The following is a 57,671-nucleotide window of genomic DNA, read 5'->3' as shown; positions in this document are numbered from 1 at the left end:
GATCTCTTCGTGCCGCCGCAGTTCACCAGGGGCGCGCTCGACGGGGACGTGGTGCGGGCGCGCGCCATCCGCGGCCGCGACGGCCGGCTCGCGGGCGAGGTGCTCGAGGTCGTCGAGCGGCGGCGCCAGCTCGCGCTCGGGATCTACCAGGCGAAGGGAAAGGCGCAGTGGGTGATCCCCCACGATCGCAACCTGACAGGCAACATCGCCGTTCCGCGTCATCCCCGCGCGCGCGACGGCGACATGGTCAAGGTCAGGCTCCACCGGGAGATCCAGGGGGCGCTGCAGGGCGAGATCATCTCCGTCCTGGGCGACCGCGGCGATCCCCGCTTCGAGATCCTCGCCGCCGCGTACGCGGAAGGATTCTCGGACGAGTTCGACCCGGCGACGCTGATCGCCGCGCAGAGCGTCCCGGACCATGTCCACCCCGACGAGATCTCCGGCCGGCGCGACCTGCGCCACCTGCCGCTCGTGACCATCGACGGCGAGGACGCGCGCGATTTCGACGACGCCGTCCACGTCTCGCGGACGCCCGGCGGGTACCGCCTGGTGGTCGCCATCGCGGACGTCGCGCACTACGTACGGCCGGGCGGGCCGCTCGATCGCGAGGCGCTGCGGCGCGCCACCAGCGTCTATTTCCCGGGGACCGTGCTGCCGATGCTTCCGGAGCGGCTCTCGAACGGGATCTGCTCCCTGAATCCCGACGTGGACCGGCTCTGCACCGTCTGCGATCTGGCCCTCGACAAGTCCGGCACACCGCTGCAGGCAGACATCTACGAAGCCGTGATGCGAAGCCACGCGCGGCTCACGTACACGCGGGTCGCCGAAGCGCTGGCGGGCGACGCCGATCCCCAGTTGCGGCCGCTGCTGGACGACCTGAAGGCCGCGCACGAGCTGTCGAAGAAGCTCACGCGGCGGCGGCAGCTGCGAGGGAGCATCGACTTCGATCTGCCGGAGGCGAAGATCGTCCTCGACGAGCAGGGAAGGGTGGCGGAGATCGCGCGACGGCCGCGCAACGACGCGCACCGGCTGGTCGAGGAGTTCATGCTCGCCGCCAACGAGGCAGTGGCGCGCTTCTTCCAGGTGCGCGGCCTTCCCACCGTCTACCGGATCCACGACCAGCCGGACCGCGAGAAGCTCGACGCCTTCGCCGCGCTGGCCCGCTCGCACGGGTTCGATCTGCCGGCGGGCGAGGAGTTGACGCCCAGGGTGCTCAACGATTTCCTCAAGGCAGTCGAGGGAAAGCCGGCCCAGAAGGCGCTCAACTCACTCCTCTTGCGCGCGATGATGCAGGCGCAATACAGCCCCGACAACATCGGCCACTATGGCCTTGCCGCGCCGACGTACCTGCATTTCACCTCGCCGATCCGGCGCTATCCGGACCTGATGGTCCACCGCCTGCTCAAGGAGCACTGGGTGCGCGGCGGCCGGCCATTGCGCGATCCGGAACGCGAGGAACAGGAGGCGTACCTCGCCGGAGTTTCCGCCCAGTGCTCCGATCGGGAGCGCGCGGCAATGAAGGCGGAGCGCGACGTCGACAACTTCTACTCGGCGCTCTACATGCAGGACAAGGTCGGCGAGAAGTTCAAGGCGGTGGTTTCAGGTGTCGCCGACTTCGGGCTCTTCTGCGAGCTGGAAGAGGTGTTCGTCGAGGGGCTGGTCCCCGCCGAGTCGCTGGGCGCGGGTGTCGAGCTGGACAAGGAAATGCAGCGACTGATCGTCGGCAGTTCAGGCCGGAGCTACTCCATCGGCGACGAGATCGTGGTGGAAGTGATCGCGGTCGATCCCGCACGCCGCCGCATCACCCTGGGGCTGGCGGAGAAGGGCGTCGCGCCTGCCGGGCAGTGGCTGACTCCCGAAGACATCGTTCCATCGTCTACGTCGCGGTCGAAGCCGCGCCGGCAGGCCCCGCGGGCTGTTGCGCCATCGCCTCGTCGGCCTCCGCGTGGGTCACCGCCTGGCCGCCCGCCTCGTCGTAAAGGAACACGAGACGGCGGTCGATGAACGGGCGGAAGTAGGCCGGCCAACCCACCCGGACTTCGCTCTCCTTGACGTCGTCGCGGGACGCGAGGCGGACCTGCGTCGCGTCGGTACGGGATGCTACGGGAAAGAGCCGGAGCCGGCCGGCGAAGTGGATGATCTCGCCGTGGTCAGTGGTGGCCTTCTTCGGCATGCGCCCGCTGTATCGCAGCGGCAACTTGCGCGCAATCGCCGCTTGCCATCGAATTCACGACGGGTAAAAGGGCTCCGTGGCTCACACCTTCCATCTCGGTCGGCGGGCCGGACTCCTCCTGCCTCTCTCCTCGGTGCGGGGTGGCGCCGGCGATCTCGGGAGCTACGCGGACGCCGGACGCGTCTCGGACTGGCTGCTCACCGCCGCCTGCACGCTCTGGCAGCTCTTGCCGTTCAACGAAGTGTCGCCAGGGCAGGACAGTCCGTATGCCGCTTGCAGCTCGTTCGCGCTCGAGCCCGTCTACATCGACCTGAACGGCGTCCCTGACCTGGATGCGCTCGCGCCCGACGAGGAAGCGGAGCTCTCGCGGCTGCGGCGTGAGCCGCGCGTCGATTTCGCGCACTACCGGCGCGTCAAGCGGGATGCCTTGGGCCGCGCCTTCCGCCGGTTCTTCCACCGCGAGCGCGGCACCGACCGCGATCGGGCTTTTCGCGAATTCCGTCAGGAGCACGCGGCGTGGATCGAGGATTGGGCTCTCTACCGCGCGCTGCACGAAGAGCGGCAGAAGAGCTGGCGCGACTGGGAGCCGCCCCTGCGCGATCGCGACCCGGCGGCGCTGGACCAGGCGCGCGGTCGGTTGCGCGAGCAGATCGACGAGCTCTGCTACGTGCAGTGGATCGCGGATTCGCAATGGCGGGCCGGACGCGCCGAAGCGAACGCCAAGGGCGTCAAGGTGCTCGGCGATCTGCCCTTCATGGTCGCGGAGGATTCCGCGGACGTGTGGAGCTTCCAGCGGTTCTTCCGCTTCGACGCCACCGTCGGTGTGCCGCCGGACGCCTATAGCGCGGAGGGCCAGGACTGGGGTCTTCCGGTGCCGCGGTGGGAAGAGATGCGGGAGGCGGGCGATCCATGGTTGCACCAGCGCGCCGAGCGCGCGGCCGAGCTGTACGACGCATTCCGCGTCGACCACGTCGTCGGCCTCTACCGGACGTATGCGCGTCCCATCGACAAGCGGACGCCCTTTTTCATCCCCGCCGACGAGTCCCGGCAGCGCGAACAGGGCGAGCGGGTGCTGGCGCTCCTCGGCGAGAAAGCGGAAGTGCTGGCGGAGGATCTCGGGACGGTGCCGAACTTCGTGCGCGCGTCGTTGGCGGAGCAGGAGATTCCCGGAACGAAGGTGCTTCGCTGGGAAAACGACCGGGGCGTGCCGCGCGACGTGACGCGCTTCCCGCACGTATCGGTGGCGGTGACGGGCACGCACGACACCGAATCGTTGCGGAGCTGGTGGGAAGGCCTGGAAGACCGGGAGCGCGAGTATCAGCTCCGCCAGCCGCAGCTCGCGCGTCTCCACGGACCCGACGAGAAGCAATTCACGGGCGAGACCCGGAAGGCGCTGCTGGAGCTGGCGTATTCCGCCTCCAGCGATGCGCTCCTGACGCCGATCACCGATGCGCTCGGCTGGCAGGACCGGATGAACACGCCGGGCACCGTGGGCACACACAACTGGACGTTTCGCCTGCCCTGGTCGATTTCCGAGCTGTTTTCCGCGCCCGGGCCCGTGGCGCTGGCGCGGGAGCTTGCACATCTTGCGGAGAGGTACGGCCGCAAGCGGTGACGGGAACCTGATGCCCCGCCGCCCGCACACAGGGAGGCGGCGGAATGAGGGTGCAGCGCGAAATCGTGCGGGAACAAGCCCGCCGTCTGCTCGATGAGGTAGCGGCCGAGCTGGCGGCTGCCCGCCAGCCTGTCACCACGTACCGGATTCAGCTCCACAAGGATTTTACCTTCGACGCGGCGGCCTCGATCGTTCGCTATCTCGCAGACCTCGGGATCACCGACCTGTACACGAGCCCGATCCTGCAGGCGGCTCCCGGTTCGGTCCACGGCTACGACGTGATCGACCACGGGTCGATCAATGTCGAGCTGGGCGGCGCGGAAGGATACGACAGGCTCTCGGCCGCGCTCCACGAGGCGGGGCTCGGGCACGTGCTCGACATCGTGCCGAACCACATGGGGCTCGGGTCCGGCAACGCGCTCTGGCTCGACTTGCTGGAGAACGGCCCCTCCGCGCAGGCGGCGAAGTTCTTCGACGTCGAATGGCACCCGGTCAAGGAGGAGCTCGCCGACAAGGTGCTGGTGCCGGTCCTCGGCGATCGATACGGCGCCGTGCTCGAGCGCGGCGAGATCCAGCTCGAGCTGCACGAGGGCGCGTTCCGCGTCCGCTACTACGACCATCTCTTCCCGGTGAATCCCCGCTCGTACGGGCAGATCCTCGGGTACCGGATCGAGGACCTGGAGAAGAAGCTCGGGAGGAGCGAGGCCCTGGACGAGCTGAAGAGCATCCTCTTCGTGCTCGAGCACATGCCGTCCCGCCACGAGAAGGATCCCGCGCGGCTGGAGGAGCGCCGGCGGGAGAAGGAAGTGGTCAAGCGGCGCGTGGCGACTCTCTGCGCGGCGAGCGCCGCGGTGCGCAGGCATCTGGAAGAGAACGTGCGGATCTTCAACGGTACGGCGGGGAAGCCGCGCAGCTTCGATCTGCTCGACAAGCTGCTCGACGCGCAGGCGTACCGGCTCGCCCACTGGCGGGTGTCGTCGGAGGAGATCAACTACCGCCGCTTCTTCGACATCAATTCGCTCGCCGCCGTGAAGATGGAGGACGCCGAGGTCTTCGAGCACGCCCACCGGCTGCCGCTGCGTCTGTTGGCGGAGGGCAGGGTGAACGGCCTGCGGATCGATCATCCGGACGGGCTCGCGTATCCGCGGCGCTATTTCCGGCTGCTGCAGGAGGCGCACATCCTGCAGCGCGCGCGGGCGCGGGCGCAGCAGCGGGGCATCCGCTGGGAGGAGTTGGAGCCCGAGGTTCGCGAGGAGCTGCAGCAGACGCGCGATCCGCGGCTCGAGCGGCCGCTCTACGTGGTCGCCGAGAAAATCCTCGGGCGGACGGAAACGCTGCCCACGAGTTGGGCGGTGGCGGGCACCACCGGCTACGACTTCCTCAACTCGCTGAACGGGATCTTCGTCGCCCGGGAGAACGCGGAGAAGCTGCAGAAGATCTACGCCCGGTTCATCCATGGCGAGATCGATTTCGGCGAGCTCGTCTACCAGAAGAAGAAGCTCGTCCTCTACACGGCGATGGCGTCGGAGATGAACCTGCTCGCCCGGCAGCTCAACCGCATCTCGGAAGGCAACCGGTGGACGCGCGACTTCACGCTCTACGCGCTGCGCTCGGCCCTGATCGAGGTGATCGCCTGCTTCCCGGTGTACCGCCCCTACATCGAGGAGCCCGGCCACGTCGACGATCGGGACCGAAACTACATCCTCGACGCGGTGGCCTGCGCCAAGCGGCGCAATCCGACCGAGAACGCGAGCATCTACGATTTCATCGCCAGCATCCTCCTGCAGAAGTTCGCGGCCTACGTGGAGGAGGGCGAGCGCCCCGCCCAGCACGCCTTCGCGCTCAAGCTGCAGCAGGCGCTCGGGCCGGTGATGGCGAAGGGGCTCGAGGACACTGCTTTCTACGTCTACAACCGGCTGGTCTCGCTCAACGAGGTGGGAGGGGAGCCGGAGCACTTCGGCAGCACCGTGGAGGCTTTCCACGAGCAGAACAGGCTGCGGGCGCAGCGGTGGCCGCGCTCGCTCCTCGCCACCGCGACGCACGACACCAAGCGGGGCGAGGACATCCGCGTCCGCATCGACGCGCTCTCCGAGGTGCCGGAAGACTGGCGCAAGACGGCGATCGCGTTCGCCCGCAGGACCGAGGGCCTGCGGCGCGAGGTGGATGGCCGCTTCGCGCCCGATCGCAACGAGCAGATGCTCCTGTTGCAGACGCTGCTCGGGGCATGGCCGATGCGGAACGAAGAGCTGCCCGCGCTGCGCGATCGGCTCGTCCAGTACATGATCAAGGCGGCGAAGGAAGCGAAGACCAATACGAGCTGGATCCAGGAGGACCAGCGGTGGGAGGACGCTCTTCGCGCCTACGTCGAGGGCCTTTTCACTCTGCCGCTCCGCCATCCCATCTGGAAAGGACTGCAGCCGTTCGCGCAGCGGCTCTCCGAGATCGGCATGCACAACTCGCTCTCGCAGGTGGTGCTCAAGATCGCCTCGCCGGGGGTCCCCGACTTCTACCAGGGCACCGAGATGTGGGACCTCTCGCTCGTGGATCCGGACAACCGCCGTCCGGTCGATTTCGGGCTGCGCAGCCGCGTGCTCGAGGAGGTTCGCGCCTCGTCCTTGTCGCGCGCCGAGCTCGCCCGCGAGCTCTACGCGAGCTGGGAGGATGGCCGGATCAAGCTCTTTCTCACGCACCAGGCGCTCGAGGCGCGCAAGGCGCACCCCGACGTGTTCGCTGGCGGCGGATACGAGCCGCTCGCGCCCGAAGGTTCCCGCGCGGCGAACCTCTGCGCGTTTGCCCGAACGGGCCGGCATGGACAAGTCGCCATCGTCGTCGCGCCGCGGATGGTCGCGTCGCTGTTGAACGGCGCGCGCCTTCCACCCGAACGGTACGCCGGCACGTTCGTGCCGGTGCCCGGCTTGCAACCAGGGACCGCGCTGCGAGATACGTTCACCGGCGAGGAACGCGTCGCGACCGAACGGGGGCTGCCCGTGGATCAGCTTTTTTCCACCTTGCCGGTCGCCTTGCTCATCGCGTCGCTCAGGAGCTGAGCTCTCCGCGCAGTCCGCGCACGCGCAGCCCGAGCTGGTTCATTCTCAGGTGCACCTTGCGCCGGTTCGCGCCGGGGCCAAAGAGCTCGACGGCGATGCGGTCGAGATTGCCCCCGTGCGCATGAAACAGCGCACTGAGGTACTGCCGCTCGACGTCGGCGGAGATCTCGGCGAACGTCCTGCCGGCCCGGACCGCGACCTCGATGCGCCGCTCTCCGGGCGCGCCCGCGACAGCCGGTGGGAAGGGAGCCGGCGGCGCAGGGACGTTCTCGAGGACTTCGTCGACGACCGCTTCGCCCACGGTGACGATCCCGCGGCCGGCGTGCGCGTTGCCTCGGTGCGTCGCCAGCGAGAATACCAGGGCGTTGACCGCGAAGTGCTTCAGCTCACGATGGTTGCCGGGCCAGGGGTATGCGACGAGGCGCTGCAGCGCGCGCTCCGGTACGAAGACCGCGAGCGCCTCTTGGCGGGCCGCTTCCGCAAACGCGAACCGGATCAGGTCTGGCAGATCGTCCTTCCGTTCGCGCAGCGCGGGGACCCGGACCCGCGTCGCCGGGTTCAGGCGCATGTAAAGATCGTGGCGGAAGCGGCCTTCACGGACGAGCTGCGCGAGGTCGAGGTTGGTCGCCGCGACGACGCGGGGCGCGGCGGGTCGCGCCCGGGAATCCCCGAGGCGCGTCACCGCTCCGCGCTCGACCACGAGCAGGAGCCGGCGCTGCGTGTCCGGATCGAGGTTGGCGATCTCGTCGAGAAACAGCGTTCCCTCATGCGCTTGCTCGAAAACGCCGGGCTGATCGTCGACGGAGCCGGTGTAGCTCCCGCGCCTTGCGCCGAAGAGGTGCGCCGGCATCAGCGAGTCCGGGATCGTGGAGAGGTCCGTGACGACGAACGGCCCCTTGGCGCCGGATCGGGCATGGATCACGTGCTCGGCAAGAAAGCTCTTTCCGGTCCCCGTCTCGCCTTCGATGAGCAGAGGCAGCGGGCTGCGGGCGAGGACGACGATCCGCCGCCGCAGCTCGGCCATGGCGGGAGACCGACCCCAGAATACCCCTCCTTCCCGCAGGCTCTGATCATCGTTCGCGCCTTCGCAGACGTCGTCGAGCGGCCCGACGGGGTCGAGGTGCAGAACGCGGCGCTGCAACTCCGCCGTGGAATCCTGGATCGCGAGGACGCTCGTCATGCTTCTGGTCGCAACGCGCGAACCGCGAAACGGGTCTACGGAGGTGCGGTGCGATCTCTGCCCAATCAAAACCGGCCGCGCTCTGCTAGGTTGGTGGCGAGAAGGCATCGTTCCGCTCCGCGACACCTAGAAGGCGGGGACATGAACACCGCGTCGTCGCGCTGTGGATGGTCTCCCCGACACTTCCGCTCAGCCTTGACCATCCTGATCTGTGCCGCAACGACTTCCTGGCACGCGGCGGCATTCGACGAACCGATCCGCGGGCATCCCGGTGTCGATCTCGGTGTGGTGGTGGGGGGCGTCACCCCGGTCACCGGAGACCATCCCAACGGCGCGCTCCTCCTGGGCGGCGACGCGCGTCTGCGGTACGGTCTTGTCTCGGTCGGCGCGCGCTTGGAGAAGTCGGTGGGCTTGTCCCCGTCCGGGACCACCGAGCATCACCCGTGTGCTGGGGACCCTGGGATTCAATCTCGCCCTCAACGACCGCATGGATCTCTCGCCCTATCTCGGCGTCGGATCGTCCAACTTTTCCAGCTCCGATGGCCTCGACGGACGGGTGGGCCTCGAGGTCGAGTATTTCCTGACCCGCTTCTGGTCCCTCGGCGGCGGGCTCGCCTTCGACGTTCGCGTCGCCGGCCGCGACGGCCTCCAAGGGAGCGGCGCACTGACTGGAGTCTTCCGCCTGACCGCGCACGTGCCGCTCGAGTGAATTCGAGGGCACCTTACGCCTTACGTATGGTGTCCCTGATATCGACTCCGATCGGTGGCGCGTTTCGCCCCTCAGGGCTGTGGCGCCGCAATCGCCGCGAGGCCGACGCCGGGCGCGCGCCGTCCGATGCGGAGCACGGCGGCCGCGGCCACCAGGCAGATCGTGCCTGCCGCGACCCAGGCGGGAGTGTACGTGGCGAGCGTCGATCGGATCAGGCCCGCTCCGAGCGCGCCGACGCCCGCGCCGACCTGGTGCGAGGCCACGACCCAACCGAAAGCGATGGGCGCGTCCTGGACGCCCACCGCTTCCGTCGTCAGCCGGACGGTGGGAGGGACGGTGGCGATCCAGTCGAGGCCGTAGAACACCGCGAACACCGGAAGCCCGAGGACCTGCGCGTCGAATGCTTGCGGGAGCCAGAGCAGGCTCAGGCCGCGGAAACCGTAGTAGCAGCAGAGGAGCTTGCGGGAGTCGAACCGATCCGAGAGCCAGCCGCTGGCGGTAGTCCCGATCAGGTCGAAGATGCCCATCACCGCGAGCAGGCCCGCCGCGCGGACCTCCGGGATGCCGTGGTCCATGCAGGCGGGGACGAGGTGCGTGCCCACGAGCCCGTTGGTGGAAGCGCCGCAGACGAAGAAGCTGCCGGCGAGGAGCCAGAAATCGCGCTTGAGCGCGCTCTCGCGAAGGACGCGCAGCGCGTTGCCTACCGGATGCTGCCGGGAAGGTACGAGAGGCGGCGTGTCCGGAGACGCGCCGTAGGGAAGCAGCCCGAGGTCCGCGGGGCGATCACGGACCAGCAGCGCCACCAAGGGCAGCAGCAGGGCGATGACGATGGCCACCAGGATGGTCACGGCGCGCCAGCCCTGGTGCTCGACGACGTGTGCCTCGAGCGGGAGGAAGAGCATCTGGCCTGTCGCGGTGCTGGCGGTGAGCGCGCCCATGACCGCGCCGCGGCGGCGGACGAACCAGCGGTTCACGACGGTCGCGCCGAGCACCATCGCCGTCGTTCCGGTGCCGAGCCCGACCAGCACGCCCCAGGTGAGCAGCAGCTGCCAGCTCGCGCTCATCTGCGAGGTGAACGCCACGCCCGCGCAGATCAGGGCCAGCGAGACGAGGACCGTCCGCCGGATGCCGAAGCGTTCCATGAGCGCGGCGGCGAACGGGCCGACGAGACCGTAGAGCACCAGGTTCACCGACACGGCCGAGGAGAGCAGGGCGCGGCTCCACCCGAACTCGCGCTCGAGGGGAACGATGAGGATCGAGGGCGTGGCGCGCACCGCGGCTGCGCAGAGCAGCACGACGAAGACCGCGCCGGCGACGACGAAGGCGGGGTGGATGCGGCCTTTCATGAGGCCAGCACCTCGCGGGACGAGAAGCGGGCGCGGTAGGCGGACGGGGTCACGTGCAGGACTCGAAGGAAGGCGCGGCGCAGCACCTCGGCGCTGCCGAACCCGCAGCGCGCGGCGACCTCTTCGAGGCCGGCCGCCGATTGCTGCAGGGCACGGCGGGCGGCCTCCAGGCGGAGCTGCTCGATCGCCTCGGCAGGTGCGATCCCCAGCTCGTTGCGGAAGACGCGGGTGAGGTGTCGCGGGCTCTTTCCCACCCGGCGCGCCAGGGCGGGGACGGAGAGATCGCTCGCCGGATGCTCGGCGGCCCAGGCGACGAGATCGCGAAGCGAGGGCGTGTTCGCGGCCTGGAGTCGGAGCGGCGCGCTGTATTGGCTCTGATCGCCTGGCCGGCGCACGTACATGACCATCGCCCGCGCGACGGCCAGCGCCACCTCGGCGCCCAGGTCCTCCTCGATGAGCGCCAGGGCCAGGTCCATCCCTGCGCTCACTCCGGCGGAAGTGTAGACGTTGCCGTCGCGCACCCAGATGCGATCCTCCTCCACGCGGACCTTCGGGTAGCGGCGGGCCAGCTCGGCGGCGCGCGACCAGTGCGTGCTCACCGTGCGGCCGTCGAGCAGCCCCGCTTCCGCGAGCAGGAATGCGCCGGTGCAGACGGAGCCCAGCCGCCGCACGCGGCGGGCCATCCCACGGACCCATCCGAGGATGCCGCGGTCGGTCAGCAGAGAGTCGACGCCGCGTCCGCCAACTACCAGGAGCGTGTCGACGCCGGAGCGCAAGGTGCGCCAGGTGGTGTCGGGGAGGAAGCGAAATCCGGAGGAAGCGGCGATTGGTCCGGCCTCGGTCCCGACCACCTTGAGCGCGTAGCCGGGGTGCGCGCGATGCTCTTCGCGCAGGATCCTGGTCGCGCGCGCGAACATCTCCAGCGGCCCGGAGAGGTCGAGCGCCTGCACGTCGGGGTACGCAAAGAGTGCGATTCGAAGCGGTCCGGAAAGGGTGGCCGGCCTTGCCATGGCCGGAGATCCTGCGCCGCCCGCATGATGTCCGCAAGGACAATGATCCCACGATTCGGGACATGCGATCTTCCCTGCGCTGAAGCATCCCGCTACGCCAGCTCCACCACCGTCACCCCATCTCCGCCCTCGTGTTGCTCCGCCGCACGCGCCTTCGCGACGTACGGGCTCCGCTGCAGATGCTCCCGCACCGCGCTCTTCAACGCGCCGCTGCCGTGCCCGTGCAGCACGTGCACGCGCTCCTCTCCCGCACGGGTCGCTCGGTCCAGCTCCAACTCCACGGTCCGCAGCGCCTCGTCGACGCGCATCCCCCGCAGATCCACCATGGGCACGCGCACCTGCACCGCCGCCGGACGCGCCTGCTCCGCGCGCTGCATCCGCTCCGCCTTGCTCTTGCGGAAGCCCGCCTGCCGCACCTTGCGCGCGATGGGAACCAGGTCCTGCACGGGCACCTTGCTCCGCAGCGCGCCCATCTGGACCGTCGCGCTCCCGTCCTGTACCTCCATCACCACGCCCTCCGTCCCGAGCCGCACGTGCTTGACGCGGGCGCCCACCGCGATCGCCGTCTCCGCAGCGGCCTGTGGCTCCGAAGCCTGCGCCTGCTCGCGCTCCTCCGTCGCCACGGCGCTCTCGATGGAGCGCTGCGTCTCCACCGCCTGCGCCATCGCCGGCGCCGCCTGGAGCTGCGCGACCAGGGTCGCCACTTCCTCGCGCTTCCGCCGCAAGTCATCGATCAGCTCGCGGCGCGCTCCGGTCCGCGTCTCCTGCTCCAGCTCGCGCAGGCGCTCGCGCTCGCGCTGCACCGCGGCGCGCTCACGAGCAAGGTCCTCCCGCGCGGATTCCAGCTTCCCCCGCAGCCGCGCCGTCTCCGCGCGCTCCTTCTCCAGCCGCTCCACTGCCTGGGAAACCACGGAGGCGCCGCTCCCCAGGATCTCCCGCGCGCGGGCGCAGACGTCCTCCGACAGTCCGACGCGCCGTGCGATCTCGATCGCCGACGACGCGCCCACTTCGCCGAGCCGCAGCCGGTATGTCGGTGCGAGCCGATCGACGTCGAACCCCACGCTGGCAGGAGCGAAGCGCGGATCGGCGAGCGCGAGCGCCTTGAGCTCCTCGAGGTGCGTGGTGATGAGCACTTGCGCTCCCGCCGCGACCAGCTTCTCCAGCGCCGCCACCGCGATGGCCGCGCCTTCGCGCGGATCGGTGTCCGCGGCGATCTCGTCGATCAACGCCAGCGTCCCCGGGCCGGCCGCCTCCAGGATCCACTTCAGGGCGGACAGGTGCGCCGTGAACGTGGAGAGGTCCCGCGACAGATCGCCCTCGTCGCCGATGGCCGTGTACACCGTGCGGTACAGCGGCATCCGCGAGCCTGCCTCCGCGGGAATGGGCAGGCCCGCGCGCGCCATCAGCGCGCAGAGCCCCACCCCGGTGATGGTCACGGTCTTTCCGCCCGCGTTCGGGCCGCTGACGATCAGCGCCTGGGCCGGAGCGGGCAGGGCGATGTCGTTTGCCACGACGCCAGCGGACTTGCGCTGCAGCACGAGCAGCGGATGACGGGCCTTGCGCAGATCGAAGCGATCGCCGCCCAGCTCCGGCGCGCCAGCTTCCAGGTCGTCGGCGAGCCGTCCGCCCGCGGCTGCCTCGTCGAGGACCGCGATGGTTTCGACGTCGTGCTCCAGCGCGGGAGCGCGGCGTCCGACGGCTCCGGAGAGCTCGTGCAGGATCCGCTGCTCCTCCTCCAGCGCGCCCGCCTCGGCGATGGTGAGCTGGTTTCCGAGCTCGACGAGCTGCTGCGGCTCGACGAACAGCGTCTGTCCCGAATTCGACGCGTTGTGGACGATCCCGGGCAGGTGCGATCGATGCTCCGCTCGCACCGGGAGCACGTAGCGGTCGCCGCGCACCGAGTAGTACAGGTCGCGCAGCATCGCCACCACGTTCTCGTCCTTCAGCATCTCCTCGATGCGCTGCTTGATCGCGCGGTGGAGCCCGCGGGCCCGCTCCCGCAACTCCGCGAGCAGCGCGCTCGCGGTGTCGAGCAGCTTGCCCGCGGGGTCGAATGCGCGCTCCAGCTCCTGAGCCAGTGGTACCAGCTCGGAGAGCTCCTGCGCGCGCTCGAAATGGAGCGGCGCGCGATCGGCCTGGGAGAAGCAGAACCTGCGCGCCGAATCGCCTGCTCGGATCAGCCGCGCCACCTGCAACAGCTCCGAAGGTTCCAGGGTGCCTTCGCGCGCCGCACGGCCAAGCGACGGCCGCACGTCGACCGCATCGGCGAGCGGCAGCTCGCGGTCGTGCCTCCGGAGCAGGCGTGCCTCTTCGACCAGCGCGAGCTGCTGCCGGGCTACGTCCGGATCGGAGTGGGGCAGGAGCGATTGTGCCCGTTCGCGCCCCATCGGCGTGCGCGAGCGGGAAGCCAGCTCCGCGCACAGCCGCGGCCAACCCAGCTCCTGCAACGCCTTTTCGTTGATCGTCCCCAGCATGCGGCCGCGGAACCTAACGCCGGGTTTGCGTACGCACCAGCGCGGACGGCGAGCGCCGCAGGGTGAGCCCGATCACCCCAGACGTCTGCGGAAAACCACCCCAGCCATGACACGCCTGTCGCGGTGGAATGCCTCGCGGCGCCCCTCACGAGTCGGATAAAGACGCGAAATCACTCGGAGGGCATAGGCGCCATGGCATGGGCACGCGGACTGCTAGGAGAGCATGGCCCTTGCCACGAACCGAGCGGCTCGAGAGCTCCCCGCCCCTCCCGTCCGCCCACACCTGACGCTCCTCGACGGGCGCGTGCAGGACTCCGCGCTGGTCGGCCGCGTCCTCGCCGGTGGCCCGCGGTGCAAGGCGGCCGAGGAGGAGCTCTACCGCCGCTACCGTCCCGCCGTATCGCGCCTTGCCGCCAGCTTTTCCGAGCTGGACGCGGACGAGGCGGACGACGTCGTGCAGGAGGCGTTCGTCCGCGGCTTCCGCGCGCTCGTTTCCCTCAAGGACCGCGACCGCTTCGCCGCATGGTTGTTCACCATCGCCCGCAACCGCGCGCGCAGCTATCTCACCTCCCGTGCCACGCACGCCAAGGCCGCGGAAGAAGCGACGCGCGAGGCGCACCTCCTCGAGGACCACGTCCCCGCCGCCTCCCATGTGCTGGAGAAGGAGGCAGAGCTGCGCGCCGTCCGGGAAGTGATCGACGGGCTGCGGGAAGGCCCGGAGAAGGAGACGGTGCGCCTCTTCTACCTGGAGGGAACGCTGTCGGCGCGCGAGATCGCGATGCGGATGGGCGTCGGCAAGAGCGCGGTCACCATGCGGCTGGAGCGGTTCCGGGCGAAGATCAAAGCACAGTTGTCGGAGCGGCTGGCCGGGTGATCAGGCGGGGTCGATCCGCAGGATCTGCTCGCCCACCAGCAGAAGGTCCCCCGCGGTCACCGCTGCCTGTCCGTTCACGCGCACGAACGTGCCATTGGCGCTGCCCAGGTCCTTGACCGCCAGCGACCCCTCCCCGACCGTGATCGTCGCGTGCTTGCTCGAGACGTATCCGTCGTGCGGGAAGCTGACGTCGCCGGCGCCGCGCCCGACCAGGTTGTTGCCGGCCTTGAGAGGATAGACGTCGCCTTCACCGCCGCCCTCGAGGAGCTGCACCACGCGCGCGACGTACCCGGGATTCGGGCTCCCCCAGACCGGCTGATCCGCGAGCTGCTCGGGCTCGTCGGGCATCCACTCCACACGCAGCCGCTGCCGGCCGATGCGCAGCTCGTCTCCGGACTCCAGCGTCCGCTCCTTCAGCCAGAGGAAGACGCCGTTCGGAGTGCCCGAGTCCTGCACCACCAGCTGGGGCCCCTCGAAGCGGAAGACGGCGTGCAGCGGGGCGATGAAGGGGTCCTTGTCGAGCCTGACCTCGTTCACCTCGACGTCGCGGCCTACCCTCGTCTCGTCCTTGATGAGAACGAAATCGGCGCTGCGGCTGCCGTCGCGCGCGATCGCGGAGACCCGGGCGCGGGGTCGCACCGGGGCCGCAGGCTTCGGAGGCGACGCAGGCCGGGCCTGGCCGGTGACGGGCTTCGGCGGCGGGGGAGGCACCGGACGCGCCGAGGTGGCCGGCTTCGACGGCGGCGGAGGCGGAGACTTCGATGCGGCCGGGGCGCGGGCGGGTGCCGGTGGAGGCTTGGAAGCTGCCGGCGCTCCTGGCTTTGCCCCTGGCGCCGCCGTGGCGCCCAGCGGCGTTCCGCAGCGGGCGCAGAACTTGAAGGTCGCCGCGTTCAGCGTCATGCAGTTCGGGCACTGCTTGGGCGGCGCACCCTGCGCGAGGCGCGGCGAGCCGACTTTCCCGGCGGCCGGCCCGGATGCCGCGGGCTTCTGCGCGATGGTGGGAAGGCTCGTGTCACTCATCGCCGCTCCGCAGGACAGGCAGGAACCCACGTCCGTCTCGTTGTGCGCGCCGCAGCGGGGGCATTCCATGCGATCGGTTCTATGACGCTCCCGGAAGAAGGGTCAAGGCGCGTTCCGGAGGCGCCTTTTTCGAAGTTTGGTCGAACGCCGGGACCTGTGAGATCGTCGATTTGGGAGGCCTGTTGCCCGCGAAGGATCCGAGCGGCGCCGCGTGCCCGCAATGTGCTCGCGCGCTGCCGCCAGGCGCCGCGAAGGTCTGCGTGTACTGCGGCGCGTTGCTGCCTGCCGTCCCCGCGGCCTCGGTTGCAGGACTCGGATTCCGGGACCGGTTCGCGCGCGATGCGCTGATCGGCCAGACGGTCGGTGGAAGGTTCCAGATCGAGGAGCTCGTCGGCCAAGGTGGAATGGGCAAGATCTACCGCGCCCGCCACCTCGCCCTGGACCGGCTGGTCTGCTTGAAGGTGCTCAAGCCCGCGCTGCTGAAGGACCCTACCATCGTCGGCCGCTTCGAGCGCGAGGCCTTGGCGGCGAGCCGGCTCAACCACCCGAACAGCATCCAGGTCCTCGACTTCGGCCGCAACGAGACTAACGGCGCTTTCTACATCGTCATGGAGCACGTCCAGGGGAAGGACCTTCGCGCGGTTCTCCGCGACGAGTGGCCGGTTCCGGAGGAGCGCCTCTGCCAGATCATGGCGCAGGTCCTGGCCGCTCTCGCGGAAGCGCACGCGCACAACGTCATCCACCGCGACCTCAAGCCCGAGAACGTGATGCTGGAGCAGCGGCGCAACCAGGCGGACTTCGTCAAGGTCCTGGACTTCGGCATCGCGAAGATCCTCGACAGCGACCTGCCGCCCCTGACGCGTTCCGACGTGGTCTGCGGGACTCCGCAGTACATGGCGCCCGAACAGGCCACCGGAGCCCGCCTCGACGGGCGCTGCGATCTCTACGCGGTCGGGATCATGCTCTATCAACTCGCGACGGGACACCTGCCTTTCGATGGCGCGAGCGCGATGGATGTCCTCACCCGTCAGGTCCACGAGCCTCCGGTGCCGCCGCGCAAGAAGCAGCCGAACGCGCCCATCTCCGCGGCAATGGAGGCCCTCATCCTGCGGGTGCTGTCGAAGGATCCGGCCCTGCGGCCGCAGACCGCCGAGGAGTTCCGCCAGCTGCTCCTCGCCATTCCGGCCCGCAACGACGCCGGGCGCCGCCAAGGCACGGATACCGCGACGCCGGCGCGAGGCACTCTTCCCCGGGCGGCAGCGGAGCTTGTCGCCGCGGATGCCAGGTCGGCGCCAAGGTGGTTGTGGTGGTCGATCGCCGGAGCAGCGGCCGCGGTGGCCACCGTGGTCCTGCTGCGTACCTTCGGCTAGCCCGGCGCGGGGTCGCGCCGGCTGTCCCGCAGCGCCGCGGCGGTCCGCGCGCTGCCATGGGACTAGCCCGGCGCAGGGTCGCGCCGGCTGTCGGGCTTACCCGACTTCGACGCGGAGGCGCTGGTCCCCGATCCGGACCACGTCGCCGGCCTGCAACTCGACGGGCTGCTGCGCCCGTATGCGCAAGAATACGCCGGATGCACCCTCGCCGAGGTCGACGAGCGTCGCGGCGCCGTCCTCCGCCAGCCGGACCTCCGCGTGCCGCGCCGCAAGGAGCGGATCGTCCCCGAAGTTCATGTCACAGCCCGTCCGCCCGATCGAGACCGCAGGGGGCGCGCGGTGGCAGGTGCGACCGGTCTTCGCTCCGAGAAGGACCTCGGTGACCCGGTACAGCGCCTCCCCGGGACGGGGAGCACCGAGCAGCGGCGGGTCGCCTGCCGGCGCCCGGGAAACGTCGACGGGGCCGTCGTAGCGGAGAAGCCGTTCGCCGGCGATGAAGAGATCCCCCGGTTCGAGCGGGGCGGGCTCGCGTACCTTGACGTACACGCCGTTCGCGCTCCCCTCGTCGCGGAGCACCAGCCGCTCGTCGACGAAAGCGACCGTCGCAGCATGCGGAGCGACATGCGGGTCCTCGCCCAATTCGACGTGCGCGGCAGACCCTCCGAGGCTGTTCTCCAGGTGGCCAAGAGTGAATTCGGTTCCGTTCCCGTCGGCCGTCTCCAGGACCAGCTTCGCGGCAAACGGAGGCGGTTGCTCTTCGGGAATGGGTTCTGCCACCGATTCCGCCGGCACCGGCTCCTCCGCGGGCACCGGGGCGCTCTGCATCGTGGCGTCCTCGAACGTCTCGGCCCCCAGATCCGCCGCGATCTCGATCGACGGCGGAGGCGGGGCGGAGGATGCCTTCTTCGCGAACGGGGTTCCGCAGTCGAAACAGAACTTCGCGGCGGGCGGGTTGCGCGCCCCGCAGCTCGTACAGGGCTTGTTCGCCGGCAGCGCCGCGGCAATCGCCAAGGCTTCCGGCGGAGGCTCCATCCTGCTCGACGGCGACGGAGGCGCGGGCGGCGGCCTTCGGGCGGGTGCGGGACCTGCGGCGGCACCTGGAACGCCTTCCCCGACGCGGGGACGGGCAGCCGGTCCTGGAGGAGCGAGCCTGGACACGGCGAACGGCTCCGGCGGGGTCTTGTCGGACGGGTTACCGTTGCGGGTAGCGAGAGTCAATCCTGCCTCGGCGGCCTCTTCGTCGGAGATGGCGAGGGCGCGCAGCTCCTCGGAGAGCGTCTCGGGAACCTGGGTGGGAGGCGTGAAGCCGGAGGGAGGTGTCGTGTCCGGCGGCTGCCCGGATTCGGCGAAGAGCGGCAAGCCGCAGTTCGTGCACACGGTCACGCCGGGCTCGTTGTAGGCCTCGCAGCGGCGGCAGACATCGCCCAGCGACCGCGACGCGGCAAGCTCGGCTTGCGGCTCCTCCTCCCGCAGCGGCGCCCGGCATCGCTTGCACTCGTAGGCGGAGTCTTCGTTCTCCTTGCCGCACGCCGGACAGGTAACCATGGGTGCGCGAGCATACGAGCCGCCCGGCGCATGGGTCAATCTGCGGACAACAAAGGCCGAATCGACCACTGGCACACTGCGTCGAACCGCGTTAGTGGTGGTTTGCCGGAGTTATCGTGACGCGGTACGCTTCGGGCTGCGCTGATGATTCGCCTCAATGACATCCTGGAAAAGGTCAGCGCGTACCACCCGGACGCAGACGTCGATCTCGTCAAGAAGGCCTACGTCTACTCGGCGAAGGTCCATCAAGGACAGGTCCGCAAATCAGGCGAGCCCTACCTCGTCCACCCTTTGGAAGTCGCGGGCCTGCTGGCCGATCTGAAGCTGGATGAAGCCAGCATCGTCGCCGGGCTGTTGCACGACACCATCGAGGACACGCTGGCGAAGCCGGAGGAGATCCGGGAGCTCTTCGGAACGGAAGTGCTCGACCTCGTCGAAGGCGTCACCAAGCTCGGCACATTCCAGTCCTCGCAGGCCGTCAGCATCGAGGAGAAGCAGGCGGAGAACTTCCGCAAGATGCTGGTGGCGATGGCCAAGGACATCCGGGTCATCCTGGTGAAGCTGGCCGACCGTACCCACAACATGCGCACCCTCGAGCACATGCGCCCCGACGCGCAGCAGCGCATCGCGCAGGAGACGCTCGACATCTACGCGCCGCTGGCGAACCGGCTCGGCATCCAGTGGATCAAGATCGAGCTCGAGGACCTGGCCTTCAAGTACCTGAAACCGGGCGAGTACGCCGACGTGGAGACGCAGCTCGCCCAGAGCCAGAAGGACCGCCAGCGTTTCATCGCCGACGTCGTCGAGCTGCTCAAGACCAAGCTGCAGGAGGCGGGCCTCGACGCCGAGGTGCACGGCCGGCCCAAGCACGTCTACAGCATCTGGAAGAAGATGCGGAAGAACGGGCTCTCGTCGGTGACCCAGCTCCATGACGTGGTCGCGTTCCGGCTCCTCCTCAAGACGGTGCCCGCCTGCTACGAGGCGTTGGGGCTCATCCACTCGCTCTGGAAGCCGGTTCCGGGACGGTTCAAGGACTACATCGCCATCCCCAAGCCGAACATGTACCAGTCGCTGCACACCACGGTGATTGGCCCCACCGGCGAGCGCATCGAGATCCAGATGCGCACCGAGGAGATGCACCGCATCGCCGAGGAAGGAATCGCAGCCCACTGGGCCTACAAGGAAGGGAAGACGGGCGGCAAGGACGAGCAGAAGTTCGCCTGGCTGCGCCAGCTCATGGAGTGGCAGCAGGACCTCAAGGACCCGCGCGAGTTCCTGGAGACGGTCAAGGTGGACCTGTTCCAGGACGAGGTCTTCGTCTTCACTCCCAAGGGCGACGTGAAGAGCCTCCCGCTCGGGTCGACGCCGGTGGATCTGGCGTACGCCGTCCACTCGGAGGTAGGCGCGCACTGCGTGGGCGCCAAGGTCAACGGCAAGATCGTGCCGCTGCGCTACAAGCTGAAGAACGGCGACAGCGTCGAGATCCTCACCAGCCCCAACGCCCGCCCGAACAAGGACTGGCTCAGCTTCGTCAAGACCAGCCGGGCGCAGGCGAAGATCCGCAACTTCATCAAGACCCAGCAGCGGGAGCGGAGCATCGACATCGGCCGCGATCTGCTGGAGCGGGAGTTCAAGCGCTTCGACCTGAACTTCACCAAGATCGCGAAGACCCCGGTCTTCCTCAAGGCCGCGAACGAGATGGGGCACTCGCGCGCCGACGACCTGGTCAGCGCGGTCGGCTACGGAAAGCTCTCTCCCACCAACGTGCTCCACAAGCTCTATCCGCAGGAGAAGCTGAAGCCCGCGGAGAAGATCGACAGCGAGGGGAACGGCGCGACCAGTGCCCTCTCCCAGCTCTTCCGCCGCGTCGCCCAGCGCACGCGCACCAGCGGGGGGGTGCGCATCGGCGGCGTCGACGACGTGCTGGTCCGGTACGGCAAGTGCTGCGCGCCGGTGCCGGGAGACCCGATCGTCGGCTTCATCACCCGCGGGCGCGGCGTCACCGTGCACGTGCAGGGGTGCCGCAAGGCCATGGAGACGGACCCCGAGCGCCGGGTCGAAGTCACCTGGGACGTCCACGGGGAGTTCAAGCGGGTCGTGAATCTCAAGGTGATGAGCGACGACCGCAAGGGGCTGCTCGCTCGCATGAGCGAGACGTTCGCGGAAGTCGGCGTCAACATCGTGCAGGCCAATGCCCGGGCCAACGGAGACGGAGCGGTGAGCACGTTCGAGGTGGAGATCGCCGACGTGAAGCAGCTCAACGACGTCCTGCGCGCCATCGGGCAGATCCCCGGTGTGCACTCCGTGGAGAGGGTATGAGAGCTACGCTCCTGCTCGTGCTGCTGGCTTGCGGCTGTGCCCACGCAATCAAGGATCTCTCCGACTGCGACCGCGTCACCGGAGAGAAGCGGGTCGAATGCAGCGCCTGCACCATGCAGAACAAGGCGCAGGGCTGGATCGGCGAGTACGAATACCGTCCGGACAACAAGGACGGCGAGCGCTGCGTCCGCGTGAACTGATGCCTTGACGGCAGCGGGCGCGAGGGCTTAGTTCCGCCCGCAATGCCGAACGGAATCGTGATCACGGACAAGGCACCCAAGGCGATCGGCCCCTACTCGCAGGCGGTGATCGCGGGCGACCTGATCTTCACCAGCGGCCAGATCGCCCTCGACCCCAATACCCAGCAGATGGTGCAGGGCGACATCCGTGCCCAGACCGAGCGGGTGATGGACAACCTGGCGGCGGTGCTCGACGGAGCTGGCGCCGGCTTCGAGAACGTGGTGAAGGCGACCATCTTCGTCGTCGATCTCGCCGATTTCGCCACTGTGAACGAGATCTACGGCAAGCGCTTTCCCCGCAGCCCGCCGGCGCGCAGCACCGTGCAGGTGGCGGCGCTTCCCAAGGGGGCGCGGGTGGAGATCGAGCTGATCGCGCGGAGTTAACTACTGCAGCAGGTCGCCGATGAAGTCGCCGTCCGCCGGCAAAGGACGGCGCCCGGAGAAGCCGGCGTCCAGCTCGTGAAAGAACCCGACCCGGTCCTCGCCGTACTTCCAGCAGAGGAGGACGGTACGACCGTGCAGCCGGCTGCGGAAGTCCACCAATCCGTCTGCGGCCTTCACTTCCACGCCCAGCTCGGCCACGTCGCGGAGGATGTCGCGCAGCTTGCCGATGATCTGGACGGCGCGACCCTGCAGGCGCTGCACGGCCACTGGCGCCTCGGGATCGATCTGCACGTCGGGACCGTCGATGCCGCGCCCCGCCTCCTGCAGCTTCTGCTGCACGCCCATGAGATCGTCGCGAAGCTGGCGCGCGCGGGTGAACTCGTCCTGTAGCGTGGACAACAGCGCGTTGGCCTCGCGCAGCGAGAAGAAGCGGGTTGCCATCGGGACGTCCACGGCCGCACCCTATAGAATGCAGACCCGATCGGAAAGCGGAACGCATGGTACGGTCCGGCCGATGTTGCGCGAGCTGACCGGCGAGGAGCGGGCCGCCTACTTCCGGGGCATCCAGCCGATCTGGGGGGGCGGACTTTCCGAGGACCGGTTCCAGCTTTTTCAGCGCCGCCTCGCCGACGCGCCGGAGTCACGCGACCGCTACCGGCTCCTCGGGTGGTTCGCGAACGGAAGGCTCACCTCGGCGATGAAGACGTACGACCTCCGGGCCACCTGCGCGGGCCGGCCGCTGCGCGTGCTCGGCGTCGGCGCCGTCTTCACTCCCCCCGAATTGCGCCGGCGCGGGTACGCGGCGGCGATGCTGCGCGCCGCGATGGACGAGTCCGCGTCGGCCGGCGCCCAGGCCGCCGTACTCTTTTCCGATATCCCGATCCACTACTACGAGGGGCTCGGATTCCGCGTGGTGGAGAGCCGGGAGTGCACGGTGGACGCCGCCGAGCTTCCGCACATTCCGGCGGCCACCCGCCCCGCGCTGGCCGGCGACGAGCCCCTGATGACCCGCCTCTTCGCAGCCTCTTGCGGCACCTCCGGCCGCTTCGCGCTCGCCCGCGATGGCTGGACCCTGCGCTTCCAGCTCCGCCGCCTTCGCGAGCTGGCGCGGGCGCGCGGGTCTGGCGAGCCGGAGTGGGGGCTCATCGCCGAAGGCCGCTCCGGCGAAGGCGCCGCGATGCTGCGCTTCGGTCGCGACAGCCTCGACGTGCTGGAAGCGGCGTGGACCGACGACGCCGCGCGCGATCGCGTGCTCAGCGGGTTGCGCGACTGTCTCCACCGCGCAGGCCGCACCCGGCTGCGGCTTTGGCCCGCGGGGCAACTGCGCGAGATGTTCGACGCGCCGGACCGCCACACCGCGATCGCGATGATCGCTCCGCTCGACGGCGCGACCTCGTTGCCCGAGCGTGGCGGGCCGACCGACCTGGCGCTGCTCGATCACATCTGAGCGCAGCTACTGCCAGACCGCCGTTCGGAGAGCGCTATCGGACCATCTGCCCGGAGGGAGGACGTCGGCGACGGGCAGAGGAAACTTCTGCCACGAGACCTGCCAGTCGCAGGCCGCGCCGACCGCGGTGGCGAAGAAGGGCACCGAGGGCAGGCGCGCCTGCGTGGCGCTGGTCCTGATTTCCCACCACAACGCCCGGCGATCGAGTCCGACCGTGTCCTGACAGAGAACCAGGAGATCGTAGTTCGCCCCGTCCGGCCCCGCGGCCCAGCGAAAGGACGTGCCGGTGCCTATGGGCGCGCCGGCGGCCGGCTCGACGAAAGACACGGGTACGCCGACCTCGAAGGCGAGGCCGGTTGCCGGAGCGCCTCCGCCGACCTCCACGCGCTGCCGCTCTCCCGCAGAGATCCCCGTGTTCCCGCCGAAGAATGAAAAGCTGACCGACAAAGGCGCGCCGACCATGGGAACGACATGATCGAACGGGCCGGAAACGCCGGCCCTGCCGCCGGCCGGCGAGCGGACGAGCGGGACGGCCGACTCGTCCGGGAATTTGAGCCACAGTCCCAACAAGTACGTTCCTTCGCCGAGCGCCCCCGCGATCTCGAGGTTGCCGGCGACGTGGGCCTCGGCCACTGGGCCCAGCGGCACCGTCAAGCCCGTCACGGCGACGCCGTTGGAGACCGGGAGGGTGAGCGAGCCGTATCCGAGGTAGTGCGTGGGCGGGTTGGCCGTGTCCGATTCGAAGGCGTGCACGGCCAAGGAATTCGTGCTCGGACCTTCCCAATGCACTTGGACCTGGAACGACCCATCGGGGGCGACTTGCGCCCGCCAGAGGCTTCCCCCCGGCTTCGCCGCGATCACCTGGACGAGCGACGCTGCGCTGCCGGAGAGGTTTGTGACGACGCCGGCGATTGTCGCCTCGTTGGAGTCGTAGTGGAGGTTGTCCAGCGGGACCACGGCGGGATTCGCGTCGAGGCCGTCGACCTCCGCCACCCGGTGGTACAGCGCCGCCCCCTGATAGGTCATGTACGTGCGCACCGTGAACGGCCGGCCGACGTTGCGGAAGGTGGCGTTCCCGTGCGCGTCCGTAGAGGCCCAGGCCGAATCGTCGACCTGCACGCGGATGCCTTCGAGCGGCGTCCCGGGCCACTGCGCGGAGATCGTCTGCACGACGAGCTCGTCGTAGCGGGACCCGGCGCTGCTGCAGGCGGTCCACGCCATCGCAGCCATCACCAAAGCGCACGCAGCGCGCATCGGCAAACCTCTGGTAAGTCTCAAAGGGCGCTTTCCCGGATTCGCCGACGCAATTACCGCGGCGAAACGCGCCACGCAAGAGCGGCGCGCGCGCGATGTCAGCCAGCGCCCTTGGCCACCTGCTCCCGCCACCAGCGCTGCCCCGACTCGGGCAGCAGGTAGATCGGGTCGTAGTACTCGTACCGGCGCGTCATCGCCTCGGGATCGTTCTCCTCGATCCCCGTCCGGTAGTTCTTCGTCCAGTACGAGATGCCCTTCTCCCGATCGTACTCGGCGAGCTGGTGCACCCAGCGCTTCCCCACGTAGGGCACGTCGCAGACGATGCGCGGCGTCGCGAAGCCGGGCAGATATCCCATGATGTCGTGCTGGAGCTTCTCCGCCTCCCCGACGGTGGTGCGCCAGTGCTCGGAGTTGGGGATCATGTCGCACATATAGAAGTAGTACGGCAGCACGCGCGCGTGGTCCTGGAGCATGAAGCAGAGGTCGAGCAGCGCCTTCTGCGAGTCGTTCACGCCGCGCAGCAGCACTCCCTGGTTGCGGACGTCGCGAAAGCCCATCGAGAGAAGCGCACCCGCCGCCTTGCCCAACAGCGGCGTCACCTGGTTCGCGTGGTTCACGTGCGTGTGCAAGGACAGGTTCACGCCGCGCGAGAACGCCCTCTTCGCCAGCCGATCCAGGCCGGAAAGCACCTCGTCCTGGAGGAAGTGCTGCGGGATTCCCATCAGGCCCTTGGAGGCGAGCCGCACATCCTTGATGTTCGGCAGGTCGAGCAGCGCGGAAACGAACGGCTCGAGCTGCTGGATGGGCATGTTCGCGATGTCGCCGCCGGAGACCACCACGTCGCGCACGCTTGGCGTCGCGCGCAGGTAGTCGAGCATCTGCTGGTGCCGATCCTTCTGCGCCACCGCGAACTTCAGCTTCTTGACCTGGGGGACGGAGTTCCCCACCAGGTCCATGCGCGTGCAATGCCCGCAGTACTGCGGGCAGGTGGAGAGCATCTCCGCCAGCACCTTGGTCGGGTAGCGATGCGTGAGCCCTTCCACCTTCCACATCTCCGCCTCGTGCAGGCTGTCGCGCGACGCCTTGGGGTGGCTGGGCCAGTCGGTGCGCCGGTCGCTGAACGCGGGAAGCATGTAGCGCCGGAGCGGGTCCTCATAGAGGTTCCGCTCGTCCATGGTGTTGATCATGTGCGGCGTGATCAGCATGGACATGGTGGCGCGCTCGCGGATGTCGCGCGCCATGTCCTCGGCGAGCGCGTCCGTCAGGAACGCGCCGAGCGCCTCCTTCAGCTCGGCGAGCGTCTTGACCGTGTTCTTCCGCTGCCAGGTGGCGTCCTCCCAGTCCGCCCGCGTGACTGCGCGATAGCCCGGGAACCGCGTCCAGTCTGGCTCGGCGTAACCGCGGTCGAGGGGATAGTGAAAAGGCTGCTCCGACTTCTGCTTCGGCGCCTGCCGCGCTGCCGACATGCTCAAGAATTCCTCCGCAGTGCGTGAGTACCCGCGCAACACCGTCGGGTCAAGGCGGCTGCGCAGCCCGCTCGCGGCGGATACACTCGGGGGCCGTGCTCCGATTCAAGGTCGGCCCGTTCCCCGTCTCCGTCTATCCCTGGTTCTTCCTCAGCGCCATTCTTCTCGGCGCGGGGTACGGGTTCGGCTGGAGGATGGCGGCCTGGATCTTCGTCGTCTTCGTCAGCGTGCTGGTGCACGAGCTGGGCCACGCCATCCTCGGTCGGGCATTCGGCGGCCGCCCGGAGATCCGCCTGGAGGCGTTCGGCGGGGTGACCTTTCCCCAGTTCCGCTCCCGGCCGCGGCCGGGGCGGCAGTTCGTCCTCTCCTTCGCGGGACCCGTCGCCGGGCTGCTTCTCGGCTTGCTCGCGTACGGGATCGTTCGCGTTCTCCCCCCGGAGCGAGGTTCGGTGAGCGCGTTCGTGATGGCGCAGTTCGTCTGGGTCAGCGTCGTCTGGGCCGCCTTCAACCTGCTTCCGATCCTGCCGCTCGACGGCGGGAATATGATGCTCGCCTTCATCGAAGGGGTACGGCGCAAGCCGTCCGTCGCGCTCGCCTCCTGGATCTCGCTGGTCATGGCGCTCGCCGTCGCCGGCGCCGTCACCCTGATCTTCGGGCCCGACCCGTTTGCGCTGCTCTGGCTCGGCCTGTTCGCGCTGCAGAACTTCCAGCGGGCGCGGGCGGCCGCCGCCCACGAACGCGCTGCCGTCGCTCCGGCGGCGGTGGCGGAGGAAGACGCCGTCGAGCGCGGCGACGTCGCGGCAGCGATGGAAGACGCCCGCAGCGCGCTCCAGCGCCGCGATTTCGACTCCGCGATCGCCGCGGCCGTCCGCCTCGAAAGCGGCGGAGGCCCCTTCCGTCAGGCGGCCGCGCTCCGGCTGCGGGCCGGGATCGAGCTTGCGCGCGGGGACAACGAGTCGGCGGCGATGCTCGCCGGCCAGAGCTTCTCGATCTGGCAGAGCGCGGACGCGGCGGTGGTCGCGGCGCGCGCCAACTTGCGCGCCGGCGCCTCCGATCGCGCGCGCAACTGGCTCCGCCGCGCGCTGGAGGCGGGAGCGTCGGCGGCAGCGGTGCGAGCGGATCCGGAGCTGGCTTCCATCGCCTGACCCCCGCCCCCACGCGCTCACATCCGCGCCCAGTTGAAAAATGGACGCGCCTTTCCACGCCACCCGATAACGGTCGGACCGCGCCGTTGCGGCGCTGCCGGAGGGGTACTTCGTGAATCTCGCTCGCAACATCTGTGGCGTCGTGGCCGTGGCGCTTTCCTTTGCCTGCGCGGAGACGACGCAGGCGCCTTCGGTTGGCACCGTCGGGCTCAGCTCGGACGTCAGCGCGCTGAACAACGACGGCTCGCTCGCCCACGTCACCGCCAGCGTGACCGACGCCGCGGGCCGTGCCGCGACCGGGAACATCTCGTTCCTCGCCTCCGCGGGCAACGTCAACGGCACCGGCACGACGGCGGCCACGCTGACGCTGGATGCCGCCGGGCACGCGACCGTGACTTATGCCTGCGACTTCACGCTCGACCCCACCCATTGCGGAGCCGGCAGCGTCGTAGTGACCGCGAGTTGGTCGACCGTGGCGAACGGAACCCGCGTGACGCTCCAGGGTCCGTCGTCCACAGGAACGGATGCAGGCCCGACGTCCGGCGGCACCGATGCGGGCCCCATCGTCGTCGGACCGGCGGGTGCCGCGGCCTCGGTGACTGCCACGGCCTCTGCTCCGGCGGTCCTCGGTCTCAAGGGATCCGGAATCCAGGAGACCGGCGTCACCACATTCCTCGTCACCGATGCGAGCGGCCGGGCAGTGTCCGGCGCCACGGTCACCTTCGGCCAGAAGCAACCGGCCCTCGTGACGCTGGCGCAAGCCAGCGCAGTCACCAGCGGGGACGGCACCGTCTCCGTCGGATACGACGCCGGGCCACAAGTCGGTATTACGGCGATCACCGCCACGGTGACGGCGACCGGAGCTTCGGGCTCCCAGCCGATCGCGGTGCGCGGGGCCAAGCCGTCGGCGTCCGGCTTCTATTTCCGTTGCAACCGGATCAACCTGCCGGTCTACACGACGACCCTGGAGTACGAGACCAGCGAGTGCAGCGTCCGCCTCTCCGATCGCTACGGGAACCGCGTCGGGATCGCCACGCCGGTCTATTTCGCCGCCGAAACGGGCGCGATCAGCGCGAGCGCCACGACCAAGCCGTTCGACCTCAACAACCCGACGGATCCGGACGAGGGCACCGTCACCGTGACGTTCTCGTCCGATCCGGCGGGCGGCTTCGGTCCGGTCGAGACGGCTCCCTTCGCCGCAGACGCGACGCAGTTTCCGAAGCCTCGCGCGGCCGAGCCGTTCCAGGGTTCCGCCAACCCGCGCGATCAGCTCGTGACGATCATCGCCATGGTCCGCGGCGAGGAAGCCTTCGTCGATGCCAATCTCGACGGGCAGTACACCGCCGGGGAGCTGTTCGTCGACCAGGGCGACCCCTTCATCGACGCCAACGACGACAATGCCTATGACCCGGTCACCGAAGACCGTTTCTGCGGCGGGGCGAGCTGCGCGGCGTACAATCCGCCGAACGGCATCTGGGATTCCGACCGGACGATCTGGGCTCCGACGTGGGTGGTGTTTACCGAGGTCGGCGCGCCTATCTTCAGCGCCTGGGCTCCCGCACCCCAGACTTGCGCGGATTACATCGACAACAACGCGTCGAATACCTCCATTCTGTCCGCGTCCGTCCAGGTCCTCGATAGCTATCTGAACCTGCCAACGATCGGGACGAACTTTACCGTGGATCTGACAGCGCCAAAGGACGGGCTCAAGCTGACGAAGTACGGCGGCGACGCAATGCTCGACAATCTCGGCGCGATGGACTTGAGTCGTGAGGCGGTCTCGGCGGCGAACCCTACGTTGCCTTGCACCGTCGCAAACACGGTGAATGGCGCCTGCATCGTGCAGACCGAGTTCGGCGTTTGGTACAACGGCACCGTCCTGGGCTTCGACGTCGCCAACACGAACAAGACGCCCACCACCGCGGCGCCCGGGCACGCATGCGCGCCGTCGCCCACCGCCGGTACGCTCTCCGCCATCTTCCGGGTCACCGTCGGCGTCAACGGACCGCACGCGAGGAGCAGCGGCACGAAGAGCGGCACGTACGGTTTCTGAGCCGCGCAGGTTCATGGACCTGCGTCCTTGACCTGCCGCGGCGGGCGAAGCATCTTGCGCGCCCTCATGTCGACGGCCGCGAGACGGGTTGAGCTCTTCCCGCAGGCGAGCGATGCCGAGTGGGCCGACTGGCGCTGGCAGCTCCGCCACAGCATCCGCACCCTCGCGCAGCTCGAGCGGGCGATCGCGCTCACCGAGGACGAGCGCCGCGGCTGCGTCGAGACCGCGGACCTCTTCCGCCTCGGCGTCTCGCCGTACTACCTGAGCCTCATCGACCCCGGGCACCCGTATTGTCCGATCCGCATGCAGGCCATCCCGGTACGCGCGGAGGCCGAGGCGCATCCGGGCGAGCTGCGCGACCCGCTCGGGGAGGACAAGCACCGGCCGGTCCGCGCAATCGTGCACAAATACCCGGACCGGGTTCTTCTGCTTGCTCTCGATCACTGCTCGGTCTACTGCCGTCACTGCACGCGGCGGCGCATCACCTCCGGCGACGAGGGAGGCATCTCGCGGGAGGAGCTGCACGAGGCCGTGGACTATCTGCGCGAGCATCCCGAAGTGCGCGACGTGCTGGTCTCGGGCGGCGACCCGCTGTTGCTCTCCACCGAGCGGCTGATCGAGCTGCTGGAACAGATTCGCAGCGTTCCGCACGTCGAGATCGTCCGCATCGGCACCCGCATTCCCGTCTGCCTGCCCATGCGTGTGGACGACGAGCTGGCCGGGGCCCTGCGCAAGTTCGCTCCGTTGTACGTCGTCACCCACTTCAATCACGCGAAGGAGATCACCGGAGAGGCGCGTGAGGCCTGCGAGCGGCTCGTCGATCGCGGCATCCCGGTGGAGAACCAGGCGGTGCTCATGCGCCGGGTGAACTCCAGCGCCCGCGCGATCAAGGATCTGATGCAGAAGTGCCTGACCATGCGGGTGCGTCCCTACTATCTGCACCAGATGGACGTCGCCGAGGGCCTCGAGCACCTGCGCACGCCGCTCGCGAGAGGAATCGAGATCCTCCGCGAGCTCCGCGGCTGGACCAGCGGTCTCGCCGTCCCGCACCTCGCCGTCGATCTTCCCGGCGGGGGAGGGAAGGTGACGATCCAGCCCGAGTACGTGGTCGAGCGGCGCGCGCGCGAGACCATCTTCCGCAGCTACCAGGGCGAGCGGTTCGCCTACCCCGAGCCGCGCGCGACCGACTGCAGCGTTCCCTACGACGAAATCTTCTACGGCGCGGAACCGTCCCGGCCGGGACGCCGCCTTCGGGTCCTCCCTTGATCGCCAACGTCCTCGAAGCCGTCGCGCTCTGGATCCAGGGCGTCATCTCCGCCATGGGGTACGCCGGCATCGCCGGGTTGATGGCAATCGAGAGCGCCTGCATCCCGTTGCCCTCCGAAGTGATCATGCCGTTCGCCGGCAGCCTGGTTCCTTCGGGCCGCTTCACGCTCTTCGGCTGCGGCCTCTGGGGCGGCGTCGGCTGCGTCCTCGGCAGCATCCCCGCCTATTACGTCGGGGCTTATGGAGGCCGTCCGCTGATCCTGAAGTACGGACGCTACATCCTGCTCTCCCCGGAGCACCTGGACTGGGCTGACCGCTTTTTCGTCCGGCGCGGAGACGTGACCGTGTTCGTGGCGCGACTGCTTCCCGTGGTCCGCACCTTCATCGCCTTTCCGGCCGGCGTCGCGCGGATGCCGATGGGCAAGTTCATCGTCTACACCTTCGCCGGATCGTTCCCCTGGTGCCTCGGCCTCGCCTGGGTCGGCATGAAGCTCGGCGAGCACATCGACGAGCTCAAGCCCTGGTTCCACCGGTTCGACGCCGTCCTGTTGGCGATCGGTCTCCTCGCCGTCGCCTGGTTCGTTCGTAAACAGCTCAAGGCGCGCCGCGCGCTCTCCTGAAGCGGACGGTTCCGCGGGTGGGAACGGCCGTTCCCATCCCGCCTCTGCCACTCGCGTCGCCAGCGTGGCCGCCCGCTTGCACAGTTTTCCTCCGGACGCGGGCGGGGAGGCGGCACATGGGGTTCGGGCGGGTCGGGATGGCGTTGGTGCTGGCGGCGGGAATCGGGTGCGCGCATTTCGGCGCGTCGCGTCCCGACAGGCCGGTGCTCGCCGCCGGGAAGTACGCGGTCGAGTCGATCCGCTCTCGCGCCCAGCTCGACGGAATCGACCAGCTGATCGAGATCAGCGAGACCGGCACCAAGCTGACCGACGCGAATGGCGCCGAGCACGTCCTCACCGAGCGTGGCGCCCTGATGCTCGAGGAGAGCGGGCAGTGCCGGCTCGCGCTCGCCGTCTCCGTCGACGGCGAGGAGCCAGGCGTGTCCGATCGCGCCTGCCGCTGGCAGGCCGACGGCGACAGGTTCCTCCTCGGCGACTCAACCGGGGCCGGAACGCGCACGCTCTACCAGGTGCGCCGGAACGGCAGCCGGGTCGTGCTGGAGGGCGTCAACGACCTCGACCCGCAGGGCAACGTCGTCGGCGACGCGCGCGGAGAGCGTATCGTCCTGGTGGAGCGCGTTCCCGAGCTCGCGGGGCGGTCGGTCGACCGGACTTCCGAGGAGCAGGCCGCGCGCGAGATCCAGGAGTATCTGCACGACTTGTAGGAGTTAGACTGGGAGCGTGAAGCTCTTCGCCACCTCCCGCCTCCTCTCCGCCGCAGGCGTCCCCCATGGCTTCTCGATGCGGACGGGCGGCGTCTCTTCCGGCGCGTTCTCCTCGCTCAATCTCAGCGTTTCGGTCGGCGACGACGAAGCGGCGGTGCGCAGGAACCACGCGCTCCTTCGCGCGGCAGCGGGCCTCCAGGCGCCGATCGCCAGCGCCCATCAGGTCCACGGCGACCGCATCGTCGACGCGCGCATGCGCGAGGTGTTCGCGCCGACGGCAAGGCAGGAGGAAGGCGCGGACGCCATCGTTGCTCTCGGCGAGGGCGCCGTGGGAGTCCGCGTGGCGGACTGCGTCCCCATCCTCGTGCACGCCGAACGCGCCGCGGCGGCGGTGCACTCGGGTTGGCGAGGCGCGCGGCTGGGGATTGCCGGGCGCGCCATTCGCGCCCTTCAGCACGCGGCGGGAGCGGACCCGGCGCAGATGCTCGCCGCGATCGGACCTTGCATCGGTCGGTGCTGTTACGAAGTCTCGCCCGAGCTGGCCGCCGAATTTCGCGCGCTGTTCGGTCCGGAAGCAGCCGACGATCCGGCGCGGACGACAAAGCCGCACCTCGACCTGCGCCATTGCGTCGAACGCTCGCTTCTTCAGGCGGGAATTCCGCCCGAACGGATCGAGCAGGTCGAAGGGTGCACATCCTGCGACAGCAGCGCATGGTTCAGCCACCGCCGCGACAAAGGGCGCACAGGTCGGCATCTCGCCTTCATCGAAGTCCGCGACTCCTGAGCCTTTCTTTGACATGTCAGGCCCCCCGCGTAGATGATCGCGGGACGCGGCGCCATTGCCGCACAGAGGGGAAATCCGCTTGCGCTTCGGCTTTATTGCCGCCACGGCCATGCTCGTCGCCTGCGCTGGAGCGGCAGTGCGTCCGGCCGCCGAAAGTGAGGAGCTGAACGAGATGCGCGGTCAGATCCAGGCGCAGTCGGCGCTGCTCGCTCAGCAGCAGCGGCGGATCGAGGAGCTGGAAGTGAAGCTCGCCGCGCTGGCGGCCAAGGCGCAGCCGGCGCACGTGACCCCCGCGTCGCCCGCCCGTCCGGATCCGCGCCCGCCGGCCAAGACGGTGAAGGCGGGCGGACGCCTGCGCCGCACCGATCGGCCCAATCCGGTCGAGCACGCGCCGCGGCTCCCGAGTGACGTCGAGCTCCGTGAGCCCGACGAGGAAGCGCTGGCGCGCCTCGCCACGGATCCTTCGGTGGCGCGCGATTTCGACGCCGATCACATCTGGGCGGACGCCGTGCGCAAGCTCAACGAAGGACGCCATGTGGAGGCGGAAGTCGATCTGCTCGCTTTCGTGGCCACCTACCCGCAGCACAGCGCCGCCGACAATGCGCTCTATCTCGCGGGCCTCATTCGGGAGGTGCGCGGAGACTGCGCCGGCGCGCTGCAGATCTTCGAGAGCCTGCCGCTGAAGTATCCGGCCGGCGATGCGGTCCCGCAGGCGCAGCTCGAGCGCGGGCGCTGCCTCCGGGTTCTCGGGCGCAAGGCAGAGGCGAAGGCCGTTCTCAACCAGCTGAGCGCGGAGCACCCGCAAGCGCCGGAATCGGCGCACTCGCGGCAGCTCCTGCAGGGACTGTAGGGAGGGCACCGATGCGAACGCGGACGATCGCGCGATGGCGCAGGGGAGCAGGATGGGGAGGGGCGCTAACTCTGGCGCTTGCAGTTCAGGTGCGCGCGCAGCAGAACCAGCCGCCTCCGCCGGTGGCGCCGCAGGCCATGGATCCGCAGCAACAGGTCAGCCCCCGCCCGACTGCGCGGCGGCCTCACACCCTGACGGTGCCGGCGCAGCGGCCGGAGAACGCCCCCATCACGGAGCAGAGCCCTCGCCCGCCGCCCGACGCCAACATCCAGCCGGTTCCGGGAACGCCCGACGAGTACACCATCGTCAAGGGCGACACGCTCTGGGATCTCTCCCAGAAGTTCCTCAGCAATCCCTGGTACTGGCCCAAGATCTGGAGCCTGAACCCGAGCATCGAGAACCCGCACTGGATCTATCCAGGCAACAAGCTCCGCATCGTGCCCGGCGACGGCGGTGCCCAGGCTCCGGCGCAGGTCCAGGCCGAGGAGCCGGGCATCGACGCCGAGGCGCTGAACGCGCCGGAAGAGACGCCGCCGGGAGCTTCATGGGAGACCTCGGTGACCACGTCCGACACGCCCGACCTCGAGGTGGTCAAGAAGAACAGCCGCGAGACGCGCGCGGCGCTGAATTCCGTCAGCGTGAGCGGCAAGCTCGCCTTCTCGCCGCCGCCGGTCCTGAGCGTGCGCACGAGCGGGCTGGTGACGCCGGAAGAGATGCGCGACGCCGGCACGCTCGAAGCCTCGTTCGAGGAGAAGCAGATGCTCTCCACCTACGACACGGGGTACGCCCGGTTCAGGCATGACGTGCCGGCCAGGGTCGGCGACAAGCTGCTGATCTTCCGCCCGGAGGGGCCCATCGTCCATCCGATTTCGAATCGGACGCTGGCCCGGCAGACCAAGACGGTCGGTGTGGTCAGGGTCATCTCCATCCAGGGCACGCAGGCGACGGTGCAGATCGAGCGGACGTTCGAAGAGGTGGAACGCGGTGATCTCGTGCGTCCCTGGATCGCGCAGGAGAAGCGCATCGCCCCGCGGGCGAACGGCGCCGACGTGGTCGGCAGGATCGTCCAGAACGTGAACCCCGGCCTCACCACTTATGGCGAATACCAGGAGGTGTTCATCGACCGCGGCGTCGAAGACGGCGTCGAGGAAGGAAACACCTTCGCCGTCCTTCGCCAGGGCGACGGCCTGAACAATGCGTTCGTGACCAAGTCGTACACGGGCGGGAAGCAGGGCGCCCGGGCGGCAAAGGTCGCGGTCCCCGAGGAAAGCGTCGGGCTGCTCCTGGTCGTCGATGCGCGCGATCACCTGAGCACTGCCGTGGTGATCAAGAGCATCCGCGAGCTGCAGGCCGGAGACCTGGTCGAGATGCGCGGTTCCGGGTCCGGCGGCGGCGTGCAGTAGCTTGGCGCACGGGAGCCAGAGGGTGGCCGACGCCGCAGGGCGTGCGGGTCCCGACGTATTGGCCGCCTGTGCGCTGTCGGCGGTCCCGGGGATTGGCGCCTCGACGTTGGCGCGAATCGCCGCTCGGTTCCAGTCGCTCGAGGCTGCCCTGGAAGAAGGCCCCCGCGGCATCCTCGAGGCCGGCGAGCAGCTCGAGCTGAATCCGGAAGCGCGGCAGTATCTCGCGCAGGGTCCGAATCTCCGCGAGTTGGGTGTCCTGGTATTGAAGGCGGCTCGCGATGCGGGCGCCCGCGTGTTGCTGCTCGACGACGCGCAGTATCCGAAGAAGCTGCGGAGGATCCCGAATCCGCCGCGACTGCTCTACGTGCGCGGGAACCTGGCGCCAGAGGTCCGCCGGATCGCCGTCGTCGGCGCGCGCGAGGTCGGGGAGTCGGGACTGGCGCTGGCGCACGAGTTCGGCGACATGTTCGCCCGGGCGGGCGTCGAGGTGGTTTCGGGCGGAGCGCGCGGCATCGACGCCGCGGCGCACGAAGGAGCGCTCTGGGGACAAGGGACGTCCATCGCGGTGCTCGGATCTGGAATCGATGTCGTCTACCCTTCGGACAATCGAAGGCTCTTCGACCGGCTGGCGAACGGCGGGGGCGCCCTGGTCAGCGAGCTCGCGCCGGGAACGCAGCCGATGCCCAGAAATTTTCCGCGCCGAAACCGCACGGTTGCGGGATTGTCCGATGCGGTGGTGGTCGTCCGCGCCGCGCAGCGATCTGGCGCTTTGATCACGGCAGCCCACGCCACTGCGCAGAACATCCCTGTCTACGCCGTACCCGGCGATCCGGCGGATCCTCGTGCCGAGGGACCAAACGGCCTGCTGCGCGAGGGGAAGGCGAAGCTGGCAACCGGTCCGGCGGACGTCCTGACTGACCTGGGTTGGCCGATTCCCATGGCCACACCAGTCGATGACGCATCGCATTCAGCCGTTCCGGCATCCAACGAAACTGGCAAAAGGCCCGATACGGACACCGAAATCATCGATGCGACCGGTGCGAAACTCTGGAGACTTCTGGACGAGAGGACCCCTGCTCATGTAGACGACCTCGCCCTCCGCGCGCAGATCCCCGCCCGGGAAGCGCTGGGTAAGCTGGCGGAGCTGGAGTTGAAGGGCGTCGTCGTGCAGAGGCCCGGGAAATATTTCCTGCGCCGCTGAGCTTTCGAACCCAATTGGGAGTGACGGCATCGATCGCCGCCCCGAGGGAGTCATGGCAACCAGCAAGGTAGCAGCGAAGACGGCGAAAACCCGAAAGACCAGCGGTAAGGCGAGTGGGCAGGGCGAGGTGCCCACCCGCGGGAAGGGCAGCACCCTGGTCGTCGTCGAGTCTCCGGCGAAGGCCAAGACCATCAAGAAGTACCTGGGCTCCGGGTACGTGGTGAAGGCCTCGGTAGGCCACGTGATGGACCTGCCGAAGAGCAAGATCGGCGTCGATGTCGAGAACGGTTTCCAGCCCGTCTACGAGGTGATCGACGCGAAGAAGAAGGTGGTGGCGGAGCTCAAGGCCGCCGCCAAGGGCGTGCAGCTGATCCTGCTCGCGACGGACCCCGACCGCGAGGGCGAGGCCATCGCCTGGCACGTCTACGAGCAGCTGAAGCGGACCAAGATCCCCGCGCAGCGCATCCTCTTCAACGAGATCACCAAGAAAGCCATCCAGGAAGCCATCCAGAAGCCGCTGCAGCTCAACCGCGACCTGTACGACGCGCAGCAGGCGAGGCGCGTGCTGGATCGGCTGGTCGGGTACCAGATCTCGCCCATCCTCTGGAAGAAGGTTCGCCGTGGACTCTCGGCGGGACGGGTCCAGAGCGTCGCGGTGCGGCTGGTGGTCGAGCGGGAAGAGGAGATCGCGAAGTTCGTTCCCGTCGAGTACTGGAGCATCGAGGCAGACCTGCGCGCGGCGCTCCCGCCACAATTCCGCGCCAAGCTGATCCGGCTCGACGGCGAGAAGGCGGAGATTCCCACCGGCGATATCGCGAGGCCGCTGGTCGAGCAGCTGAGGCGCGAGAAGTTCGTCGTCATCGAGGTGACGAAGAAGGAGCGTCGTCGCAACGCCCCGCCGCCGTTCATTACTTCCAAGCTGCAGCAGGAAGCCGCGAACCGGCTGGGCTTCACCGCCAAGAAGACCATGACTCTCGCGCAGCGGCTCTACGAAGGCGTGGAGCTGGGAGACGACGGGCAGACGGCGCTGATCACGTACATGCGCACCGACTCCGTCCGGCTCTCTCCCGATGCGGTCGCAGGCGCGCGCGAGTACGTCGCGGGGCGCTGGGGGAAGGAGTACCTGCCCGGGGAGCCAGTCCAGTTCAAGACGAAGAAGAGCGCGCAGGACGCGCACGAGGCGATCCGGCCCACCGCGCTCGACCATCCGCCGGAGCGCGTGAAGCCGTTCCTCGAAAAGGACATGTTCCGGCTCTACGAGCTGATCTGGAACCGCTTCATCGCCTGCCAGATGGTGCCGGCGGTGTTCGATCAGACTACCGCCGACATCAAGGCGGGCAGGGCCACGTTCCGGGCCACCGGGCAGATCCTCAAGTTCCCCGGATACCTCGCGGTGTACGGGCAGGAAGCGGAGCAGCCGCAGGAGGAAGCGGGCGCCGAGAAGATGGAGGGCGAGGACGAGGAGAAGGGCGATATCTCCCGCCAGCTTCCGCCTCTGGAGTCGGGGCAGACGCTCGAGCTCATCGACCTGATCCCCGAGCAGCACTTCACCCAGCCCCCGCCACGGTTCACCGAGGCGTCGCTGGTCAAGGAGCTGGAGGAGAAGGGCATCGGCCGGCCGTCGACGTACGCCGCCATCCTCTCGACCATCCAGGACAAGGAGTACGTGGAGAAGAAGGAGGGTCGGTTCTTTCCGACCGATCTGGGGAAGATCGTCACCGAGCTTCTGCTAGGCGCCTTCCCGCGGGTGATGGACGTGCAGTTCACTGCGCGGATGGAGGAGGAGCTCGACGAGGTCGAGGAAGGCAAGATCGACTGGCAGTCGGTGCTGGGCGAATTCTACGAGCCCTTCAAGAAGAGCCTCGCGGCGGCGGAAGCGCAGATGCGCGACGTGAAGCGCGAGGAGAAGCCCACCGACCTGGTCTGCGAGAAGTGCGGTAGCCCGATGGTGATCAAGTGGGGCCGCATGGGGCGCTTTCTGGCCTGCTCCGGGTACCCCGACTGCAAGAACACCAAGGACTTCGTCGAGGAAAACGGCACGATCCGGGTAGTCGAGGATCTGCCCACCGAGGAGACCTGCCCCACGTGCGGCAAGCCGATGGTGAACAAGCGCGGTCGGTTCGGCCGGTTCCTCGCGTGCTCGGACTATCCCACGTGCAAGACGACCAGGCCGATCACCCTGAAGGGCGTGGTCTGCCCCGACTGCGGCGGCGGCCTCGCCGAGCGCAAATCGCGCTTCGGAAAGAGCTTCTTCGGCTGCGTGAACTACCCGAACTGCAAGTTCGCGGCGTGGGACCGGCCGATTCCAGGGCCGTGCCCGCAGTGCGGGAAGCCGTACCTGCTGCAGAAGTACACGAAGCGCGACGGCGCGTTCATCGCCTGTCCCGACAAGCAATGCGGGTACCGGCGCGAAGTCCCCGAGCCGGGGACGGACCCATCCGTCCAGGCACAGGCTTCCTGACGACGAGCGCGGCCCCTGGTCGGGTCTCATCCGGCGATGCTGTTCCCCTGAACGCCCGCCAGCTAGTCTGTTGCGGCTGGCGCGCCCCGCCTTAGCTTGATGTGCGTTCCGCAGCCGCGCCGGTGCTCGCGGTGGGGATTCGATCCCCGCGGTGACGGTGGGCTCGGTCGACGGGTCGTGGGCGTGACCCGGCCGGACTGCGGGGCGTTTCCGAGCTTGCCAGCGCTGACGTTGCCGTATAGCAACGCCCGCGGATGCAGCGCGACGTCCACATCATCGGCGGCGGTCTGGCGGGGACGGAGGCGGCGCTCCTGCTCGCGGATGCCGGAATCGACGTCGTTCTCCACGAGCAGAAGCCGCAGCGGCGCTCGCCCGCCCACAAAGAGGACGGGCTGGCGGAGCTCGTCTGTTCCAATTCGATGCGGTCCGACAATCCGCACAACGCCATCGGGCTGCTCCATGAGGAGCTACGCCGCCTGGGGTCGCCGGTGCTCGCACAGGCAGACCGCGCCCGGGTCCCGGCCGGCGACGCGCTCGCGGTCGACCGCGTGAAGTTCAGCTCAGGCCTGACGGCGCGAGTGCGCGAGCATCCGCGCCTCCGCGTCGCTTCCGGCGAAGTTCGCGAGCTTCCCCCGGCGCCGGATCTTTGCATCGTCGCCACGGGCCCGCTTACCGGAGAGGAGCTCGCGCGTTCCCTCGCACAGGCGGTTGGCGCTTCGCAGCTCGCGTTCTACGACGCCATCGCTCCGATCGTGGCCGGCGACTCGGTGGACCGCTCCATCGCCTTCGCCCAGTCGCGGTACGGGAAGGGCGAAGGCGCCGATTACCTGAATCTTCCTCTGGCGCGCGACGAGTACGAGCGTTTCGTCGACGAGCTGCTGCGCGGGCAGAAGGTCGCGCCACATGCGTTCGAGGAAGCGCGGTATTTCGAAGGGTGCCTTCCCATCGAGGTGATGGCCGAGCGCGGCCGCGACACCCTTGCCTTCGGTCCGATGAAGCCCGTGGGGCTGACCGATCCACATACCGGAAAGCGGCCGCACGCCGTGGTGCAGCTGCGGCGTGAAGACAAGGCGGGGACCGCCTGGAACCTGGTGGGGTTCCAGACGCGGCTCACCTGGCCGGAGCAGAAGCGCATCTTCGCAAGCTTCGTTCCCGGGCTGCGCAATGCGGAGTGGATCCGTCTCGGCCAGGTTCATCGCAACACCTTCCTGAACGCTCCCAGCGCGATTGCCGCAGACGGTTCGCTGAAGGCCCTGCGGCACGTCTACTGTGCCGGCCAGATCACCGGCGTCGAGGGTTACGTGGAGAGCGCCGCATCCGGGCACGTCGCCGCCCGCCGCATCCTCGCCCGCCTTCGCGGAACGGAGCTCTCGCCGCCGCCGGGCACCACCGCCATCGGGGCGCTCCTGCGGCACGTGACCGGCGAGGCCCATCCCGACGATTACGAGTACCAACCGACCAACGTCGTCTTCGCGCTCTTTCCGCCGCTGCCGGATCCGCATCGCAAGCACGAGCGCAAGCCGCGCATGGTCGCACGGGCGCGGCGCGATCTCGCGACTTGGGCGGCAGAGCAGGATATTGCGCTGCGCCCCGAACCGGCACCATGCGCTTCGACCGAACTGCGGCCGTAGTCGCGCTGTGCATCGCCTGCACGCAGGCGCCTCCAGGGCGCAAGCTCGCGTCCGGCGTCGCGCGCGGATTGATTGCCCGCGACGGCGCAGTGGCGTTCCTGCTCGACGCCACCCATCCAGACGACCGCGGCGTTCCCGACGATCTGCTCGCGGGAGATCTCTGGCTCGACGATGCCAAGGTCGGCTCCGGTGTCTCGGCGCAGGACGGGGCCTATGCGTTCTCGCCCCGGGGAGGCGAGCTGGCCTTCCTTGCCCGCTGGCGATTTCGCGACGGGGAGGGCGAGCTGTGGACGGCGGCGCCGGGAGTCGCGCCGCGCCTCGTGGCGCACGCGGCGCGCGCGTTTGCCTGGTCGCCGCACGGAGAGCTCGCATTTGCGGGCAGGGACGTCCTGGGCATCGGCGGGAAGACGGTCGCGCTCTCCGCGCTGCAGGCGATCTCCTGGTCCCCGGACGGCAGGCGCGTGGCGGCGCGTACGTCCGCGGCATCGGGCGGGACGCTCTGGACCATCGATCCGCTCTCGGGGACGGCGCAGAAGATCGCGGTCGCCACCTCTGATTTCGCTTTCGCTTCCGATGGCGCGCTCGCTGCTCTCGGGCCCCCGCCGCCCAAGGGTGGAGACCGGCCGCTCCTCGTCGACGGCAGGCCAATTGCCACCGCAACCGCGTTTGCGTTCTCGCCGGACGGCAGGGAGCTGGCGCTGTTCTCGACGGAGAAGCAGCCCGGCGAGGCGGCCGGCGATCTCTACCGGATGCCGAGATCGGGCGGCTTGCCGCGCCTCGCCGCGACGCGGGTGATCGACTGGCGCTGGGGAGCGGGCGGCGATCTGCTCTGCCTTGCCCGGTACGATCTCCGGGCGCGAGCGGGGACGCTGACGGCGATTGGCCCTGGCGGTGCCGCCCGGGAGATCGCCGCGAAGGTGCAAAGCTTCTCCGTGTTCGGCCGCCGCCTGCTGTATGTCGTCCAGGCGCCGCAGAAGGGCGACTTCAAGCTCGAGCTGTGGGGCATCGACCTGGCCGCGCCGCGCGGCGAGCCGCACCGGCTCGACGAAGGAGTCTACGGCTGGGCGCTCTCGCCCGACGGCGCAACCCTCTATTACAAGGCGCGCTGCGCGGGCGGCTCGAGGAGCTGCTCGCTGCTGCGCGCGCCGTTTTCCGGCGGCGCGCCGGAGCTCCTCGCCGCCAACGTGGCGGGATTCGATCTCTCGCGCGACGGCATGCGCATCCTGGTGCAGCAGCCGCACCGCGGCGCGCCTCGCGCCGTCGACGTGGCGGTGATTTCCGCCGCCGGGTCGCCGATGGACCGGCTCAAGCCGCTGGCGGAGGAGGTCGATCCGACCTCGCGCTTCGCGGACGATGCAGGCAAGCATGTCGTCTACGCCATCGTCGCCGCCGGACGGTCCGGCGTGTTTCTGGCGGACGTTCCCTGACGCCGGCAGGATGCCCGGCATGAATCCGGAGATCGACGCCTTCGCGGCCCACCTGGCGCGGGTGGAGCGCGCCTCTGCCCACACCGAGCGGGCGTACGTCTCCGATCTGCGGCAGCTTGCGGCCTTCCTCGACGAGCGCGGGATTTCGCTCGATGCGGCGACGCGCGACGACCTGCGGGCATTCCTCGCCTCCCGCTACTCCGCCAACACACCGGCCACGCTTGCGCGCAAGCAGTCGAGCCTGCGGGCGTTCTACGAGCACCGCGTGCGCATGGGTCACATCGCAGACAGCCCGGCGCGCCGGCTGGCGTTCCCGAAGCGGCGTGTCTCGCTGCCCAATGTCGTCTCCGTCGACGACTGCTTCGCCATCGTCGCCGCACCCTCCTCGCGAAGCGCAGCTGGCCTGCGCGATCGGGCGGCGCTCGAGCTGCTCTACGGCGCGGGCCTGCGCGTCTCGGAGCTCGTAGGCCTGAATCTCGATGACGTCACGCAGGATTCGCTGCGCGTGCGCGGGAAGGGCGGAAGGGAGCGCATCGTTCCACTCTTGCGCAAGGCGCGCGGCGCGCTCGACGCGTACCTCGCGCGGCGCGCGGAGCTGCGGCCGTCGGGAACGGCGCTGTTCCTCAACCGCCGCGGGACGCGGCTGACGGTGCGCAGCGTCGCCCGGCATCTGGCAAAGTATGCGCTGATCGCCGGAGCGCGCCGGCACGTGCACCCGCATGCGCTCCGCCACAGCTTCGCCACCCACTTGCTCGACATGGGCGCGGACTTGCGGGGAATCCAGGAGCTGCTCGGCCACGCGTCGCTGTCGACGACACAACGATACACGCACGTCTCCGCCGAGCGGCTGCTGCAGGCATACGAAGACGCCCACCCGAGAGCGCACAAGAAGTAGGGCTTACCGGTCCCGGCGTCTGCGGGCGATGGCGAGCTGGCCTTCGAGGAACGAGAGCATCGAGGTCCCCTCGGCGGCGAGCTGCTGCGGCAGGAACGACGCGCGGGTGAGGCCCGGCAGCGTGTTGAGCTCGAGGAACACGGGTCCTTTGGCGGAAACGATCGCGTCCGTTCTCGAGTACCCCTCGCACCCGAGCGCCTGGTGCGCGGCGACCGCCAGGTCCTGCGCCGCCCGGGATACCGCGGCAGGAACTTCCGCAGGCGTGATCTCTCGAGTGCCCTTGCCCAGATATTTCCCCTCGTAATCGAACGCACGTCCTTCCTCGAGGCGCACCTCGCTCGCCGGCAACGCACGCGGTCCGGACGGCCCGTCGACGATCCCCACGGTCAGCTCGGTGCCGCTGACGAATTCCTCGGCGAGACAGGCTTCCCCCGACTCGTCGATCCCCCGCGCGGCCCGCTCCGCTTCCTCCGCGGATGCCACATGGTACAGGCCGACGCTGCTGCCTCCGGCCACCGGCTTGACCACGATGCGCCGGTAGATCGCGAGCATCTCCCCGAGCTCGTTGCGCAGGACCTTGGGATCCTTCGAGAGATGCACCGAACGGGCGATGCGCACGCCGGCGCCGCTGGCCACCTGCTTCGCCACCTCCTTGTCGAAGGCCCGCGCCGACGCGTCCGCCCCGGGACCGGTGAAAGCGATCCGGCGCGCCTCGAGCATGCGCTGGATGGTGCCGTCTTCGCCTTCGCCCCCGTGCAGGGCGAGGAGAAACACGCGCGACGGCTGACTCTCGAGCGCGGCCACGACCGAAGTGAACGCTGCCGGCGCCGCCGGTTTGAAGTCGCGCTCGAAAGGGCGCTCGAAGGCGGCCAATTCTTCGCGGGTCACCCGATGCACCGCTCCGCTCGGAGCGAGGAACCAGGCCTCCGCCTCGCCGAGCACCGCGGCGACATGTTGCGCGGAGGCCACGGAAACGCGGCGCTCGTTGCTGGTCCCGCCGAAAAGGATGATCGCGTCGGAGCCGGACATTGCCGGTCAAGGTACCATCGCACGCATCGGGGCGCAGCGTTACCATCGGCGCGCGATGAAGATCCGGTCGACGACGGTCGTTTGCGTGCGCAAGGACGGGAAGGTTGCCCTCGGCGCGGACGGGCAGGTCACGCTCGACAAGACGGTGATGAAGCACGGCGCGAGGAAGCTGCGGCGGCTCGGCGACGGGTCGGTGCTGGCGGGCTTCGCAGGCGCCACAGCCGACGCCTTCACCCTGTTCGACCGCTTCGAGGGAAAGCTGAAGGATTTCAACAAGAACCTCGCGCGGGCAGCGGTCGAGCTCGCCAAGGACTGGCGCACCGATCGGTTCCTGCGGCGGCTCGAGGCGCTGCTGGTGGTCGCCGACAAGGAGCGCACCCTGATCCTGTCGGGCACCGGAGACGTGGTGGAGCCCGACGACGGCGTCGCCGCCATCGGCAGCGGCGGTCCTTTCGCGCAAGCGGCCGCCGTGGCGCTCCTGGCTCATTCGCAGCTCGGCGCGCGCCAGGTCGTCGAGGAGTCGCTGCGCATCGCCGGGCGCATCTGCATCTACACCAACGATCAGATCTCCATCGAGGAACTGTGATCTCATGACCGCCGGAAAAGATCTGACGCCGCGCGAGATCGTCGCGGAGCTGGACCGCTACATCGTCGGGCAGGACGCCGCGAAGCGCGCCGTGGCCATCGCGCTGCGCAACCGGTGGCGGCGGTTCCGGCTTACCCCCGAGCTGCGCGACGAGGTGATGCCGAAGAACATCATCCTGGTGGGCCCGACGGGCGTGGGCAAGACGGAGATCGCGCGCCGGCTGGCGCGGCTCGCGGGCGCGCCTTTCGTCAAGGTGGAGGCGTCGAAGTTCACCGAGGTCGGCTACGTCGGAAAAGACGTCGACTCGATGATCCGCGACCTCGTCGAGGCCGGCGTGGCGCTCGTGCGCGAGGAGCGGCAGCGCGAGGTCCAGCCGCGGGCGGAGGAGATGGCCGAGGAGAGGCTGCTTGATCTGCTCCTGCCGGGGTCGCGCGACTCCACCCGCGAGAAGCTGCGCGGGATGCTCCGCGCCGGCGGCCTGGACGACCGCTCCGTGGAAGTGGACGTGCAGGAGCGCGCCGCTCCCACCATGCAGATCTTCGGCTCGCAGGGGATGGAGGAGATGGGCCTCAATCTCCAGGAGATGCTGGGAAACCTTCCCTTCGGAAAGAAGAGCAAGAAGCGAAAGCTCTCCGTCCCCGAGGCGCGGCGCGTGCTCGCGCAGGACGAGGGGGAGAAGCTCGTCGACAAGGACAGCCTGGCGCGCGAGGCGCTGGAACGGGTGCAGTCGAACGGGATCGTGTTCATCGACGAGATCGACAAGGTGGCGCTGCCCTCGGGGCAGGCGCACGGGCCCGACGTCTCCCGGGGCGGCGTCCAGCGCGATCTGCTGCCCATCGTCGAAGGGAGCACGGTGAACACGAAATACGGCCCGGTCAAGACCGACCACGTGCTGTTCATTGCCGCCGGCGCCTTCCACCTGGCGAAGGTGAGCGATCTGTTGCCGGAGCTGCAGGGGCGCTTTCCCATCCGCGTCGAGCTGGAGGCGCTCTCGCAGGCGGACCTGGTGCGCATCCTGGCGGAGCCGCGCAACGCGCTCACGCGACAGTACACGGCGCTGCTCGGCGCGGAAGGAGTCGAGCTGGTCTTCGACGCGAGCGGCATCGAGGAGCTGGCCCGCGTCGCCCAGGACATGAACACGCGGACGCAGAACATCGGCGCCCGCCGGCTCCACACCGTGCTGGAGAAGGTCCTCGAGGACGTCTCGTTTGCCGCGCCGGACTTCGCCGGGAAATCGGTCCGCGTCGACGCGTCCTACGTCCGCGACAAGCTCGACCGCGTCCTCAAGGACGAAGACCTTTCGCGATACATCCTCTGAGACCAACGGAGCGTCCCCGCATGGCGGTGGCGTGGGTCAGAGAGAGAGCCGCACGCCCAGCGTGACGAAGCTGAAGACGTAGTCGCCGGGCTTGTTGGGTCGTGTGATCTGCGGTCGAACATCCTGGTTGAGCTAGCGGCGCGGCATTGCGCGCTTGGCGACCGCCTGATCGCGGCCCTCGACCTGCACGACCCCCTGCTCGAGCAGCTCGCAGAGGATGCGCGCGGTGTCCAGCCGCTTGAGGCCGCAGATCGCGTAGAGGTCCTCGAAGGAGACCTCGCCGTCGATCTGGGCCAGCACGAATCCGGCGCGCGGATCGAGGTTCAGCCAGATGATCTCGTCCGGCGGAATGGCGGTGCGGGGCCGCGCATCCATCGCGCCGATCTTGCTCTCGTACATCAGCGTCAGGTTCTGCTCACAGACATCGTAGAGCTGGAGTGCATCCTTGTCGTTGGGCTTTCGGTCCAGCACCTTGTTCAGGAGCTCCAGCGCGCCGGAGAAGTCGTTGAGCGCGACCAGCTCGCGCGCGCCGCGCATCCAGACGTCGGTCTCGTCGTCGGACACAGCGGCGCTCGGAAGCGTCTCCGCATGGATGGACCAGGCTCCGCCGCCGCTGTCGCCGGTCTCCGGCTGCGGGATGGCGAGTGACGGTCCGTCGTCCCATGGGCTCTGCGGAGGCGCGGGCGGATTCGCGGCGGGAGGCGGACGCTGTCCGGGCGTCGCTCCGGGCTTCGCTTTCTTTGCCTTCGGATCCGGTGCAGCAGGCTTCGCGGCCTGCCGCGGAGCTGGTGCAGCGGCGGGCGTAGCGGGTGCCGCGGCCGCCGGCTGGGACGGGAGCCACGGGTGCGGAGCAGACCCGTTCGGAGCTGTTGCGCGCCCACCCGGGGCCATGACCGCATGGATGCGCTCCAGCGCCGAACGCAGGAACTCGCGCGCGCGCAGATTGGTCGGCTCGAGCAGGTAAGCCTCTTCCCAGGCGCGCACCGCGTCGAGCATCTTGCCCTTGCGGTAATGATCGAGACCCTCGAGAAGCAGGGCTGAAAAGCGGCCGCCGCCGCCCTGGAGGGCCATCTAGCGACCTCCAGTGCTGCGCGCGAGCGCGCCCTTGAGCGCTTCCAGCATGCGCTCGAGGCGGTCCAGAGAACCCGCCAGTGCCTCGCTCTCGCGCTGCGCAAGCTGCAGGCGCGCCACGGAGAGCGCCGCCTGTGCGCGCTGCAGAGGCTCCTGACCGAGGCCGTTCTGGGCCGCCCGCGTGAGGCGGGGCCAGAGCGCCTCGAACTCGCGGAACAGCTCCTCCGCCCGCGTCTTGTGGTCCTGGAACTCGGGGTCCTCCTTCTGGGCAAGCATCCAGTCCTCGTTGGACTGGGTCGCCTTCCGGATCTCGTCCTCGGTCAGGCCCGAAGAAGCGGTGACGGTGATGCTCTGGCGCGTCCCCGTCTGCATGTCGATGGCGGAAACCGAGACGATGCCGTCCGCGCTGATGTCGAAGATGACGTCGATGTCGACCGCTCCTCGCTTCGCAGCCCGCAGGCCGGTGAGCATGAACTCGCCGAGCAGCTCGTTGTCGATCGCCGCTTCGTTCTCGCCCTGCAACACGGTGATCTTCGCGGAGGTCTGATCGTCCTTCACGGTGGTGAAGACGTGGTGCGCGCTGGTCGGCACCGTGGTGTTCTTGGAGATGATCTTCTGGAAGAAGCCGCCGGCGATGGCGATGCCCAGGCTGTGCGGCGTCACGTCCAGGAGCAGCATCTCCTGCTCGTCGTGCAGCAGCATCGCTCCCTGGATGGCCGCGCCGAGGGCGACCGCCTCGTCCGGGTTGACGTTCTTCGCGGGATCCCTGCCGAAGAGGCGCTTCACTTCTTCCTGGATCTTCGGCATCCGCGTCTGCCCGCCCACCAGCAGCACGTCGCCGAGCTGGCCGGCGTGCACCTTGGCTTCCCCGAGCACCTGCTCGCAGACCTTCATGCAGCGCTGCACCAGCCCGGCCGTCATCTCCTCCAGCTGGTCGCGGGAGAGCGTAGCCTGCAGGTGCAGCGGTCCGGACTGCTGCGTGGCGGAGATGAAGGGCAGGTTGATCTCCACCTGCTTGAGCGAGCTGAGCTCGCACTTCGCCTTCTCCGCCGCGTCGCGCAGGCGCTGCAGCGCCATCTTGTCCTTGCGCAGATCGATGCCGTGCTTCTGGGCAAACGGCTCGGCGAGGAAGTCGATGATCCGGTTGTCGAAGTCCTCGCCGCCGAGCAGCGAGTCGCCGCCGGTCGCCTCGACTTCGAACACGCCCTTGAACATGTGCAGCACGCTGAAGTCGAACGTGCCGCCGCCCAGATCGAAGACCGCGACCTGCCGCTCCGCCTGCGCCTTCCCGAATCCGTAGGCGAGCGCCGCGGAGGTGGGCTCGTTGATGATCCGGATCACTTCCAGGCCGGCGATGCGCCCGGCGTCCTTGGTGGCGTTGCGCTGCGAGTCGTTGAAGTAGGCAGGGCAGGTGATGACCGCCTTGCTCACCGGCGCGTTGAAGAACGCCTCGGCGTCGAGGCGCAACTCGGTGAGGACCATCGCGGAGATCTCCGGCGGCGAGTACTGCTGCTCGCCGAGCGTGATGCGCACGTCGTCGTGCGGGCCCGCCACCACCGAGTAGGGCATGCGCTGGATGGCTTCCTGCGTCATTTTCGCGGACCAGCGGCGGCCCATCAGCCGCTTCACTGCGACCACCGTGCGTTCGGCGTTGGTGACCGCCTGGCGTCGGGCGAGCGATCCGACGAGCCGTTTCCCGTTGCGCGCCAGCGCCACCACGGAGGGGGTGAGCCGGTAGCCGCTGCGGTTGGAAATGACGGTCGGAGTGCCGCCCTGCACCGTGGCGCAGACGGAGTTGGTGGTGCCGAGATCGATGCCGATGACCAGCTCGCCCAAAGTGATCCTACAGCGTCCGGAGGAGCGCCTTGGCCTCCTTGTGATCGGGGTTCTTGTTGAGAAGCGCGGCCAGCTCGGTCCGCGCTCGCGCCTTCATGCCCGCCGACACGAACAGCCGCGAGAGCAGCCAGCGGGCGCTGCCGTCGTCGGGATTCAACTCCACCGCGCGGGACGCCCAGATGGTGGCGGCCCGGGCGTCGCCCGTTTCCATCGCGCAGCGGGCAGCGCCCACGGCGGCAGCGAAGCTCGCGGGATCGTTCTGGAAGGCGGCCGAATAGGCGGCGATCGCCTCGGGGAAACGGCGCTTCTCTTCGCGTTCCTTGGCGGACGCGAGCGCCGAATTGGCCCGGGCTTTGGCCTGCTCCCGCTCCAGCTCGACCAGCTTGGCGGAGATCTCGTGCCGCTTCGGATCGAGCTCGCGCGCGGCCTTGAGAGCGAAGATGGCCTGCGTGCGCTCGCCGTTGAGCACTGACTCCAGCGCCTCCTCGTAGAGCTTGCGCGCCGCGCCGATGCGGGCGAATCCCTTGGTCCGCAGCAGGCGCTCGCGGCGCTCGCGTGCGCGGCGTTCCTCTTCGGCGACGGAGAGCTCCCGGCGCTCCACCGCCACGCGGTCGGTCTGCGAAAGCTCCGCCCGATGGTCGCGGTCGTATCCCGCGCGCATCTCCTCGTCGGACAGCACCTGGTAAGCGGCCGAGAGACGCTGGAACCATTTCGAGAGGAGTGGCCCGAACTTGCCGGTCTCCTTGCGGTACCAGGCGTCGGGGTGGAAGCGCTTCGACTTCTCGAGGTACGCGCGGCGGACCGTACCACCGTCGGCGTCGGCACCGACGCCAAGCAGCTCGTAGTGCGTCAGCCGATCCCCGCGCGCCTCCAGCTGCTGCAGCTCGTTCTGCATGTCGGCCGGAAGCTCGATGATCCCTCCGGGGCTCGTTTCCGCCGCACCCAAAACGGTTCCCCCTGCGCGCGAGCGTTCCAGCCCCCGCGTATCGGCAAGATATCCCAGCGTGCAATCGCCACAAAAGGTTTGCTACGCCTTGACGACAGCCTCTGCGAGCAACTCTGACGCACGGTCGATCTCCTCGTCGGACACTGTGAGCGGAGGTGCGAGGCGCACCACCCGATCCCCCACAGCGTTCACGAGCAGCCCGAGCTCGCGCGCTTTCGCGACCACCTTCGGCGCCAGATCTTCTCCGAGGAGAAGCGCGCGCAGTAGACCCGCGCCGCGCTCCCCGCTGGTACGCCCGCCGATGGCCCCAAGCCTGCGCGACAGTCGCTCGCCGGCGCGCTGCACCCGCTCGAGGAGACCTTCCGCGAGCAGATCCATCACCGCGCTGGCCGCGGCGGTGGCGAGGGGATTGCCGCCGAAGGTGCTGGCGTGCGTGCCCGGCGTGAAGACCTTCGCCACATCCTCGCGGGCGAGCAGCGCGCCGAGGGGGACTCCCCCGGCGATGCCCTTGGCGAGGGTCATCGCATCCGGCTCGACGCGCTCGTGCTGATGGGCGAAGTACGCGCCGGTGCGTCCCATCCCGGTCTGCACTTCGTCGAGGATCATCAGGGCGCCGTGCTTCGTGCACAGCTCGCGCACCTTGCCGAGATACCCCCGCGGCGGCGGCAGCACTCCCGCCTCGCCCTGGATGGCCTCGAGCATGACGGCGCACGTCTTCTCCGAGATGGCGGCCTCGAGCTCGGCGACGTTCCCGTACTCGAGGAAGCGGAAGCCCTCGGGCAGGGGCCCGAACCCCTGCTGGTACTTGTGCTGGCCGGTGGCGGCGAGAGATCCGAGCGTACGACCGTGGAAGGAGTTGTGGAAGCACAGGATCTCGATCCGCTCCGGATGTCCGTTCACCACATGGAAGTGGCGGGCCAGCTTGATCATCGCCTCGTTCGCCTCTGTGCCGCTGTTGCAGAAGAAGGCGCGCTTCAGCGTCTTGGTCTGCGCGGTCAGCTTCTCCGCCAGCCGGATCTGCGGCTCGGTCACGTACAGATTCGACGCGTGCCAGAGGAGCTTCGCCTGCTCCATCAACGCCTCGCGTACGCGGGGATTGGCGTGTCCGACGCTGACGGTGGCGATGCCGCCGATGAAATCGAGATACCGCTTGCCGTCCGCGTCGAACACCCAGCACCCCTCGCCACGAACCAGGGCGATGGGCTGCGTCCGGTAGTTCTGGAAGAGCACGGACTGGGCGCGCTGCACGAGGTCCTGGTTGGTCATCGCGCCTCCTGCAGGTCGCGGAGCGTTCCGGCGAAGTACGCGACGTTGTGGAACGCCTCGCGAGCGATCTGTTCCCCGACGAAGCGGGCGTCGTCGCCCGAAGAGCCGAAGACGACGATGCGGGTATTGTGGTCGGTGTTGGGCAGGCGGTTGTCGTCCTTGGCCTTCTTCAGCTCGCCCACGTCCTTGCCCTGCAGCACCAGCGCGCGGGGAATGTTCCTCGCTCCCTGGACGGATCCGCGGGCGAACTCGTCGGCGGAGCGGACGTCGATGAATACGGCCGTGCGGTCCTCGCGCATCACCCGCTCGATGGCATCCGCCTCGATCTGCGTGACGCCGCCCAGCGCGCGCCAGACGGGGATACCGAGCTGGTAACGGCGGACGCTCGTGTATCCCGCTGCCGCGAGCTCCTCGCTCAGGCGCTTGCTCTTCCCGCAGAACGGGCCGTTGCAATAGAGGACCAGGGGCGTTTGCTTGCGGTCCTGCAGCAGCCGGCCCACTTCCGCCACGTCGGAGACGTATGCGGACGCCGCCATTCCGGGCTTGGCGGCGACGTTCAAGGCGCCGGGAATGTGACTGACCGCGTACTCCGCCCGCGGTCGCGAGTCGAGGACGGTGGCGCTCTTGCTGGCGAGGATCTCCCGCAGCTCCTGCGTGGAAATCTCCGGCGTCTTCGCCGAAGCGTCGGCGAGGGTGGCGGTGAAGACGTCGGCCGCGGAGAGCAACAGGATGGCGAAAAACATGATCAGGTCCCCTTGTTGCGCGCCTTCTGCGCGTATTCGATCAGCTTGTCCAGGTAACCTTCGATCGGCGGGCAGGAGATCCCGGTTCCGTCGAGGATCTCCAGCGTGTTCCGGCTCGAGTAGAAGCTGAGGTGGTTGACGGTCGCAAAGGCCATGCGCTGCTCGCGGGTCAGCCGCTCCAGGCCGGGCAGCTTCAGCAGCGTGTCGGTGAGCTTGTATCCGAGCGAGAGCCTCGGCAGCTTCTTGCCTTCGCGTTCGGCCACCCGCTCGTAGACGCGGCGGGAGCTGGAGGGATTCGGATCGACGATCTGGAACGTGCGGCCCACTGCGCGGGGATCGTGGTGGATGGCGGCCGCGGCGGCGGCGACGAAGTCGATGGGAACCACGTTCAGCGGCGCCACTCCGTCGCCGGGCAGGGGCAGCGGCACCTGCAGCCGGGTGGAGAGCAGCAGGCCGGCGACGATGTAGGGGCCGTCGAAGCGATCGATTTCCCCGGTCCGCGAATCGCCGACGATGAACGCCGGGCGCAGCACGGTGCAGGGGAGCTGGCCCATCGCCCGCCGCACCAGCAGCTCGGCCTCGAATTTGCTCTGCTCGTAGAAGCTGCGGAACGACTGCCCGGCGGAGAGCTCGTCCTCGGCGATGACCCCGACGCGGTCCCCGCTCACGAACACGGTGGAGAAGTGCGTGAAGCGGCGCAGCCCGCGGCAGTCTTGCGCGAGCTCGAGCACGGTCCGGGTGCCCTCGACGTTCTCCCGCTCCAGGGCCGGCTTGTCCGCGCCCACGTTGCTCGAGTCTGCGACGTGCACGATCTCGGAGCAGTCCGCGGAGAGGTCGCGGTACTCGGCCGTCGAAAGCCCGAGATGCATGGAAGCGACGTCACCGGTGAGCACGCGTGCGTCCGGCAGGGTGGCCGCGAAGTCCGCCGCCGGCTCCGCGTGCTCCTCCGGTACGAGGAGCACCACCGGACCGCGCGAGGCCAGGGCGCCGGCCACGCGGCGCGCGAGCAGCTTGGGAAAGCCGGTGACGAGGACCATCAGGCCTCCTGCCGCAGCCGCGCGATCAGTCGTTGCACCTGCGCGGAGAGATCGGCCTCGGATCCGGAGTTGTCGATGACGACCGTGGCGTGGCGCGCCTTCTCCTCGGCGGAAAGCTGCGAGGCGATCCGCGCGCGCGCCTCGCTCTCGCTCGTGCCGTCGCGCAGGAGCATGCGCTCGATCTGCGCTTCCGGTGGAGCCGTGACGAGGATGAGCCCGTCGAGGTCCCGCTGCAGCCCGTTCTCCACGATCAGCGCCGCTTCGTACACCGCTACGCGCTCCCCCGCCTGGGTGAGCGCCGCCATGCGGTTGGCCACCTCCTCGGCGATCCGTGGGTGGATGATGGCGTTCAGCGCGGCCCGCTCGCCGGCGTCCGCGAAGACGAGCGCGGCGAGCGCCTTGCGATCGAGCGAGCCGTCGCGGCGGAGCATTCCGGGAAAGCGCGCGGCGATGTCGCGCAGCGCCGGCTTGCCGGGCTCCACCACCTCGCGCGCGACGAGGTCGGCGTCGATCACGGGGATCCCGCCCGCCGCGAGCATCCTCGCCACCGTGCTCTTGCCGGAGCCGATGTTGCCGGTTAATCCCCAGATCCGCACCCGCCGAGTGTACACTGCGCCCCCTCCATGAAGCGCCTCGTCCCTCTGCTCCTCGTCGCCAAGGCTGCGCTCGCTTCCGACCTGGTGGGCCCCGCGTCCTGCCGGACGTGTCACGCCGAGGCCTACCGCATCTGGGCGGCGAGCCCGCACGCGCGCGCGGCGCAGGCCCTCACGCCGGAACAGCGCCAGAAGCCGCTCTGCCTGCAGTGCCACTCCCGCGACGAGCAGCGCGCCGGGCAGGCCGACGTGCAGGGCGTCTCGTGCGAGACCTGCCATGGCGGCGGCCGCTGGTACCAGCCCGCGGTGGTAATGCGCGACAAGGAGCTCTCCCGGCTCTTCGGCCTCGTCGATCCCGCTCCGCAGACCTGCGTGGTTTGCCACGGAGCCCAGTCGCCCTCGCTGCGCCCGTTCGATGCCAGGGAGGCGATGCAGCGCATCGATCACTGGACCGCCGACCGCGCCGCGCGCAAGCCGAAGCTGTCCACGTGGCTCAAGGAAAGGCCGTGAGCTCCGCAGCAGAGCTGGTGCCGGCGGGCCCGGCGGCGAACGCCGTCAGCGAAGTCGCCCAGCTCCCCCCTCTCACCGAGGAGCAGAGCCACTTCGTCGTCGAGAAGGTCTGGCGGTTCTTCTGCTCGCTGCGGCTGACGCTCGCGAACCTCTTGCTCCTCTTCCTCGCCATGATCGCGGGGACCTTCGTCAATCCCCAGAACGACTCGCTCGCGAACATCGAGCACGCGCTCGCCGGGCGCATCTGGACGCTTCGCGGGTACCGCTGGTTCGAGCTGTACGACCTGTTCCACTCCTGGTGGTTCACCGCCCTCCTCCTCTCGCTGGCGCTGAACCTCGTCGCCTGCTCACTCGAGCGGTTGCCCCGCATCTGGTATCTCGTGCGCTACCCGGAGCGGCGGCTCGACCACGTGGTCGGGCTGCGGTTCAAGGTGCCCGCCGCTGCGAGTGAGCTCTCCGCCGACGCGGTCGCGGACACCTTGCGGAAGCGGCGGTACCGGGTCCAGGTGCAGGACGGATTCGTCTTCGCCGAGCGCGGGCGGTATGCGCGCTTCGGCGTCTGGGTCGTCCATCTCTCGCTGCTGCTGATCCTCGGCGGCGGCGTCTTCGGCCGTCTCAGCGCCTTCGAAGGCACGGCGCAGGTTCCGCAGAACGGCGGGATCATCTCCGGCTTCGTGCAGCGCAATCCGGACGGCACCGAATTCAAGCACCGCCTGGTGGACGCCGGAACGGGGCGGCCGTTCCTCGTGCAGTGCAACGACTTCCGCCTGAAGGAGTTCGAGCCCGGGCGGCCCAAGGCGTTCGAATCCGATCTGGTGGCCTTCGAGGACCTCGGGTCGCGCGAGCCCGGCCGTGAGCTGGCGCGGGCCACCATCACGGTCAACCACCCCCTGCGTTACGGCGGCCTCACCTTCTACCAGGCGAGCTACGCCCAGCTCGGGGATGGCCAGCGAGCGAAGATCAGTCTCCGCGACCGCGCCAGCCGGACGACCCGCGAGATGATGGTCTCGGCGGACGAAGTGATCGAAGCGGCGGAGGGGCTGACGTATCGGCTCGTGGAGTACAGCCAGGACTTTGCCGGTCTCGGCCCGGCGGTGCAGGTGGTGCGCACGGAGGACGGCAGGCGATCGAGCTTCTGGGTGTTCGCGCGGGATTCCGGGTTCGATGCCCGGAACCGCGCCGACCGCTTCTCGTTCTCGTTCGAGCGGCTGGCGCCCCTCTACGCGACGGGGTTGCAGATCGCGCGCGATCCTTCCACGCCGGTGGTTTACGCCGGCTGCTTCCTGCTCTTCGCGGGAATCGGCATCGCCTTCTACACCTCGCACAAGCGGGTCTGGGTCCAGGTGGCCGCCGGGAAGGTGGCTCTCGGCGGTGCGTCTCACCGGAATGCGGAGGCGTTCGGGCGGGAGTTCGCGCAGCTCCGGCAAGACCTGTCGCTGTGATCGTGCTCTCCGCAGAGTTCGTCAAGTCCGCGGCGGATGCGCGGGGATGGCCGCCCGCCGGCCCCCCGGAATTCGCCTTCTGCGGGCGCAGCAACGTCGGCAAGTCGTCGGCGCTGAACGCGCTGGCCGCGCGCAAGTCGCTGGCGCGGGTCTCGCGGACGCCAGGCCGGACGCGGCTCATCAACTTCTTCGACCTGCGGGTCGCGGAGAAGACGCGCTCGGGTGGCCGCGGCGCGGAGGAGCACGTCGTGTTCGCTGATCTGCCGGGATACGGATTCGCCAGCGGGCCGCGAGATGAGCGCGAGACCTGGCGCCCGATGATCGAGGAGTACCTGACCCGGCGCGAGCCGCTCCGCGCCTTCGTCGTCCTGATCGACGGCGAGCTCGGAGCGCAAGCCAGCGACATCGAGATGGTTCGCTGGGCCGAGACCCTCGGTCGCACCGTGGTCGTCGCGGCCACCAAGCTCGACCGGCTCTCGCGAAACCGACGCGGACAGCAGCTGGATCGGGTCGCCGGGGAGCTCGCGGTGCCGAAGGTAATCGGCTTCTCTGCCCGCGAGCACTTCGGCGTGGAGGAGCTCTGGGAAGAGCTCCTCCAGGAGTGGACTCTCCCTACGTGACCGGCATCTGCGAACGGCTCATCACGTCTTGGTTGACGCCCAGCTCGTCTGCCTTGCGCCGCATCCGGTCGCCGAGCTCGTTGCGGAATTCTTCGCCGCTCTTGGGCGCGAAGGCGAGGCCGATGCCTGCGCCGACGAGGCAACCCAGCAGGAAGATGCCGATGGTCCCGAGCGCGCTCGCCCAGGCGCTGCTCCGCTCCTCGAGGCCGATTGCCTCGAGCACGTCGTCCTTGTCGATGTCCTGCAGGTACTTGAGGGCCTTCAGCCCCTGCTTCCGGATGTCCTTGACCATGATGGCCTCCAATGGCGGCCGCCCGTGGCCGCTCACCACGTGAACGCTGACGTACTTTCCCCGTCGGAATCTGCGCACGAACGATGCGACGTGCCCGGACGTTTCGAACCGAGCCTCCGGGGTCGCCTTCGGCGGCCCAAAGGGGGCTAGAACGTCGGGCCAGCCGCTCCCTCGCCCGCCGCGTGGGCGGGACCGCCCGCGATGTTCGCGAGCTGGCTCTTGATCACCGGAATCAGCGCGAGCCGCAGTCCGATGCGCACCACCTTGCCGGTCAGCGGAGAGAAGAGGCCGCCGCCGAGCACGTAACCGATGCCGGCCGCCGCCAGCATCATCCCGAGGGGATTGCGCTCGACGCGGCCTCGCAGATCGATCGCGCGGGTAAAGCTCTCCGCCTGGTTCCCGATCGCCTCGCGAAACGCGCGCGCTTCCTCCACCATGCGACGCCCATGATCCATCGCGCCCTGTCCTTCGGAATCGATGTCGATGGCCACTGCCTTCTCCTTTAACGCGACGCGATCTTGCCCAGCAGGTACCCGAGGGCGAGCGCTCCGGCGAGGCACACCATGGGCCGCTCCTTGATGAATTCCGCGGCGGTGTTCAACGCCTGGTCGACCGCCTCGCGCCCCTGCTCGAACATCTGCTGCGCGTCTTCCGGGTTGAAATTGCTGAGGATCTTCGCGGCGGTGCCCTGCCCGTTCGGACCCTGCGGTTCGGTTGCCATGGGGGTATCCCTCCGTGCCGCGAACCTAGGCACCGGCCTTGCCCACGGCTAGCCCCGCGCGGCGCTCCGGGACGGTCACGGGTTTCGGCTCGAGATCGACCCAGAGCGGCAGGTGATCGCTCGCTGCCCGGGTGCGCGGATCGTTGACGACGCCGCAGTCCGTGACCTCCACCGCGGCGTCGACATACGCCCGGTCCAGCCGCAGGAACGGAAGGGCGGAGGGATAGGTGGCGCGCCGCCGGCCGGCGAGCACGGCGGCGTCGCGCAGGGCACCGCGAAGCAGCCGGAGGATGGGGCCCGGAAGCGGCGACCACATGTTGAAGTCGCCACAGAGCACGAGTGGCGCGGCGAGCGCGGTGTCGCGCAGCAGATCCGCGGAAAACAGCATGGCCGCCTGGCGGCGACGCTCGCCCCCGGAGAGGCCGAGATGGAGGTCGAAGAGGTGGAGCTGCTGCCGCCCAGGGAGCTCGAGATCCGCGCGCAGGCACCCGCGCGGCTCCCGATTGGGCACGGAAAGATCGTAGTTGTGCGCGTGCACGATGGGGAAATGGGAGAGGATGGCGTTCCCGTACGGCTCTCCCCGGAGCACGAGGTTTGGTCCGTAGGCGACGAACCATCCCAACCTGCGCCCGAGCCAGGAGGCCTGATCGGCTAGCTCCGTCTCGCGGGCGGTGTGATGCGCGTCGCCCACCTCCTGGAGCGCGGCCACGTCCGCCTTCATGTCGTGCAAGAGCGCCGCGATGCGGGCCAGGTCGCGGCGACCGTCGCGGCCGAAGCCTCCATGGATGTTCCAGGTTACGAGGCGCACGGCGCTTCGTCCCTCGCGTCCCGCGGCAGCTCGCGAAAGGGCCGGCCGCTGCGCTCGAGGAAGAAGCGATGCAGATCCTGCGGGCGCACCACCGACGCGAACGCGCCCTCGCCCAGCTCCTCTGGGTGGATCATGAACGTATCGAGCTGGTCGGGGGCGAGGCCGCCGTGCGAGCCGAACTCGAAGGGGTAGGCCACGGTCTCGCCACAGGGCGCTGCGGTGCCGAGCAGGATGACGTCGCCGGCGCTACGCATGCGCAAGAGGTCGCGAGCGTACACGGCTGCGAGCGGATGTCCCACGCCGTGCGCCATCTCCAGCGCGTCCTGCGGCCGATCCAGCTCCAGCCGGCGGTCGCCTCGCAGCGCCAGGGGGCCTTTTTCGCCGCGCACCAGCGTGAACCCAATCGCTGGTGACTTCGCACAGCGCTCGAGCAGCCCGGCGTGACGAACGCGAATTTCCGACTCACGCAGTGGGTGCGGGACTTCCGTCGAGTACACGTGCGCGATGTCCCCGGCAGGCACCACCAGGAGGGGCCCCTCGGCGCGATCCGGCTGCGCGCCGTCGAGCGCTTTGGCCACATGACGTGCCCAGGCCAGGGCGGCCTTTCCCAGCGTTCCCGGCAGCACCGAGGCGACGCGGCGGTACCAGCGCGCTTGCGCCGCGACTGCTGCCGCCTCGCCACCACCCGCGCCCCCGAAAGCGACCGTGGGCGATCCGGCGGTGCGCCCGTCGGCGAGGAGGTGCTCTCCGAGGGACTCACCGAGAACCAGCTCCGCGGGCTTCGTCGCAGCTTGCCCATGATCGCTGAAGAGGTAGAGCTCGTAACCGAGCTCCGGCAGCGCGTTGACGGCGGCGATGATGCGCCCGAGCATCCGGTCCAGCTCCCAGAGCTTGAGCAGGGCCATGCGCGAGTAGGGTCCCCGCCGGTGCGCGTACTCGTC

General features: G+C 69.1%; 50 protein-coding genes (1 of these 50 only partly in view). 28 read left to right on the top strand and 22 right to left on the bottom strand.

Annotation, left to right across the window (positions count from 1 at the left end; genetic code table 11):
• From rnr to treY, 3 genes are all read left to right on the top strand, one after another.
• On the top strand, nt 1–2,004 hold the 3' portion of the coding sequence (gene rnr / locus E6J58_11830) for a ribonuclease R (protein ID TMB37304.1). Its footprint begins 417 nt before the window's first position; the window shows 2,004 of its 2,421 coding nt (coding positions 418–2,421); its start codon lies beyond the left edge, outside the window; the stop codon is at nt 2,002–2,004.
• A gap of 245 nt (nt 2,005–2,249) precedes the next feature.
• Nucleotides 2,250–3,788, top strand: a complete 1,539-nt coding sequence (malQ, locus tag E6J58_11825; protein ID TMB37303.1) for a 4-alpha-glucanotransferase — start codon at nt 2,250–2,252, stop codon at nt 3,786–3,788.
• A gap of 44 nt (nt 3,789–3,832) precedes the next feature.
• Nucleotides 3,833–6,835 carry a malto-oligosyltrehalose synthase gene (gene treY, locus E6J58_11820; GenBank protein ID TMB37302.1) on the top strand — a complete coding sequence of 1,001 codons (3,003 nt, stop codon included), beginning with the start codon at nt 3,833–3,835 and terminating at the stop codon, nt 6,833–6,835.
• Here the strand turns inward: treY and E6J58_11815 are convergent.
• On the bottom strand, nt 6,825–8,123 hold the full coding sequence (locus E6J58_11815) for a sigma-54-dependent Fis family transcriptional regulator (GenBank protein ID TMB37301.1): 1,299 nt from the start codon (nt 8,121–8,123) through the stop codon (nt 6,825–6,827). The two genes, treY and E6J58_11815, sit on opposite strands and share 11 nt — an antisense overlap.
• Before the next feature lie 337 nt (nt 8,124–8,460).
• On the opposite strand from E6J58_11815, the gene E6J58_11810 reads away from it, so the two are divergent.
• Entirely contained in the window at nt 8,461–8,724 is a 264-nt protein-coding gene (locus E6J58_11810; protein ID TMB37300.1) for a hypothetical protein, read from the top strand.
• A gap of 71 nt (nt 8,725–8,795) precedes the next feature.
• Here the strand turns inward: E6J58_11810 and E6J58_11805 are convergent, their stop codons facing one another.
• From E6J58_11805 to E6J58_11795, 3 genes are all read right to left on the bottom strand, one after another.
• On the bottom strand, nt 8,796–10,070 hold the full coding sequence (locus E6J58_11805; protein TMB37299.1) for an MFS transporter: 1,275 nt from the start codon (nt 10,068–10,070) through the stop codon (nt 8,796–8,798).
• Entirely contained in the window at nt 10,067–11,080 is a 1,014-nt protein-coding gene (locus E6J58_11800) for a GlxA family transcriptional regulator (protein TMB37298.1), read from the bottom strand. Before E6J58_11800 ends, E6J58_11805 begins: the two co-directional genes overlap by 4 nt.
• 92 nt (nt 11,081–11,172) lie before the next feature.
• Nucleotides 11,173–13,554: an endonuclease MutS2 gene (locus E6J58_11795; GenBank protein TMB37297.1), complete on the bottom strand. Its 2,382-nt coding sequence runs from the start codon at nt 13,552–13,554 to the stop codon at nt 11,173–11,175.
• Between the two features lie 223 nt (nt 13,555–13,777).
• On the opposite strand from E6J58_11795, the gene E6J58_11790 reads away from it, so the two are divergent.
• On the top strand, nt 13,778–14,428 hold the full coding sequence (locus E6J58_11790) for a sigma-70 family RNA polymerase sigma factor (GenBank protein ID TMB37296.1): 651 nt from the start codon (nt 13,778–13,780) through the stop codon (nt 14,426–14,428).
• Here the strand turns inward: E6J58_11790 and E6J58_11785 are convergent, their stop codons facing one another.
• Nucleotides 14,429–15,517: an FHA domain-containing protein gene (locus E6J58_11785; GenBank protein TMB37295.1), complete on the bottom strand. Its 1,089-nt coding sequence runs from the start codon at nt 15,515–15,517 to the stop codon at nt 14,429–14,431.
• On the opposite strand from E6J58_11785, the gene E6J58_11780 reads away from it, so the two are divergent.
• Nucleotides 15,403–16,818: a serine/threonine protein kinase gene (locus E6J58_11780; protein TMB37294.1), complete on the top strand. Its 1,416-nt coding sequence runs from the start codon at nt 15,403–15,405 to the stop codon at nt 16,816–16,818. The genes E6J58_11785 and E6J58_11780 overlap by 115 nt on opposite strands.
• Nucleotides 16,819–16,914: 96 nt before the next feature.
• On the opposite strand, the gene E6J58_11775 is transcribed toward E6J58_11780, so the two are convergent.
• Nucleotides 16,915–18,363, bottom strand: coding sequence for an FHA domain-containing protein (locus tag E6J58_11775; protein TMB37293.1), 1,449 nt, complete (start codon nt 18,361–18,363; stop codon nt 16,915–16,917).
• A 144-nt stretch (nt 18,364–18,507) separates the two neighbouring features.
• On the opposite strand from E6J58_11775, the gene E6J58_11770 reads away from it, so the two are divergent.
• From E6J58_11770 to E6J58_11760, 3 genes are read left to right on the top strand one after another with little or no spacing between them, the layout of a single operon-like run.
• The gene (locus tag E6J58_11770; protein ID TMB37292.1) at nt 18,508–20,682 is read left to right on the top strand and encodes a bifunctional (p)ppGpp synthetase/guanosine-3',5'-bis(diphosphate) 3'-pyrophosphohydrolase; all 2,175 of its coding nucleotides are present in this window, start codon (nt 18,508–18,510) and stop codon (nt 20,680–20,682) included.
• Entirely contained in the window at nt 20,679–20,882 is a 204-nt protein-coding gene (locus E6J58_11765; protein ID TMB37291.1) for a hypothetical protein, read from the top strand. The genes E6J58_11770 and E6J58_11765 overlap by 4 nt, the downstream gene beginning before the upstream one ends.
• 42 nt (nt 20,883–20,924) lie before the next feature.
• Complete coding sequence (locus E6J58_11760; GenBank protein ID TMB37290.1) at nt 20,925–21,305, top strand: RidA family protein; 381 nt, start codon at nt 20,925–20,927, stop codon at nt 21,303–21,305.
• Here E6J58_11760 and E6J58_11755 read toward each other — a convergent pair whose 3' ends face one another.
• Complete coding sequence (locus tag E6J58_11755) at nt 21,306–21,746, bottom strand: DUF2203 family protein (protein TMB37289.1); 441 nt, start codon at nt 21,744–21,746, stop codon at nt 21,306–21,308. It abuts the gene before it with no gap.
• Between E6J58_11755 and E6J58_11750 the strand changes: the two genes are divergently transcribed.
• Entirely contained in the window at nt 21,649–22,752 is a 1,104-nt protein-coding gene (locus E6J58_11750) for a GNAT family N-acetyltransferase (GenBank protein TMB37288.1), read from the top strand. The two genes, E6J58_11755 and E6J58_11750, sit on opposite strands and share 98 nt — an antisense overlap.
• Before the next feature lie 6 nt (nt 22,753–22,758).
• Here E6J58_11750 and E6J58_11745 read toward each other — a convergent pair whose 3' ends face one another.
• Both E6J58_11745 and E6J58_11740 read right to left on the bottom strand, forming a co-directional pair.
• Nucleotides 22,759–24,006 (bottom strand): hypothetical protein, encoded by a 1,248-nt coding sequence (locus tag E6J58_11745; protein TMB37287.1) that lies wholly within the window; start codon nt 24,004–24,006, stop codon nt 22,759–22,761.
• Between the two features lie 98 nt (nt 24,007–24,104).
• Entirely contained in the window at nt 24,105–25,472 is a 1,368-nt protein-coding gene (locus E6J58_11740) for a lysine 2,3-aminomutase (protein ID TMB37286.1), read from the bottom strand.
• A 95-nt stretch (nt 25,473–25,567) separates the two neighbouring features.
• Between E6J58_11740 and E6J58_11735 the strand changes: the two genes are divergently transcribed.
• The 13 genes from E6J58_11735 (at nt 25,568) to E6J58_11675 (ending at nt 41,912) form a co-directional block, all read left to right on the top strand.
• Nucleotides 25,568–26,617: a hypothetical protein gene (locus E6J58_11735; protein ID TMB37285.1), complete on the top strand. Its 1,050-nt coding sequence runs from the start codon at nt 25,568–25,570 to the stop codon at nt 26,615–26,617.
• Nucleotides 26,618–26,729: 112 nt separating this feature from the next.
• On the top strand, nt 26,730–28,670 hold the full coding sequence (locus tag E6J58_11730) for a hypothetical protein (GenBank protein TMB37284.1): 1,941 nt from the start codon (nt 26,730–26,732) through the stop codon (nt 28,668–28,670).
• Between the two features lie 66 nt (nt 28,671–28,736).
• The gene (locus tag E6J58_11725; protein ID TMB37283.1) at nt 28,737–29,936 is read left to right on the top strand and encodes a KamA family radical SAM protein; all 1,200 of its coding nucleotides are present in this window, start codon (nt 28,737–28,739) and stop codon (nt 29,934–29,936) included.
• Nucleotides 29,933–30,556 carry a DedA family protein gene (locus E6J58_11720; GenBank protein ID TMB37282.1) on the top strand — a complete coding sequence of 208 codons (624 nt, stop codon included), beginning with the start codon at nt 29,933–29,935 and terminating at the stop codon, nt 30,554–30,556. The genes E6J58_11725 and E6J58_11720 overlap by 4 nt, the downstream gene beginning before the upstream one ends.
• 116 nt (nt 30,557–30,672) lie before the next feature.
• Nucleotides 30,673–31,260 carry a hypothetical protein gene (locus E6J58_11715; GenBank protein TMB37281.1) on the top strand — a complete coding sequence of 196 codons (588 nt, stop codon included), beginning with the start codon at nt 30,673–30,675 and terminating at the stop codon, nt 31,258–31,260.
• 76 nt (nt 31,261–31,336) lie between these two features.
• Nucleotides 31,337–32,044 (top strand): laccase domain-containing protein, encoded by a 708-nt coding sequence (locus E6J58_11710; protein ID TMB37408.1) that lies wholly within the window; start codon nt 31,337–31,339, stop codon nt 32,042–32,044.
• A 79-nt stretch (nt 32,045–32,123) separates the two neighbouring features.
• Nucleotides 32,124–32,894, top strand: a complete 771-nt coding sequence (locus tag E6J58_11705) for a tetratricopeptide repeat protein (protein ID TMB37280.1) — start codon at nt 32,124–32,126, stop codon at nt 32,892–32,894.
• Nucleotides 32,895–32,905: 11 nt separating this feature from the next.
• The gene (locus E6J58_11700) at nt 32,906–34,297 is read left to right on the top strand and encodes a LysM peptidoglycan-binding domain-containing protein (protein ID TMB37279.1); all 1,392 of its coding nucleotides are present in this window, start codon (nt 32,906–32,908) and stop codon (nt 34,295–34,297) included.
• A 262-nt stretch (nt 34,298–34,559) separates the two neighbouring features.
• A complete protein-coding gene (gene dprA, locus E6J58_11695) occupies nt 34,560–35,498 on the top strand; it encodes a DNA-protecting protein DprA (protein TMB37407.1) in 939 nt (312 codons plus the stop codon).
• A gap of 52 nt (nt 35,499–35,550) precedes the next feature.
• Nucleotides 35,551–37,959 (top strand): type I DNA topoisomerase, encoded by a 2,409-nt coding sequence (topA, locus tag E6J58_11690; protein TMB37278.1) that lies wholly within the window; start codon nt 35,551–35,553, stop codon nt 37,957–37,959.
• A gap of 254 nt (nt 37,960–38,213) precedes the next feature.
• A complete protein-coding gene (locus E6J58_11685) occupies nt 38,214–39,590 on the top strand; it encodes a methylenetetrahydrofolate--tRNA-(uracil(54)-C(5))-methyltransferase (FADH(2)-oxidizing) TrmFO (GenBank protein TMB37277.1) in 1,377 nt (458 codons plus the stop codon).
• Nucleotides 39,563–41,017, top strand: a complete 1,455-nt coding sequence (locus E6J58_11680; GenBank protein TMB37276.1) for a hypothetical protein — start codon at nt 39,563–39,565, stop codon at nt 41,015–41,017. The genes E6J58_11685 and E6J58_11680 overlap by 28 nt, the downstream gene beginning before the upstream one ends.
• A gap of 10 nt (nt 41,018–41,027) precedes the next feature.
• Nucleotides 41,028–41,912: a tyrosine recombinase XerC gene (locus E6J58_11675; protein TMB37275.1), complete on the top strand. Its 885-nt coding sequence runs from the start codon at nt 41,028–41,030 to the stop codon at nt 41,910–41,912.
• Nucleotides 41,913–41,915: 3 nt separating this feature from the next.
• Here the strand turns inward: E6J58_11675 and E6J58_11670 are convergent, their stop codons facing one another.
• Complete coding sequence (locus tag E6J58_11670; GenBank protein ID TMB37274.1) at nt 41,916–42,941, bottom strand: ATP-grasp domain-containing protein; 1,026 nt, start codon at nt 42,939–42,941, stop codon at nt 41,916–41,918.
• Between the two features lie 55 nt (nt 42,942–42,996).
• Between E6J58_11670 and hslV the strand changes: the two genes are divergently transcribed.
• A complete protein-coding gene (hslV, locus tag E6J58_11665) occupies nt 42,997–43,527 on the top strand; it encodes an ATP-dependent protease subunit HslV (GenBank protein ID TMB37273.1) in 531 nt (176 codons plus the stop codon).
• 4 nt (nt 43,528–43,531) lie between these two features.
• A complete protein-coding gene (hslU, locus tag E6J58_11660) occupies nt 43,532–44,845 on the top strand; it encodes an ATP-dependent protease ATPase subunit HslU (GenBank protein ID TMB37272.1) in 1,314 nt (437 codons plus the stop codon).
• Nucleotides 44,846–44,977: 132 nt separating this feature from the next.
• On the opposite strand, the gene E6J58_11655 is transcribed toward hslU, so the two are convergent.
• From E6J58_11655 to E6J58_11625, 7 genes are all read right to left on the bottom strand, one after another.
• Nucleotides 44,978–45,916: a hypothetical protein gene (locus tag E6J58_11655; protein ID TMB37271.1), complete on the bottom strand. Its 939-nt coding sequence runs from the start codon at nt 45,914–45,916 to the stop codon at nt 44,978–44,980.
• Nucleotides 45,917–47,758 (bottom strand): molecular chaperone DnaK, encoded by a 1,842-nt coding sequence (dnaK, locus tag E6J58_11650; protein ID TMB37270.1) that lies wholly within the window; start codon nt 47,756–47,758, stop codon nt 45,917–45,919.
• A gap of 1 nt (nt 47,759) precedes the next feature.
• Complete coding sequence (locus tag E6J58_11645; GenBank protein ID TMB37269.1) at nt 47,760–48,647, bottom strand: tetratricopeptide repeat protein; 888 nt, start codon at nt 48,645–48,647, stop codon at nt 47,760–47,762.
• A gap of 132 nt (nt 48,648–48,779) precedes the next feature.
• Nucleotides 48,780–49,964, bottom strand: a complete 1,185-nt coding sequence (locus E6J58_11640; protein ID TMB37268.1) for an acetylornithine transaminase — start codon at nt 49,962–49,964, stop codon at nt 48,780–48,782.
• Nucleotides 49,961–50,707 (bottom strand): sulfur transferase, encoded by a 747-nt coding sequence (locus tag E6J58_11635; GenBank protein TMB37267.1) that lies wholly within the window; start codon nt 50,705–50,707, stop codon nt 49,961–49,963. Before E6J58_11635 ends, E6J58_11640 begins: the two co-directional genes overlap by 4 nt.
• A gap of 2 nt (nt 50,708–50,709) precedes the next feature.
• Nucleotides 50,710–51,744, bottom strand: coding sequence for an NAD-dependent epimerase/dehydratase family protein (locus tag E6J58_11630; protein ID TMB37266.1), 1,035 nt, complete (start codon nt 51,742–51,744; stop codon nt 50,710–50,712).
• A complete protein-coding gene (locus E6J58_11625; protein ID TMB37265.1) occupies nt 51,744–52,340 on the bottom strand; it encodes a dephospho-CoA kinase in 597 nt (198 codons plus the stop codon). Before E6J58_11625 ends, E6J58_11630 begins: the two co-directional genes overlap by 1 nt.
• Before the next feature lie 27 nt (nt 52,341–52,367).
• On the opposite strand from E6J58_11625, the gene E6J58_11620 reads away from it, so the two are divergent.
• The 3 genes from E6J58_11620 to ysxC are packed head-to-tail and all read left to right on the top strand — an operon-like array spanning nt 52,368 to nt 54,909.
• Nucleotides 52,368–52,847 (top strand): hypothetical protein, encoded by a 480-nt coding sequence (locus E6J58_11620; GenBank protein TMB37264.1) that lies wholly within the window; start codon nt 52,368–52,370, stop codon nt 52,845–52,847.
• Nucleotides 52,844–54,289 carry a cytochrome c biogenesis protein ResB gene (locus E6J58_11615; protein TMB37263.1) on the top strand — a complete coding sequence of 482 codons (1,446 nt, stop codon included), beginning with the start codon at nt 52,844–52,846 and terminating at the stop codon, nt 54,287–54,289. Before E6J58_11620 ends, E6J58_11615 begins: the two co-directional genes overlap by 4 nt.
• Nucleotides 54,181–54,909 carry a ribosome biogenesis GTP-binding protein YsxC gene (gene ysxC, locus E6J58_11610; GenBank protein TMB37262.1) on the top strand — a complete coding sequence of 243 codons (729 nt, stop codon included), beginning with the start codon at nt 54,181–54,183 and terminating at the stop codon, nt 54,907–54,909. Before E6J58_11615 ends, ysxC begins: the two co-directional genes overlap by 109 nt.
• Here the strand turns inward: ysxC and E6J58_11605 are convergent.
• The 5 genes from E6J58_11605 to E6J58_11585 form a co-directional block, all read right to left on the bottom strand.
• Nucleotides 54,902–55,279, bottom strand: coding sequence for a YtxH domain-containing protein (locus tag E6J58_11605; GenBank protein ID TMB37261.1), 378 nt, complete (start codon nt 55,277–55,279; stop codon nt 54,902–54,904). The two genes, ysxC and E6J58_11605, sit on opposite strands and share 8 nt — an antisense overlap.
• A gap of 68 nt (nt 55,280–55,347) precedes the next feature.
• Nucleotides 55,348–55,692 (bottom strand): hypothetical protein, encoded by a 345-nt coding sequence (locus tag E6J58_11600; GenBank protein ID TMB37260.1) that lies wholly within the window; start codon nt 55,690–55,692, stop codon nt 55,348–55,350.
• Between the two features lie 11 nt (nt 55,693–55,703).
• Nucleotides 55,704–55,922 (bottom strand): hypothetical protein, encoded by a 219-nt coding sequence (locus tag E6J58_11595; GenBank protein ID TMB37259.1) that lies wholly within the window; start codon nt 55,920–55,922, stop codon nt 55,704–55,706.
• Between the two features lie 25 nt (nt 55,923–55,947).
• On the bottom strand, nt 55,948–56,730 hold the full coding sequence (locus E6J58_11590; protein ID TMB37258.1) for an endonuclease: 783 nt from the start codon (nt 56,728–56,730) through the stop codon (nt 55,948–55,950).
• Nucleotides 56,718–57,671 (bottom strand): hypothetical protein (locus E6J58_11585; GenBank protein TMB37406.1); only part of this gene is annotated, 954 nt, incomplete at its 5' end. The genes E6J58_11590 and E6J58_11585, both read right to left, overlap by 13 nt.

Source organism: Deltaproteobacteria bacterium (assembly GCA_005879535.1).
Taxonomy (GTDB): Bacteria; Myxococcota; Myxococcia; order Myxococcales; family 40CM-4-68-19; genus 40CM-4-68-19.
Note: the sequence above shows the minus strand (reverse complement) of the source record. Positions and strands in the feature narration are given on the sequence as shown.

Coding starts and splice junctions, on each gene's coding strand:
- treY (TMB37302.1), top strand. CDS start 3,833: ATGAGGGTGCAGCGCGAAATCGTGCGGGAACAAGCCCGCCGTCTGCTC.
- E6J58_11815 (TMB37301.1), bottom strand. CDS start 8,123: ATGCCTTCTCGCCACCAACCTAGCAGAGCGCGGCCGGTTTTGATTGGG.
- E6J58_11805 (TMB37299.1), bottom strand. CDS start 10,070: ATGAAAGGCCGCATCCACCCCGCCTTCGTCGTCGCCGGCGCGGTCTTC.
- E6J58_11800 (TMB37298.1), bottom strand. CDS start 11,080: ATGGCAAGGCCGGCCACCCTTTCCGGACCGCTTCGAATCGCACTCTTT.
- E6J58_11795 (TMB37297.1), bottom strand. CDS start 13,554: ATGCTGGGGACGATCAACGAAAAGGCGTTGCAGGAGCTGGGTTGGCCG.
- E6J58_11790 (TMB37296.1), top strand. CDS start 13,778: ATGGCCCTTGCCACGAACCGAGCGGCTCGAGAGCTCCCCGCCCCTCCC.
- E6J58_11780 (TMB37294.1), top strand. CDS start 15,403: ATGCCGCGGGCTTCTGCGCGATGGTGGGAAGGCTCGTGTCACTCATCG.
- E6J58_11785 (TMB37295.1), bottom strand. CDS start 15,517: ATGGAATGCCCCCGCTGCGGCGCGCACAACGAGACGGACGTGGGTTCC.
- E6J58_11775 (TMB37293.1), bottom strand. CDS start 18,363: ATGGTTACCTGTCCGGCGTGCGGCAAGGAGAACGAAGACTCCGCCTAC.
- E6J58_11770 (TMB37292.1), top strand. CDS start 18,508: ATGATTCGCCTCAATGACATCCTGGAAAAGGTCAGCGCGTACCACCCG.
- E6J58_11765 (TMB37291.1), top strand. CDS start 20,679: ATGAGAGCTACGCTCCTGCTCGTGCTGCTGGCTTGCGGCTGTGCCCAC.
- E6J58_11760 (TMB37290.1), top strand. CDS start 20,925: ATGCCGAACGGAATCGTGATCACGGACAAGGCACCCAAGGCGATCGGC.
- E6J58_11750 (TMB37288.1), top strand. CDS start 21,649: ATGAGATCGTCGCGAAGCTGGCGCGCGCGGGTGAACTCGTCCTGTAGC.
- E6J58_11755 (TMB37289.1), bottom strand. CDS start 21,746: ATGGCAACCCGCTTCTTCTCGCTGCGCGAGGCCAACGCGCTGTTGTCC.
- E6J58_11745 (TMB37287.1), bottom strand. CDS start 24,006: ATGCGCGCTGCGTGCGCTTTGGTGATGGCTGCGATGGCGTGGACCGCC.
- E6J58_11740 (TMB37286.1), bottom strand. CDS start 25,472: ATGTCGGCAGCGCGGCAGGCGCCGAAGCAGAAGTCGGAGCAGCCTTTT.
- E6J58_11725 (TMB37283.1), top strand. CDS start 28,737: ATGTCGACGGCCGCGAGACGGGTTGAGCTCTTCCCGCAGGCGAGCGAT.
- E6J58_11715 (TMB37281.1), top strand. CDS start 30,673: ATGGGGTTCGGGCGGGTCGGGATGGCGTTGGTGCTGGCGGCGGGAATC.
- E6J58_11710 (TMB37408.1), top strand. CDS start 31,337: ATGCGGACGGGCGGCGTCTCTTCCGGCGCGTTCTCCTCGCTCAATCTC.
- E6J58_11700 (TMB37279.1), top strand. CDS start 32,906: ATGCGAACGCGGACGATCGCGCGATGGCGCAGGGGAGCAGGATGGGGA.
- topA (TMB37278.1), top strand. CDS start 35,551: ATGGCAACCAGCAAGGTAGCAGCGAAGACGGCGAAAACCCGAAAGACC.
- E6J58_11685 (TMB37277.1), top strand. CDS start 38,214: ATGCAGCGCGACGTCCACATCATCGGCGGCGGTCTGGCGGGGACGGAG.
- E6J58_11680 (TMB37276.1), top strand. CDS start 39,563: ATGCGCTTCGACCGAACTGCGGCCGTAGTCGCGCTGTGCATCGCCTGC.
- E6J58_11675 (TMB37275.1), top strand. CDS start 41,028: ATGCCCGGCATGAATCCGGAGATCGACGCCTTCGCGGCCCACCTGGCG.
- E6J58_11670 (TMB37274.1), bottom strand. CDS start 42,941: ATGTCCGGCTCCGACGCGATCATCCTTTTCGGCGGGACCAGCAACGAG.
- hslV (TMB37273.1), top strand. CDS start 42,997: ATGAAGATCCGGTCGACGACGGTCGTTTGCGTGCGCAAGGACGGGAAG.
- hslU (TMB37272.1), top strand. CDS start 43,532: ATGACCGCCGGAAAAGATCTGACGCCGCGCGAGATCGTCGCGGAGCTG.
- E6J58_11655 (TMB37271.1), bottom strand. CDS start 45,916: ATGGCCCTCCAGGGCGGCGGCGGCCGCTTTTCAGCCCTGCTTCTCGAG.
- E6J58_11645 (TMB37269.1), bottom strand. CDS start 48,647: ATGCAGAACGAGCTGCAGCAGCTGGAGGCGCGCGGGGATCGGCTGACG.
- E6J58_11640 (TMB37268.1), bottom strand. CDS start 49,964: ATGACCAACCAGGACCTCGTGCAGCGCGCCCAGTCCGTGCTCTTCCAG.
- E6J58_11635 (TMB37267.1), bottom strand. CDS start 50,707: ATGTTTTTCGCCATCCTGTTGCTCTCCGCGGCCGACGTCTTCACCGCC.
- E6J58_11630 (TMB37266.1), bottom strand. CDS start 51,744: ATGGTCCTCGTCACCGGCTTTCCCAAGCTGCTCGCGCGCCGCGTGGCC.
- E6J58_11620 (TMB37264.1), top strand. CDS start 52,368: ATGAAGCGCCTCGTCCCTCTGCTCCTCGTCGCCAAGGCTGCGCTCGCT.
- E6J58_11595 (TMB37259.1), bottom strand. CDS start 55,922: ATGGCAACCGAACCGCAGGGTCCGAACGGGCAGGGCACCGCCGCGAAG.